At 48.9% G+C, this 57671-nt stretch carries 54 protein-coding genes; 30 read left to right on the top strand and 24 right to left on the bottom strand.

The window, feature by feature from the left end:
• Positions 1-203: 203 nt before the first annotated feature.
• Entirely contained in the window at positions 204-464 is a 261-nt protein-coding gene (locus ACN0T0_RS08245; protein WP_417224978.1) for a succinate dehydrogenase assembly factor 2, read from the top strand.
• Positions 442-894, top strand: a complete 453-nt coding sequence (locus ACN0T0_RS08240; protein WP_417224976.1) for a protein YgfX — start codon at positions 442-444, stop codon at positions 892-894. Before ACN0T0_RS08245 ends, ACN0T0_RS08240 begins: the two co-directional genes overlap by 23 nt.
• Here the strand turns inward: ACN0T0_RS08240 and nadB are convergent.
• Complete coding sequence (gene nadB, locus ACN0T0_RS08235) at positions 875-2470, bottom strand: L-aspartate oxidase (RefSeq protein ID WP_417224974.1); 1596 nt, start codon at positions 2468-2470, stop codon at positions 875-877. The two genes, ACN0T0_RS08240 and nadB, sit on opposite strands and share 20 nt — an antisense overlap.
• Positions 2471-2725: 255 nt before the next feature.
• Here nadB and rpoE point away from each other — a divergent pair, with 255 nt between their 5' ends.
• The 21 genes from rpoE (at position 2726) to ACN0T0_RS08130 (ending at position 24400) form a co-directional block, all read left to right on the top strand.
• Complete coding sequence (rpoE, locus tag ACN0T0_RS08230) at positions 2726-3310, top strand: RNA polymerase sigma factor RpoE (protein ID WP_417224972.1); 585 nt, start codon at positions 2726-2728, stop codon at positions 3308-3310.
• 140 nt (positions 3311-3450) lie between these two features.
• The gene (locus ACN0T0_RS08225) at positions 3451-4299 is read left to right on the top strand and encodes a MucB/RseB C-terminal domain-containing protein (RefSeq protein WP_417224970.1); all 849 of its coding nucleotides are present in this window, start codon (positions 3451-3453) and stop codon (positions 4297-4299) included.
• A 6-nt stretch (positions 4300-4305) separates the two neighbouring features.
• Positions 4306-4740 (top strand): SoxR reducing system RseC family protein, encoded by a 435-nt coding sequence (locus ACN0T0_RS08220; protein ID WP_417224968.1) that lies wholly within the window; start codon positions 4306-4308, stop codon positions 4738-4740.
• 38 nt (positions 4741-4778) lie between these two features.
• Positions 4779-6179 (top strand): DegQ family serine endoprotease, encoded by a 1401-nt coding sequence (locus tag ACN0T0_RS08215; RefSeq protein WP_417224966.1) that lies wholly within the window; start codon positions 4779-4781, stop codon positions 6177-6179.
• Between the two features lie 163 nt (positions 6180-6342).
• Positions 6343-8142, top strand: coding sequence for a translation elongation factor 4 (lepA, locus tag ACN0T0_RS08210; protein ID WP_417224964.1), 1800 nt, complete (start codon positions 6343-6345; stop codon positions 8140-8142).
• An 11-nt stretch (positions 8143-8153) separates the two neighbouring features.
• Complete coding sequence (lepB, locus tag ACN0T0_RS08205; RefSeq protein WP_417224962.1) at positions 8154-8963, top strand: signal peptidase I; 810 nt, start codon at positions 8154-8156, stop codon at positions 8961-8963.
• A gap of 20 nt (positions 8964-8983) precedes the next feature.
• Positions 8984-9358, top strand: coding sequence for a DUF4845 domain-containing protein (locus tag ACN0T0_RS08200; protein WP_417224960.1), 375 nt, complete (start codon positions 8984-8986; stop codon positions 9356-9358).
• Positions 9358-10038 carry a ribonuclease III gene (gene rnc / locus ACN0T0_RS08195; protein ID WP_417224994.1) on the top strand — a complete coding sequence of 227 codons (681 nt, stop codon included), beginning with the start codon at positions 9358-9360 and terminating at the stop codon, positions 10036-10038. Before ACN0T0_RS08200 ends, rnc begins: the two co-directional genes overlap by 1 nt.
• The gene (gene era, locus ACN0T0_RS08190) at positions 10035-10970 is read left to right on the top strand and encodes a GTPase Era (protein WP_417224958.1); all 936 of its coding nucleotides are present in this window, start codon (positions 10035-10037) and stop codon (positions 10968-10970) included. The genes rnc and era overlap by 4 nt, the downstream gene beginning before the upstream one ends.
• Positions 10971-10983: 13 nt before the next feature.
• Positions 10984-11703, top strand: a complete 720-nt coding sequence (recO, locus tag ACN0T0_RS08185; RefSeq protein WP_417224956.1) for a DNA repair protein RecO — start codon at positions 10984-10986, stop codon at positions 11701-11703.
• A gap of 122 nt (positions 11704-11825) precedes the next feature.
• Entirely contained in the window at positions 11826-12599 is a 774-nt protein-coding gene (pdxJ, locus tag ACN0T0_RS08180; RefSeq protein WP_417224954.1) for a pyridoxine 5'-phosphate synthase, read from the top strand.
• On the top strand, positions 12596-12970 hold the full coding sequence (gene acpS / locus ACN0T0_RS08175) for a holo-ACP synthase (RefSeq protein WP_417224952.1): 375 nt from the start codon (positions 12596-12598) through the stop codon (positions 12968-12970). The genes pdxJ and acpS overlap by 4 nt, the downstream gene beginning before the upstream one ends.
• 166 nt (positions 12971-13136) lie before the next feature.
• The gene (gene cysM, locus ACN0T0_RS08170; protein ID WP_417224950.1) at positions 13137-14033 is read left to right on the top strand and encodes a cysteine synthase CysM; all 897 of its coding nucleotides are present in this window, start codon (positions 13137-13139) and stop codon (positions 14031-14033) included.
• A 275-nt stretch (positions 14034-14308) separates the two neighbouring features.
• Positions 14309-16567 (top strand): GTP diphosphokinase, encoded by a 2259-nt coding sequence (gene relA / locus ACN0T0_RS08165; RefSeq protein ID WP_417224948.1) that lies wholly within the window; start codon positions 14309-14311, stop codon positions 16565-16567.
• Positions 16567-17385, top strand: coding sequence for a nucleoside triphosphate pyrophosphohydrolase (gene mazG / locus ACN0T0_RS08160; protein WP_417224946.1), 819 nt, complete (start codon positions 16567-16569; stop codon positions 17383-17385). The genes relA and mazG overlap by 1 nt, the downstream gene beginning before the upstream one ends.
• 63 nt (positions 17386-17448) lie before the next feature.
• A complete protein-coding gene (locus ACN0T0_RS08155; protein WP_417224944.1) occupies positions 17449-17835 on the top strand; it encodes a hypothetical protein in 387 nt (128 codons plus the stop codon).
• A gap of 167 nt (positions 17836-18002) precedes the next feature.
• A complete protein-coding gene (gene ppc, locus ACN0T0_RS08150; protein ID WP_417224942.1) occupies positions 18003-20609 on the top strand; it encodes a phosphoenolpyruvate carboxylase in 2607 nt (868 codons plus the stop codon).
• Positions 20610-21055: 446 nt separating this feature from the next.
• Positions 21056-21712, top strand: a complete 657-nt coding sequence (gene adk / locus ACN0T0_RS08145) for an adenylate kinase (RefSeq protein ID WP_417224940.1) — start codon at positions 21056-21058, stop codon at positions 21710-21712.
• 98 nt (positions 21713-21810) lie between these two features.
• Positions 21811-22857, top strand: a complete 1047-nt coding sequence (hemH, locus tag ACN0T0_RS08140; protein WP_417224938.1) for a ferrochelatase — start codon at positions 21811-21813, stop codon at positions 22855-22857.
• Positions 22847-23587 carry a 23S rRNA (guanosine(2251)-2'-O)-methyltransferase RlmB gene (gene rlmB / locus ACN0T0_RS08135; RefSeq protein ID WP_417224992.1) on the top strand — a complete coding sequence of 247 codons (741 nt, stop codon included), beginning with the start codon at positions 22847-22849 and terminating at the stop codon, positions 23585-23587. The genes hemH and rlmB overlap by 11 nt, the downstream gene beginning before the upstream one ends.
• A gap of 336 nt (positions 23588-23923) precedes the next feature.
• Complete coding sequence (locus ACN0T0_RS08130) at positions 23924-24400, top strand: hypothetical protein (protein ID WP_417224936.1); 477 nt, start codon at positions 23924-23926, stop codon at positions 24398-24400.
• A 112-nt stretch (positions 24401-24512) separates the two neighbouring features.
• Here the strand turns inward: ACN0T0_RS08130 and ACN0T0_RS08125 are convergent, their stop codons facing one another.
• On the bottom strand, positions 24513-25709 hold the full coding sequence (locus tag ACN0T0_RS08125) for an acetate/propionate family kinase (RefSeq protein WP_417224934.1): 1197 nt from the start codon (positions 25707-25709) through the stop codon (positions 24513-24515).
• A 1-nt stretch (position 25710) separates the two neighbouring features.
• Positions 25711-26652 (bottom strand): bifunctional enoyl-CoA hydratase/phosphate acetyltransferase, encoded by a 942-nt coding sequence (locus tag ACN0T0_RS08120; RefSeq protein WP_417224932.1) that lies wholly within the window; start codon positions 26650-26652, stop codon positions 25711-25713.
• 366 nt (positions 26653-27018) lie between these two features.
• Between ACN0T0_RS08120 and ACN0T0_RS08115 the strand changes: the two genes are divergently transcribed.
• A complete protein-coding gene (locus ACN0T0_RS08115; protein WP_417224930.1) occupies positions 27019-27384 on the top strand; it encodes a histidine triad nucleotide-binding protein in 366 nt (121 codons plus the stop codon).
• 52 nt (positions 27385-27436) lie between these two features.
• Here the strand turns inward: ACN0T0_RS08115 and ACN0T0_RS08110 are convergent, their stop codons facing one another.
• The 7 genes from ACN0T0_RS08110 to ACN0T0_RS08080 all read right to left on the bottom strand — a co-directional run bounded on the left by ACN0T0_RS08110 (position 27437) and on the right by ACN0T0_RS08080 (position 35977).
• Positions 27437-28954 carry a SpoVR family protein gene (locus tag ACN0T0_RS08110; protein WP_417224928.1) on the bottom strand — a complete coding sequence of 506 codons (1518 nt, stop codon included), beginning with the start codon at positions 28952-28954 and terminating at the stop codon, positions 27437-27439.
• Positions 28955-28958: 4 nt separating this feature from the next.
• A complete protein-coding gene (locus ACN0T0_RS08105) occupies positions 28959-30233 on the bottom strand; it encodes a YeaH/YhbH family protein (protein ID WP_417224926.1) in 1275 nt (424 codons plus the stop codon).
• Positions 30234-30272: 39 nt separating this feature from the next.
• Complete coding sequence (locus ACN0T0_RS08100) at positions 30273-32195, bottom strand: PrkA family serine protein kinase (RefSeq protein WP_417224924.1); 1923 nt, start codon at positions 32193-32195, stop codon at positions 30273-30275.
• 177 nt (positions 32196-32372) lie between these two features.
• Entirely contained in the window at positions 32373-33488 is a 1116-nt protein-coding gene (locus tag ACN0T0_RS08095; protein ID WP_417224923.1) for a dihydrolipoamide acetyltransferase family protein, read from the bottom strand.
• Positions 33485-34468, bottom strand: coding sequence for an alpha-ketoacid dehydrogenase subunit beta (locus ACN0T0_RS08090; RefSeq protein WP_417224921.1), 984 nt, complete (start codon positions 34466-34468; stop codon positions 33485-33487). Before ACN0T0_RS08090 ends, ACN0T0_RS08095 begins: the two co-directional genes overlap by 4 nt.
• On the bottom strand, positions 34461-35549 hold the full coding sequence (pdhA, locus tag ACN0T0_RS08085; protein WP_417224919.1) for a pyruvate dehydrogenase (acetyl-transferring) E1 component subunit alpha: 1089 nt from the start codon (positions 35547-35549) through the stop codon (positions 34461-34463). The genes ACN0T0_RS08090 and pdhA overlap by 8 nt, the downstream gene beginning before the upstream one ends.
• An 11-nt stretch (positions 35550-35560) precedes the next feature.
• Positions 35561-35977, bottom strand: coding sequence for a hypothetical protein (locus tag ACN0T0_RS08080; protein WP_417224917.1), 417 nt, complete (start codon positions 35975-35977; stop codon positions 35561-35563).
• Between the two features lie 614 nt (positions 35978-36591).
• Here ACN0T0_RS08080 and ACN0T0_RS08075 point away from each other — a divergent pair.
• Positions 36592-37767 carry a L,D-transpeptidase family protein gene (locus ACN0T0_RS08075; protein WP_417224915.1) on the top strand — a complete coding sequence of 392 codons (1176 nt, stop codon included), beginning with the start codon at positions 36592-36594 and terminating at the stop codon, positions 37765-37767.
• Positions 37768-37858: 91 nt separating this feature from the next.
• Here the strand turns inward: ACN0T0_RS08075 and ACN0T0_RS08070 are convergent, their stop codons facing one another.
• The 10 genes from ACN0T0_RS08070 to aroQ all read right to left on the bottom strand — a co-directional run bounded on the left by ACN0T0_RS08070 (position 37859) and on the right by aroQ (position 48377).
• Positions 37859-39253, bottom strand: coding sequence for a tetratricopeptide repeat protein (locus ACN0T0_RS08070; RefSeq protein WP_417224913.1), 1395 nt, complete (start codon positions 39251-39253; stop codon positions 37859-37861).
• 154 nt (positions 39254-39407) lie between these two features.
• Positions 39408-40691 (bottom strand): phosphoribosylamine--glycine ligase, encoded by a 1284-nt coding sequence (gene purD / locus ACN0T0_RS08065; RefSeq protein WP_417224911.1) that lies wholly within the window; start codon positions 40689-40691, stop codon positions 39408-39410.
• Between the two features lie 74 nt (positions 40692-40765).
• Positions 40766-42349, bottom strand: coding sequence for a bifunctional phosphoribosylaminoimidazolecarboxamide formyltransferase/IMP cyclohydrolase (gene purH, locus ACN0T0_RS08060; RefSeq protein ID WP_417224909.1), 1584 nt, complete (start codon positions 42347-42349; stop codon positions 40766-40768).
• Positions 42350-42386: 37 nt separating this feature from the next.
• The gene (gene fis / locus ACN0T0_RS08055; RefSeq protein WP_126158370.1) at positions 42387-42677 is read right to left on the bottom strand and encodes a DNA-binding transcriptional regulator Fis; all 291 of its coding nucleotides are present in this window, start codon (positions 42675-42677) and stop codon (positions 42387-42389) included.
• 24 nt (positions 42678-42701) lie between these two features.
• Positions 42702-43712, bottom strand: coding sequence for a tRNA dihydrouridine synthase DusB (gene dusB, locus ACN0T0_RS08050; RefSeq protein WP_417224907.1), 1011 nt, complete (start codon positions 43710-43712; stop codon positions 42702-42704).
• 224 nt (positions 43713-43936) lie between these two features.
• Positions 43937-45079 (bottom strand): zinc-ribbon and DUF3426 domain-containing protein, encoded by a 1143-nt coding sequence (locus ACN0T0_RS08045; protein WP_417224905.1) that lies wholly within the window; start codon positions 45077-45079, stop codon positions 43937-43939.
• A gap of 12 nt (positions 45080-45091) precedes the next feature.
• Positions 45092-45985 (bottom strand): 50S ribosomal protein L11 methyltransferase, encoded by an 894-nt coding sequence (gene prmA, locus ACN0T0_RS08040; RefSeq protein ID WP_417224903.1) that lies wholly within the window; start codon positions 45983-45985, stop codon positions 45092-45094.
• 103 nt (positions 45986-46088) lie between these two features.
• Positions 46089-47432 (bottom strand): acetyl-CoA carboxylase biotin carboxylase subunit, encoded by a 1344-nt coding sequence (gene accC, locus ACN0T0_RS08035; protein WP_417224901.1) that lies wholly within the window; start codon positions 47430-47432, stop codon positions 46089-46091.
• A 25-nt stretch (positions 47433-47457) separates the two neighbouring features.
• The gene (accB, locus tag ACN0T0_RS08030) at positions 47458-47904 is read right to left on the bottom strand and encodes an acetyl-CoA carboxylase biotin carboxyl carrier protein (RefSeq protein WP_417224899.1); all 447 of its coding nucleotides are present in this window, start codon (positions 47902-47904) and stop codon (positions 47458-47460) included.
• Positions 47905-47933: 29 nt separating this feature from the next.
• Positions 47934-48377, bottom strand: coding sequence for a type II 3-dehydroquinate dehydratase (aroQ, locus tag ACN0T0_RS08025; RefSeq protein WP_417224897.1), 444 nt, complete (start codon positions 48375-48377; stop codon positions 47934-47936).
• A gap of 360 nt (positions 48378-48737) precedes the next feature.
• Here aroQ and ACN0T0_RS08020 point away from each other — a divergent pair, with 360 nt between their 5' ends.
• From ACN0T0_RS08020 to ACN0T0_RS08000, 5 genes are all read left to right on the top strand, one after another.
• A complete protein-coding gene (locus tag ACN0T0_RS08020) occupies positions 48738-49781 on the top strand; it encodes a DUF2333 family protein (protein ID WP_417224895.1) in 1044 nt (347 codons plus the stop codon).
• A gap of 62 nt (positions 49782-49843) precedes the next feature.
• On the top strand, positions 49844-50608 hold the full coding sequence (locus ACN0T0_RS08015) for a ParA family protein (RefSeq protein ID WP_417224893.1): 765 nt from the start codon (positions 49844-49846) through the stop codon (positions 50606-50608).
• Positions 50609-50846: 238 nt separating this feature from the next.
• Positions 50847-51473, top strand: coding sequence for a uracil phosphoribosyltransferase (upp, locus tag ACN0T0_RS08010; RefSeq protein WP_417224891.1), 627 nt, complete (start codon positions 50847-50849; stop codon positions 51471-51473).
• 11 nt (positions 51474-51484) lie between these two features.
• A complete protein-coding gene (locus ACN0T0_RS08005) occupies positions 51485-52795 on the top strand; it encodes a uracil-xanthine permease family protein (protein ID WP_417224889.1) in 1311 nt (436 codons plus the stop codon).
• Between the two features lie 178 nt (positions 52796-52973).
• A complete protein-coding gene (locus tag ACN0T0_RS08000) occupies positions 52974-53825 on the top strand; it encodes a 3-hydroxybutyryl-CoA dehydrogenase (protein ID WP_417224887.1) in 852 nt (283 codons plus the stop codon).
• 124 nt (positions 53826-53949) lie between these two features.
• Here ACN0T0_RS08000 and ACN0T0_RS07995 read toward each other — a convergent pair whose 3' ends face one another.
• The 4 genes from ACN0T0_RS07995 to ACN0T0_RS07980 all read right to left on the bottom strand — a co-directional run bounded on the left by ACN0T0_RS07995 (position 53950) and on the right by ACN0T0_RS07980 (position 57630).
• Positions 53950-54483, bottom strand: a complete 534-nt coding sequence (locus ACN0T0_RS07995; protein ID WP_417224885.1) for a hypothetical protein — start codon at positions 54481-54483, stop codon at positions 53950-53952.
• A 78-nt stretch (positions 54484-54561) separates the two neighbouring features.
• Complete coding sequence (locus tag ACN0T0_RS07990) at positions 54562-55737, bottom strand: vWA domain-containing protein (RefSeq protein ID WP_417224883.1); 1176 nt, start codon at positions 55735-55737, stop codon at positions 54562-54564.
• A gap of 21 nt (positions 55738-55758) precedes the next feature.
• The gene (locus ACN0T0_RS07985) at positions 55759-56604 is read right to left on the bottom strand and encodes an AAA family ATPase (RefSeq protein ID WP_417224881.1); all 846 of its coding nucleotides are present in this window, start codon (positions 56602-56604) and stop codon (positions 55759-55761) included.
• A 111-nt stretch (positions 56605-56715) separates the two neighbouring features.
• Entirely contained in the window at positions 56716-57630 is a 915-nt protein-coding gene (locus tag ACN0T0_RS07980) for a DMT family transporter (RefSeq protein WP_417224879.1), read from the bottom strand.
• Positions 57631-57671 lie beyond the last annotated feature (41 nt).

Genomic DNA, 57671 nt, shown 5'->3' with positions numbered 1-57671 from the left:
ACTGATATTTGTCATGAATCGTTGAAGTGGTCTATGTTATGGTTCACATCGGTTTGCCGTGTTCGCCCGAGTGGCTTTGCAGCTTGATTGGGGTGTTGTTTGGCTTGCTAGGAGGGGCAGTTATTTTATATATTGCCTATCTCGTTTATCAGGCTTGGCGCGATAATCGCGGCAACTGATTTCAATTACTAAGCAGGTAGATAATGTATACCGAAGAAGATATTCGCCGTTTACGTTGGCAGAGCCGCAGAGGCATGCTGGAGCTGGACGTACTGTTTGTGCCTTTTGTTGAAGACGCGTTTGCTGATCTCGATGAGGAGGACCAAGATCGATTTGTTAAATTACTCGCCTGTGAAGACACCGACCTATTTGTTTGGTTAATGGAGCGTGGTGAGGCAGATGACCCTGATTTACAACGTATCGTGCGGATAATTTTGGATCGTGTTCAGCCCGTTTCAAGTTGAGATAAAGCCCTCCGTCATTAGTCGGGGGGTATTTTTACTTCTAACTGTATTGTCACTGGTGTCGATATGGCTCTCCGGTCTGAGTGTTACTCTTCAGGTTGTACTTAGCCTTCTCTGTGGTTGTTATGTGTTTTATGGTTGGCCGCGCTTTATTTCCCTTACTCATCATCGTTGCATTACCGGATTGCGTTGGCTTGCGGATAAAAATGTCTTGGCGGTCTGTCTCGTAGGGGAGGGTTGGGTAGAAGTTGAGGCAGTGCAACAGCGACTGTCGTTTCCATTGCTGCTTGGCCTCAGTGTCAAACTTAGAGGGGCGCGTAGGACAGTCGCTGTGGTGATCTGGCCTGATAGTGTTAGCGCTGATCAGTTTCGTAAGTTACGTGTGTTATTGCGGTTCGCACCACCGCCGCTTAATGCCAGTCATAATTAACGGGAGTTAGGATGGTATCCCTAGCTTCTAATCCGCTTTCTGGGTAATCAAGAGTGTAGTGAAGTCCGCGACTTTCCTGCCGACGCATGGCTGAGCGTATAATTAGATCGGCAACCACCGCTAGATTTCGTAATTCAAGCAGATCTCGGCTTACCTTGTAGTTACTGTAATATTCGCTAATCTCTTGTTGTAATAGATCCACCCGATGTTTCGCCCGCTGTAGGCGTTTATTGGTTCTAACGATACCCACGTAATCCCACATGAAACGTCGTAGTTCATCCCAATTGTGGGCGATAATGACATCCTCGTCAGAGTCGGTGACCTGGCTTTCATCCCAGGCGGGTATCTCTGGCAGTTCTCCTAAGGGGTGGTTGTGGCTGATGATATGACTGGCAGCCGATGAGGCGTACACGATGCACTCTAACAGGGAGTTACTTGCTAACCGATTGGCACCGTGTAGTCCTGTAAAAGAGGTCTCTCCAATGGCATACAGCCCTTCTACATCACTCATACCATGTTGATTGACCATAATCCCACCACAGGTGTAATGAGCCGCCGGTACAACAGGTATGGCTTCTTTGGTGATGTCGATACCGTATTTTAGGCAACGTTCATAAATAGTAGGAAAGTGTTGTTTTACAAATTCGGCGGGTTTATGGGAGATATCTAGAAATAGACAATCGCAGCCGAGGCGTTTCATTTCATGATCGATCGCTCTGGCGACAATGTCCCGTGGTGCTAGTTCGCCACGATCATCGAACTTGTCCATGAATCGACTGCCATCGGGTAACCGCAGTTTTCCGCCTTCACCGCGTACCGCTTCTGAAATCAAAAAAGATTTTGCTTGAGGATGGTATAGGCAGGTAGGGTGGAATTGATTGAATTCTAAGTTGCCTACGCGGCAACCGGCGCGCCAAGCCATGGCAATTCCATCTCCTGAAGCGCCATCAGGGTTGCTGGTGTAAAGGTAGGCCTTACTGACCCCGCCCGTAGCGAGTACCGTGGAGCCCGCTTTAAAGACGTCTACATGGCCGCTGTTATGGTCTAGGACATAAGCGCCAATACAGCGATTTTCAGGGAGGTTGAGCTTATGGCGTGTGATAAGGTCAACGGCGATGCGGTCTTCAAACAAATGAATATTGTTTCGGGCTTTGGCGCGTTCTATCAATGTTTGCTGAATCGCCTGGCCGGTCGCATCGGCGGAATGGATGATTCGACGATGGCTATGGCCGCCCTCTTTGGTTAAATGATACTCATTGCCTTCACGGGTGAAGGGCACTCCTTGCTCAATAAGCCAGTTGATACTCTCTTTGCCATGTTCAACGGTAAAGGAAACAGCATCGGGGCGGCTTAGGTTGGCACCAGCGGTGATGGTGTCTTGAAAGTGGGCTTGAGTGCTATCCGTATCATCAAGAACGGCAGCGACACCACCTTGAGCTTGGTATGTCGAGCCGCTGGTGAGGCTGGCTTTACTGAGAACGGCGATTTTATATGAGTCTGGTAGCTGCAAGGCTAGTCCCAGTCCTGAGGCGCCACTACCAATGATCAAGACATCGAACTGAAACTCATTACTCATCTGCGCATTCTCTACCGCTATTATTTCAAGGGCTAATTATTGCTCGAACCACCGGTTGTGGGCCAGAGTATCGGGGTAAATTTATTAATTTTTTTTGATATAAGGGAACTTAGTGGCTAGAAAGGCCTCTTACCCTATAACTTAAGTTCAGCTCTGGTAAAGAGTTGCATGTAATAGGGGGTGGCATTCATACTTCCTTGTAGCAGCTGAGAAAAGCTACATTTGTTGGGAACTGTTCATACAATAAGGAATCGAATGTCCAGCGAGAGCCAAGCATCGATAGATCAAAAGCTGGTCAAGCGAGTTCAGGAAGGTGATAAAACTGCCTTTGATCTGTTGGTTAAAAAATACCAGCATAAAATAATCGGCCTAATAGGGCGATATGTTTATGACCATCATGAGGCGATGGATGTGTCCCAAGAGGCATTTATAAAAGCGTATCGTGCGCTACCGAATTTCCGCGGCGACAGCGCTTTTTATACATGGCTTTACCGGATAGCGATCAATACGGCTAAGAATCATTTAGTCGCTAAAGGTCGCAGACCACCGGATATGGATATCGACGTAGACGATGCCCATCATCTGGAAGGAGATAGCGGCTTAAAAGATATTGAAACCCCGGAGAATAGTTTATACCGGGATGAGTTGGCCCAGGTCGTTAGAAATGCGATGGATAAGCTCCCTCAGGATCTTCGCGCGGCATTGTCTTTGCGTGAATTCGATGGCTTGAGTTATGAAGATATAGCTCAAATTATGGATTGTCCGGTCGGTACTGTACGTTCACGTATCTTCAGGGCTCGGGAAGCGATCGATAAAGAGATATCGCCTCTGTTTAACTGACTTATATGCCTCCTCGTTGTAGGTGGTAAAGGATAACAGAGCGTTAAATTAAACAGTTGTGCTGTTTAGTACTAATAATGGGTGGAACGATTTCACCCTGTATCTGTAACGCAGGTACTTAATCCGTTAGGAGTTGGCTAATGAGCGAACAACCCAAAGAAGCTCTTTCCGCATTGATGGACAATGAAGTCGGTGACTTTGAGTTACGTAGCCTGTTGAAGCAGAGTGCTGAGAATCCTGCGCTGTCACAACAATGGCAACGTTACCATGTTGCCAGTTCGCTACTCAAAAATGAGCAGTTAGGTCGTGGCGATATTAGTGCTGCCGTTATGCAAGCTATTGATGCTGAGCCAGTGTTTGAAAAAGTAGCTGCTGATGTGGCTGAAAAACAGGGACTTTCTAAGAAAAGCTTCTTCAAGCCTTTGATGAGCATGGCGGTTGCCGCGTCAGTGACGGCGGTTGTTATTCTCGGCGGACAGAATTTTGGTCTTAATTCACCTGCGACCGTCGATGCCAGTTTAGCGCAGGCGCCTCAGCCTGCTACGAGTATGGGGCAGACAAGTCTTGTACCTTCTCGTAACTTGATGCGTGCGCAGTTTGGTGCTCCGGCGATTGCACATCAAGCGAATAGCGATAATGATAATATTATTCGCTTTAATGCCGGTCTAAATAGCTATATTCAGCAACATAATGTGTTGCGTCAAGGGCAGTTGGTCAGCTCAACACCGGGTTGGATTCCTGATGGATATTCTGCGGTAAAAAATGCGATGGCTCCCGGGGCCGAACTGACGGTGTTTAGTAATGGGGTTAACTCTTTTACGTTGAGCATTGAGCGTACCGGTAGTTCAGCTGTGCCTGAAGGTGCGACGCAAATGGGTGATATGGTTGCCGTTGGTAAAAAAGTAGATCAGTTCTTTGTCACCGTTGTTGGTGATGTACCTTTGATGGTGGCTGATCGGGTGGCTAATTCAATTGAGAAAATACAGTAATTAAACATGCTTGAAGAAAACGGTCGTGTTGTACGGGTTGGGTCTGACGCTGTTTGGGTTGAAATGATTAAACAGAGCGCCTGCTCGAGCTGTAGTGCACAAAAAGGCTGCGGGCAAAGCCTGCTAGCCAAAATTGGCGACGGTAAACGGTTAGAAATTCAAGTGGATAACCCGCAGCAGCTCGCTGTTATGGTCAATGACCAGGTGACCTTAGGGGTCGGCGAGCGATCATTTCTAACCGCTTCGTTACTGGTTTACCTTTTACCGTTACTGACCATGTTTATCGTTTCAGTGACCGTACAGCTGTCGGGTTTTTCTGAGCCACAAGTGATTTTAAGCGCTGTTTTGGGGTTAGTAGGTGGTTTCCTGCTAACCCGGTTTATGTCTGGTCTTATAAGCCAAAATTGCAGTTACCGACCGGTGCTGCTTCGTAGAGTTTGATTTACCTTTAGTAATCATTGATATGCAGGATAAACGATATGAAACTCGTCAGAGCGACTTTTAGTCTAGTTCTATTCTGGTTGTGCGTGAGCAGTGTGCATGCCGCATTGCCAGAGTTTAAGGATTTGGTAAAACAGACGTCTCCCGCCGTCGTTAATATTAGTACGGTGCAGCAGGTGTCTACGCGGGTTCAGGGAATGCCTGACCTTCAGCTACCGGAAGGGCAGCAGATTCCCGATATTTTCCGTCATTTCTTTCGTATCCCCGAAGGTTATGGTAATTCGCAGAAGCACAAAGCCCCGCAATCCTTGGGTTCTGGCTTCATTATCTCTGATGATGGTTATATTCTGACGAACCATCATGTGGTGGCTGATGCGGATAAAGTCATTGTCCGGTTGAGTGATCGACGTGAACTGGAAGCAAAGATTATTGGTTCTGATAAACGTTCTGATGTGGCGCTATTAAAAATTGATGCGACCGATCTGCCGGTGGTCAAAATTGGTGACTCTGCTAAAGCAGAAGTAGGTGAGTGGGTACTCGCTATCGGTTCTCCTTTTGGTTTTGATCATTCGGTCACGGCCGGTATTATCAGTGCCACCGACAGAAGCCTGGCGAATGAAACCTATGTTCCCTTTATTCAGACGGATGTGGCGATCAACCCAGGTAACTCTGGTGGCCCGCTGTTTAACTTGAAGGGGGAGGTTATTGGTATTAACTCCCAAATCTATACCCGTTCCGGCGGATTTATGGGGTTATCTTTTTCTATCCCGATGAATGTTGCGATGGAAGTCGTCGATCAACTGAAGGATAGCGGTAAGGTAAGCCGTGGCTGGTTAGGTGTGATTATTCAAGAAGTGAGTCGCGATTTAGCTGAATCTTTTGGCTTGGATAAGCCAGAGGGCGCGCTGGTTGCAACCGTGCTGCCGGATAGCCCAGCGGAAGCTGCGGGTATTCGTGAAGGGGATATTATTTACAGTTTTAATGGTCATCCGATTGATCGTTCCGGTGATCTGCCGCATCAAGTTGGCCGCATTCCGCCAGAAACCGATGCAACCGTGGGCGTTGTTCGTGGAGGCAAGAAACAATCGATTACCGTAACTATTGGCTTACTGCCTGCGTCGGGCGAAGTGCTGAAAACATCGGCTAACAATGAAAAAGCCTCAACCAATCGTTTGAATATCCATCTCAGTGAGTTGGATGATCAGTTACGTGAACGATTAGGGGTAACCTCCGGTGTTGTGGTGCGTCAAGTTGAAGAGGGCGCGGGCGCTGATTCCGGTTTGATGGTCGGTGATGTGATTACCATGCTTAATGGCGAAGAGATTAGTTCGATTGAATCCTTTGCTGACGCGGTTGAGGCACTGCCAGATAACAAAGCTGTGCCGATGCGGATCGTGCGTCGGGGTAGCCCAATGTTTATTCCGCTTAAACTTAAATAGTCTGTAGCGACTATACCGGGGGCTTTATGCCCCCTTTTGTTTATTTTCAGATGCGTTTCTCTTTGATGGTCGTAACAGATGAAATACGGTACACTTGCCGGCTTCAGAATTGCGCCCTGACGACGGGGTTGCATGGTTAAATTTATTAGCTGGTGATTCCGTAGTGAGTAAGCTCGAACACATTCGTAACTTTTCGATTATTGCCCATATTGACCATGGCAAATCTACCTTAGCAGATCGCTTTATTCAGACCTGCGGTGGCTTAGCTGAGCGGGAGATGGAACAGCAAGTTCTGGATTCTATGGATCTTGAACGGGAACGCGGAATCACCATCAAGGCACAGAGTGTAACGCTTAATTACACGGCTAAAGATGGCAAGGTTTATCAACTTAACTTTATCGATACCCCGGGGCATGTCGATTTCAGTTATGAGGTATCTCGTTCCTTAGCGGCCTGTGAAGGTGCCTTGCTGGTTGTTGATGCCGCTCAGGGGGTTGAAGCACAGTCCGTGGCAAATTGTTATACCGCGCTGGAACAAGGGCTGGAAGTGCTACCGATCCTGAATAAAATGGATCTGCCTCAGGCTGAGCCTGAACGGGTTCGTAACGAGATCGAGGAAGTTATCGGTATCGAAGCGGAACATGCAGTGGCCTGTAGTGCTAAGAGTGGCTTAGGTATCGATGATGTACTGGAAGCCCTAGTTAAGCATATTCCGCCACCAGAAGGTGATCCTGATGCGCCGCTGCAGGCGTTAATTATCGATTCTTGGTTTGATAACTACCTTGGCGTTGTTTCATTGGTGCGGGTAAAACAGGGCACTTTACGTAAGAAAGATAAGATTCTGATTAAATCGAACCGCCAAGTTCAGCCAGTTGATGGTGTTGGTATCTTTACGCCGAAACGTACTGAAACCGGCGTCCTGCGAGCGGGTGAAGTTGGCTATGTGGTTGCCGGTATCAAAGATATTCACGGTGCGCCGGTGGGTGATACGATTACTCATGCTAAAACTCCTGATGTTGAAACCTTGCCAGGCTTTAAGCGGGTGCAGCCGCAGGTCTATGCCGGTCTGTTCCCAACCAGTTCGGATGACTATGAAGACTTTCGTGAAGCGCTCGATAAACTGACGTTGAACGACGCTTCGTTGTTCTTTGAACCCGAATCTTCGGATGCACTGGGATTTGGTTTCCGTTGTGGTTTCCTCGGGATGCTTCATATGGAGATCATTCAAGAGCGACTAGAACGTGAATACAATCTTGATCTAGTCACTACCGCGCCAACTGTAGTTTACGAGTTGGAACTGAATAGCGGTGAAGTGGTTCAGATTGATAGCCCATCGAAACTACCCGATCCCGGCTCGATCAAAGAGATGCGAGAGCCGATAGTGGAAGCCAATATTCTTGTACCTCAGGAATATTTAGGGCAGGTGATCGGTTTGTGTGTCGATAAACGGGGCGTGCAGAAAAATATGAATTTCGTCGGCAATCAGGTTCAGGTGTCTTATGAGCTGCCGATGGCTGAAGTGGTATTGGACTTCTTTGACCGTCTTAAGTCGGTTAGTCGAGGATACGCTTCCCTTGAATATAACTTTGTCCGCTTTCAGCCTGCCCAACTGGTGCGGCTGGATATTCTCATTAATGGTGAGAAGGTCGATGCGTTGGCGGTTATTTTGCATAAAGATAATGCACCTTACCGTGGCCGTCTGTTGTGTGAAAAGATGAAAGAGCTGATTCCGCGGCAGATGTTTGATGTCGCTATTCAGGCAGCGATTGGCGGTAAGATTATCTCCCGAACCAATGTTAAGGCGCTACGTAAGAACGTTATTGCTAAATGTTATGGTGGCGATGTCAGTCGTAAGAAAAAACTGCTACAAAAGCAGAAAGAAGGTAAGAAACGGATGAAACAGGTGGGAAGGGTTGAGATTCCTCAGGATGCCTTCCTTGCAGTTTTGAAAGTTGATGGTTAGGACACAGACGCATGGATTTTGATTTCGCACTGATACTGGTAGTACTTACCTTTGTGGCCGCATTGGGCTGGGTGTATGACCGACTGGTGTTGGCTAGTGCGCGTAATGCGCGTATCGCCGCAGCAGAGCAAGCTAGTGGTGTACTACCCGAAGCCACACTCGAACAATTAAATAAAGAAAACGCTGTTGTCGACCTGTGTCGTTCGCTGTTTCCAGTGCTATTAGTGGTGCTGATTTTGCGTTCTTTTGTGGTTGAGCCGTTTCAGATTCCGTCTGGGTCAATGAAGCCAACGCTGAAGATCGGCGACTTTATTCTGGTTAATAAGTGGCATTATGGTTTCCGTTTACCGGTGATCGGTACTAAAGTTATCCCTATGAACACGCCGTTACGAGGCGATGTGGTGGTGTTTAAATACCCTAACGACACGCGTATTAATTATATAAAACGGGTTGTTGGGTTACCGGGTGATCGGATTCGTTATCAGAATAAAACGGTTTATGTTAATGGTGAACCACAAGCGCAGCAATTGCTTGAACAGTTACCGCCGCAGAACCCTCGGTTACTGTTGATCGATGAGACATTAGGTGATGTGAGCCATCAGATCTATCGCGATGTTGCGCCACCCCGTCAGCCCGCCGAATGGGTCGTACCCGAAGGACAGTATTTTGTCATGGGGGATAACCGTGATAATAGTAACGATAGCCGTTTCTGGGGCTTTGTGCCTGATGAGCTGCTAGTAGGCAAAGCATTCGCAGTGTGGATGCATTGGCAGGATTTCTTTACCCTGCCTAATTTCAGTGATGTACGCACTATCCATTAAAAGGAAAATTGGGGTAAGTTATGTCAATACGGAATAAGCAACAGGGCGTCTCTTTTTTCGCTCTGATGATCATCTTGATTGTCGCAGGCGTGTTTTTTGCGGTTGGAATGAAGTTGTTTCCGGTCTATTGGGATCACAGTCTGGTGACCTCCATGATGGAAGAGTTAGTAGAAGAGCCTGATACCAAAAAAGACAACCCGGCTGAAACCCGTCAAAAAATTAGTAAGCGACTGCGCATTAATCAGGTGAGCTTGCCGGTTAGTGACGCTGTGATTATCGCTGAAAAAGAAGGGGTGAAACTAATCACCCTGAAATACGATGTAACTGTACCTATGTTTTACAATGTTGATGCAGTGGTTAAATTCCACGAACAGTATGAAGTGATTATCCGTTGATTATTAAGCCTGCCACCGACCTCGCTAAAAAGCTGGGGTATCAGTTTAAAGACGAGAGCATGATTGAATTAGCTCTCACCCACCGTAGCCACGGAAAGCGTAACAATGAACGTTTGGAGTTTCTAGGAGACTCGATTCTTAATTTCGTTATCGCCGAAGCACTTTACCGACGCTTTCCTGAAGCGAAGGAAGGTCAGCTCAGTCGGCTGCGTGCTCAGTTAGTCAAAGGTGAGACGCTAGCCGAATTGGCTCGTGAAATGAAGCTCGGCGATTATTTGCGGCTAGGTTCAGGCGAACTGAAAAGTGGCGGTTATCGACGCGATTCTATTTTGGCCGATGCGGTTGAGGCGATTATTGGCGCCATCTATCTCGATAGTGATATGGATAGTTGCCGGCCTTATATTTTGGGTTGGTATCAATCCCGTCTAGAGCAGACATCTCTGCTAGACACCCAGAAGGATTCTAAAACGCGCTTGCAGGAGTTTTTACAGTCCCGTCGTGCGCCGTTACCAGATTATGAACTGCTGTCTGTCAGTGGCGAAGCGCATCAACAGACTTTTGAAATTCGTTGTGCCGTAGCCCTGTTGGATCAGCCGACGGATGGTAAAGGTAGTAGCCGTCGTCAGGCTGAACAGAATGCCGCTAAAAAGGCGCTTGATAAACTGAAGGTGGTTAAATGAGTCGTGATCTGAGTTATCTGCTAGATCAGCCCAGTGATAATCAGCACTGCGGATTTGTTGCCATCATTGGTCGCCCGAATGTGGGTAAATCAACGCTGATGAATAATATCCTTGGGCAGAAATTGAGTATTACTTCCCGTAAACCTCAGACGACTCGCCATCAGATTGTTGGTATTAAAACCGAGGGTGATGTGCAAGCGGTGTATGTTGATACCCCGGGGCTGCATAAAGATCAGGATAAAGCGATTAACCGTTATATGAACAAAGCGGCGAGTTCTGCGTTGCGTGATGTTGATGTGGTGGTTTTTATTATTGATCGTACGGCTTGGACCGAAGAAGACGAAATTGTATTTGAAAAGCTAGGCGGTATTAAATGCCCTGTGATTCTCGTGATCAATAAAATTGATCAGCTCGATGACAAAGAGTCCCTCCTGCCACACCTTGAAACATTGTCGCAAAAAATGGACTTTCTCGAGATTATCCCGATCTCCGCTAAAAACGGCACCAGTGTTGATCGCCTAGAAGCGGTGATTAATGAACACCTGCCTAAGAGTATTCATTTTTACCCGGATGATCAGATTACCGATCGTAGTTCGCGTTTTTTGGCGGCTGAATTGGTGCGTGAGAAGTTAATGCGTAATCTCGGTGATGAGGTACCCTACGGGACCACCGTTGAGATTGAAGAGTTTAAGCGCAATGAACGGGGTATCTTGATTATTAGCGCTTTGATCTTAGTTGAACGTGAAGGCCAGAAGCGCATCGTTATTGGCGATAAGGGTGATAAGATTAAAGGCATCGGCCGAGACGCGCGCTTGGATATGGAAAAGATGTTTGACTCTAAGGTGATGCTAAATCTTTGGGTTAAAGTGCGTAGCAACTGGTCGGATGACGAGCGGGCCCTGCGCAGCCTTGGATACAACGATATAGAGTGACTGAAGGTCGCGGATGAGTTATCAGGTTGAAGCTCAGGCGGCTTACGTCCTGCATACCCGTCCGTACCGGGAGACCAGCTTATTGGTCGATCTCTTTACCTTAGAGCAGGGTAAAGTCAGTGCGGTAGTTAAAGGCGCTCGTAGCCCGCGTTCTCGAATGCGAGCGATGATGCAGCCATTCACTCCCTTACAGATTAGTTTACGTGGCCGTCACGAGTTAAAGACCTTAATTCAGGCTGAAGCGGTTGCCGCGCCGGTATTTCTTAAAGGGGATGCACTGATTTGCGGTCTGTATGTGAATGAACTCCTCGAACGCTTGTTACAACCCTCGGACCCCCATCCACGACTCTATGTTTTTTATCAATATGTTTTGAATGAGCTTCTGGCCGCGAACGATATCGAGTTAGCCCTGCGTACATTCGAGCAACATCTGTTACAGCAGTTAGGCTACCAATTTGATGTACAAGGTTGCCAGCCCGATAATATCTATCGCTATGAGTCATCCCAAGGTTTTATTTTGGTGAAGCAGTTTTCGGATGCCGTTAAACCGTTTTGTTTTAGTGGTGATCAGTTAATCGGTATTGTGGCTGAGCAGTATCATCGTCCGGAGATTCGTCGTGCCGCGAAACGCTTGATGCGGCTGGCGTTGGAAACGCAACTAGGGAGTCGGCCACTGCGCAGCCGTGAGTTATTACAGGGTTATCGACCCAAGCCTCCCGTTGCAACGCCATAAGGTTATCGGTCTGTTCAGACTATTGCTGGCAGCAGGATTCTAGTAAGCTTTGTCGAGATAGGTATCATCATCGTTTTGTTGATGTTTCGCTGTTTTTATTTCTATTTTAGAAGAGGTTAATCGTGGTTGAGCCAAGCCGTTTATTACTGGGTGTCAATATTGATCATATCGCCACACTGCGTCAGGCACGGGGCACCCGTTATCCTGATCCGGTACAGGCCGCGGCGCTGGCTGAAGAAGCTGGAGCCGATGGTATTACTGTGCATCTGCGCGAAGATCGTCGACATATTCAAGATCGTGATATCTACTTGTTGGCGGATACCCTGCAAACACGGATGAATTTTGAGATGGCCGTGACGGATGAGATGGTCGGCATCGCTGAACAAGTTCAGCCAGGTCATGCGTGTCTTGTGCCTGAAAAACGGGAAGAGCTGACCACCGAAGGTGGATTAGATGTGGTTGGCCAACAGCAAAAAATTAAAGCCGCCTGTGATCGTTTAGCTGCGGCTGGGGTTGAAGTCTCTTTGTTTATCGACCCCGAGCAAGATCAAATTGATGCAACCTTAGCTTGCGGTGCGCCGGTTATTGAATTGCATACCGGTGCTTATGCCGATGCGGAAACCGCAACCGAGCAGAAGGCCGAACTCGCACGTATTCAAGCGGCGGCTACTTATGCCTTCAGCAAAGGACTGATTGTGAATGCCGGACACGGGCTCAACTATCACAATGTTGAACAGATTGCTGAGATTCCGGAAATCAATGAACTGAATATTGGTCATGGGATTATCGCCCGTGCGGTTTTTGTTGGCTTAAAAGAGGCGATTGCTGAGATGCGTCGTTTGCTGATGGAAACTCAAGTGCGGGTTCAATCATTACGGGATGCCGTGCGTCGATGATCATCGGTGTTGGCACGGATCTATTGGATATCCGCCGCATTGGTAAGGCGCTGGAGCGAACGCCACGCCTTGCTGAGCGGATTCTGACGGCATCAGAACTAGCGCAGTTTCAGCGTGCCTCCCAACCGGTCAACTTTCTGGCAAAACGCTTTGCGGCTAAAGAAGCGGCGGTTAAAGCGCTGGGTACAGGAATTGGTCGAGGTATCAGTTGGCAGCATTTTTCGGTGAGCTACGATAGCTTAGGCCGGCCGTTAATGACGATGAACGGCGGTGCGCAGGAAAAAGCCGAGCAGCTAGGAATTCGTCAGATACATATCTCTTACAGTGACGAAACCGATCATATTATCGCGTTTGCTGTGGCTGAATCCTAATCGCGGCACTTAGCTCTGTTTAGTGTCATTCAGAACTGTTTTTGATTGAGCTTTTAGGGCGCCACCGGTACTATTCTGGTTGTTATTTCTGATATATAAAATCAATTTTTAATTTCTTTTAGTTATATTCTTATATTGGCTTTAAGAGCGGCGGGCGTACAGGTTTATGAGTATGAATTTTCCAACCATTGAAGATTATGTGGGTAATACGCCCCTTGTGCGTCTGCAACGGCTTGATGTTGGCCGTGGGAATACAGTGCTCTGTAAGCTAGAAGGCAATAACCCGGCTGGCTCGGTTAAAGACCGTCCGGCGATGAGTATGATTCAATTAGCTGAACAACGGGGGCAGATTTCACCGGGAGATACCTTGATCGAAGCAACCTCGGGGAATACCGGGATTGCCTTGGCAATGGCGGCGGCGATCAAAGGCTATAACATGACCCTGATTATGCCGGATAACAGCAGTGAAGAACGTAAAACGTCGATGACGGCCTACGGCGCTCAACTTATCTCGGTAACGTCAGAGCAAGGTATGGAAGGTGCACGGGATCTAGCACTGAAGATGCAAGCGGATGGACAGGGAATTGTACTCGATCAGTTTGCCAATATGGATAATCCTGAAGCCCATTACCGTGGCACAGGGCCTGAACTGTGGCAGCAAACAGAGGGGCGTATTACCCACTTTGTTAGTGCGATGGGCACAACGGGTACGATCATGGGCACCTCCCGCTATCTGAAAGAGCAAAATTCAGCGGTGCAGGTTGTTGGCTTGCAGCCAGCAGAAGGCGCCGCTATTCCCGGGATTCGTCGCTGGCCTGAAGCTTACCTACCAAAGATTTTTGAAGCTTCACGGGTGGATCGAGTGCTCGATATTACCCAGCAAGAGGCGGAGCAAACCATGTGCGCTTTGGCTCAACAAGAGGGAATCTTCTGCGGTGTTTCTTCCGGTGGGGCTGTTGCCGGGGCGTTACGGTTAGCGCAAGAGGTCGATAATGCCATTATCGTGTGCATTATCTGCGACCGTGGTGATCGTTACTTATCCACCGGCGTTTTTAGTCATTAACCTGGCGTCTTAACACTGCGCATTAAAGGGGCCTGTGGCTCCTTTTTTTTGCCTGAATAGCGCTGTTTTCAAGTTAAGTTAGACTAAGGGTTGCGCTTAATTCGGCTTAACTTACTCGCTATTAAAGGCCTGAAATAATAGAATGGGCCGCGGTATGCGCTATTGATTTTATACATTGTTTTAGCTTCTGTTATCGGTTTGTGGTGGTATTTAACAGAGGCTGTAGGGCGCAGACGTTTTTAGGGTATTAGGTAACTAGGGAGTGGCGTAGCGCTGTGGTAAAAGTACGCGAAGATCATCCGATACAGGCTGATGGTAGTATCGATCTGGAAATGTGGCTGGAACGGTTGCAAGAACAGGTCGAACTTAAGGATGTTGATACCGTCCGTCAGGCATGTTTGTATGCTCAACAGCTAAAAGAAGAGGCGGAGCCCTCAGAAGATTCATGGAGTGATTGTGATAGTTACCTAACCGGTCTGGAGATGGCGCAGATTTTGGTTGAGTTAAATCAGGATCAAGATGCTTTAGTGGCGGCTATTCTCTATCGCAGTGTGCGTGAGAAACGTACCACACTGGAAGATATTCGTCGTCGCTTTGGTCAGACAATTACGACGCTGATTGATGGCGTATTGCAGATGGCGGCTATCGGTAGCCGGCAGAACCCACGGCGTGAAAATGTCTTGGGACAGAGTGGCAATCCGCTGGATAATGTCCGCAAAATGTTGGTCTCAATGATCGATGATGTGCGGGTTGTGCTGATTAAAATTGCCGAGCGTACTTGTGCGATTCGACGGGTTAAAGGTGACTCCCGCAAGAAACGTTACCTGGTGGCCCGTGAGGTCTTTGATGTTTATGCGCCGCTGGCTCATCGACTGGGTATTGGTCATATTAAGTGGGAACTGGAAGACCTTTCTTTCCGCTATCTAAAGCCTAACGATTACAAGCAGATTGCCTCCCTGCTGGATGAGAAGCGTCTCGACCGCCAGCAGTTTATCGAAGATTCTGTCAATATTCTCAATACCGAATTAGAAAAGGTGAATATTGAAGGCGATGTGATGGGGCGTGCCAAGCACATCTACAGTATCTGGCGCAAAATGCAGCGCAAGAACATCGCTTTTAACCAAGTGTATGATATTCGAGCAGTAAGAATCTTGGTGCCGGAGATTCGTGATTGCTATACCGTTTTGGGTATTGTTCACGGTCTGTGGCGCAATATCCCTCACGAGTTTGATGACTACATCGCATCGCCTAAGCCGAATGGCTACCGCTCTTTACACACCGCGGTGTTTGGTCCGTCCGGTAAGGTGTTAGAGATTCAGATTCGCACCTTCTCAATGCATGAAGAGGCTGAGTTAGGGGTCTGTGCTCACTGGCTTTACAAAGGTACCGATACTAAATCAACCAGTTCGAGTTACGAAGATAAGATCGCTTGGTTGCGTCAGGTGCTGGAGTGGACTGAAGACCTGAGTGATTCAGAAGCGTTTTCTGAAGTGATCAGTGGTGATGTTGCTCATGACCGAGTGTATGTCTTTACTCCTGAGGGACATGTGGTTGATATGCCGGTTAAATCGACCCCGGTTGATTTTGCTTACCGGGTTCATACCGAGGTTGGGCACCGTTGTCGCGGCGCCAAAGTGAATGGCCGAATCGTACCATTAACTCGGCAGTTACAAACCGGTGATCAGGTGGAAATTTTGACCGCCAATGAGGAACATCCTCGGCGTGATTGGTTAAACCCTAACTTGGGGTACATCACCAGCGCTCGTTCCCGGGCTAAAGTTCAGCACTGGTTTAAACTGCAGGACAAAGACAAAAACGCGGCGGCGGGTAAGAAAATTATTGATCGCGAGTTCCGCCGTTTGGCGCTTGAGAGTAGCGACCTTAACTTTACCCAGATGGCCAAAGAGGTGAATCATCGCACCGCCGACGATATGTACGCGGCCCTAGGTGCCGGTGATATCCGCTTGTCGCAGGTTATTAATGCGGCGCAACAGCAGGTTGAAACCGATCATCAAGAAGCGCAGCTTGATCTTGCGCTGCCGGGTAATAACGGCCGGGTTAATCGGGGTACGGGCTCTGACGGTATTAATATCCGTGGCGTTGGTAATCTATTAACCACGATTGCGCCTTGCTGTAAGCCGGTGCCTGGCGATCTGATTATTGGTTATATCACCAAAAATCGGGGTGTTTCCATTCACCGGGAAGACTGTATTAATGTGTTTCAGTTGCGCCAGCATGAAGGTGAACGGGTCGTTGAGGTTAGCTGGGGTGAAGAGGCTGAATCAACCTACCCAGTGGATATCTTCGTCGAAGCGTTCGATCGCGCCGGTTTGCTACGTGATCTGATGATGGTTATGGCCAATGAAAACATCAACCTAGTGGCTGCGCATACTCAGTCGGATAAGAAGAGTAATATTGCTCAACTGACCCTGACCATTGAGATCAGTCGCCTAGAGTTGCTGGGTAAAATTATGGATAAAATTAATCAGATTCCGAATGTGACCGATGTTCATCGACAGCGAAGTGGCTCCTGATGGCCGTGCAATATAGCCTTAATGACCTGATCTCTTTGATGGCGAGACTGCGAGACCCTGAGGATGGCTGTCCTTGGGATCTCAAGCAGGATTTTGCCAGTATTGTCCCGCATACGTTGGAAGAAGCGTACGAAGTGGCTGATGCTATCGAGCGTCAGGATTGGCCCCATCTACAAGGTGAGCTGGGTGATTTACTGTTTCAGGTGATCTTTTATGCTCGCCTCGCCGAAGAACAGCAGGGCTATGGTTTTGGTGAGATTGTTGACACGCTGGTTAAAAAATTGATCCGTCGTCATCCACATGTTTTCCCTGATGGTACTTTAGCCAGTCGGCGCACCGCTGAACCGCTGAATGAGCAAACCATCAAGGCAACGTGGGAGGCCATTAAAGCGACTGAACGGGGTGAAAAACCACTTCAGGATGTGCGCGTTTTAGATGATATTCCGATGGCTCTTCCGGCCCTTAATCGTGCCGAGAAATTACAGAAACGGGCTGCTCAGGTCGGCTTTGATTGGGGCGATGTACTGCCCGTACTGGATAAAATCGAGGAAGAGATCGCCGAGTTACGTGAAGCGATCGCAGCCGGTGATCAGCTAGAAATGGAGCATGAACTGGGCGATTTGATGTTTGCTCAGGTTAATTTGGCGCGGCATATGGGGATCAATCCCGAAAGTGCTTTGCGCTACACCAATCAGAAATTCACAAACCGTTTTAACTATATCGAAGATCATGTTACCAAGAGTGGTAAAGGTTGGCAGGATTTCACCTTGGATGAGCTCGATAGCTGGTGGGACGAGGCCAAACAGAAAGGTTTGTAGCCATGCCGTTGTCACTCGGGCGTCAATATACCGATGTTAGATAACGCCTAAATGGAGATCACTATGGGTTCGGTACAATGGGTTATTATGGCGCTGATCGTGATGGCTGGGCTAGGCTATTGGAATTACCAACGGATTGATGGTCAACGTAAAGAGCTACAAGCGACAGGGTTTCAGATCTCGGATGATCTCAAAGGCAATCCCGGTCTGCTAATCAGCACCTCGCAACGTGAAATTGCGGTATTAAATCCCAACGGTTATCTGCGTTTCAGTTTTGCTCAGCTACAGCGGGCCGAAGTACGTTCAGATGCGTTCGCACAAACCGATCATAATTATCGTATTGCTCTGATACTCTCCGGGGCGACACAGCCCGAGGTTGAGGTCGGCTATGAAAATGAACCACGGGCTGAGAACGCCTTGAAACAGCTACGGCGCTTGACCGGTCATTAATCTGCTACTTTTATATTGAGACTAAGATAGTATTTGTGCTTTGCACCAATCGTGTAGTATCAATGTTATTGTGTTAACAGTGCTTTAGTTATTATCCTGTGGATAACGCATATGGATTTAATAGTGCTGTATTAACAATACTTTGCAGATATGACAGGGGACGCTGAATGACAACGCTTCACGAAGACCTGCGGGACGATGTTCGGATGTTAGGGGACTGCCTTGGGCAGACCATTGTGGCCCATAAAGGCCAAGCATTCCTAGATAAAATCGAAACCATTCGAGCCCTATCGAAGGCGGGGAGATCATCTGGTAAACCTGTCGCTGACGAGCTGCTAAAAACACTCAGCGAGCTCGATGATGATGATTTATTGCCAGTCGCCCGGGCATTTACTCAGTTTCTTAATCTCTCCAATATTGCTGAAGAACATCACCGCGTGCGTCGTCGCTCTGGGGTGATGGATGTATGCACCAGTGACTCTTTCTGCGGTTTGCTTGGTCGTTTATTGCAGCAAGGGTCAAGTAAGCAGCAGATTGCCGATGCGGTCTGTAATATGGATGTTGAGTTGGTGTTAACTGCCCACCCGACAGAAGTTAACCGGCGTACCCTGATTCAGAAGTTTGATTCGATTACCGATTGCCTACAGCGTATTGACCGGGGTGAGGACCTACGTCACCGGCTGCATGATTTAATTAGTCAGGCTTGGCATACCGACACTATTCGTAAACAAAGACCGACGCCCGTTGATGAAGCCAAATGGGGCTTTGCGGTGATTGAGAATTCCCTTTGGGAGGCGGTGCCGGTATTTTTGCGGCATATTGATCAGCAACTATTTGCTGCCACCGGCATTCATCTTCCCTTGACCCGCTCGCCGGTTCGGTTCGCGTCTTGGATGGGGGGCGACCGGGATGGCAACCCAAATGTTACCTCCGTGACCACGGAAAAAGTCTTGTTGTTATCCCGCTGGATGGCGGCCGACCTCTATATAAAAGATATCGAGCGCTTGCGCACCGAACTATCGATGAATCAGTGCAGTGAGGCGATGCGACAGCGGGTAGGCCCTCACCCTGAACCTTATCGAGAATTACTGCGAGAGGTGAGTCAGAAGTTGAGCCAAACGAAACATTGGGTCACCGAACGGCTGGATGGGCATCCTGTTGATAATGAAGGTGTTTATATTCTACCGGAGCAACTACTTGAACCCTTGCAGTTGATCGACGCTTCGTTGCGCGCCTACCAAATGGAAGTGATTGCCGATGGTTTATTGAGCGATACCATCCGTCGGGTCGCTTGTTTTGGCATGATTTTGGTGAATCTCGATATCCGTCAGAATGCTGATCGTCACGCTGAAGTATTAGATGAGTTAACGGGCTTCTACGGTATTGGTTGTTATAGTGAGTGGAGCGAAACCAATAAGCAGATGTTCCTGCTGAAAGAGCTGCAGGAAAAACGTCCGCTGTTTCCCCGCGACTGGCAGCCCTCTGCGGATGTGCAAGAGGTGCTGGATACCTGCAATGTGGTGGCACAGGAAGAGCCTAATTCGTTAGGGTCTTACGTGATTTCGATGGCTAGTCAGCCTTCGGATGTACTGGCGGTTATTTTGCTGCTGAAAGAGAGTGGCATTCAGCACAATATCCGCGTGGCCCCCTTATTTGAAACCCTAGATGATTTAGATAATGCCGAGAACTGTATCCGGCAACTGTTGGCGATTCCTTGGTATAAAAACTATACCGAAGGTCATCAGGAAGTCATGATTGGCTATTCCGATTCGTCCAAGGATGCCGGCCAACTGGCGGCAGCATGGGGACAGTATCGGGCTCAAGAAGCTCTGACTAAGGTTTGTCAGGAATACGATGTACATCTAACCCTCTTTCATGGTCGTGGTGGCACGGTGGGGCGGGGAGGCGGTCCAAGTCATACCGCTATTCTGGCGCAACCGCCGGGCTCTGTTGCCGGCAGCTTGCGCGTTACCGAGCAGGGGGAGATGATTCGGTTCAAATTCGGCGTGCCAGAGATCGCCGTGCGCAACCTCGAACTCTATACCTCGGCAACGCTTGAAGCGACCCTAGCCCCGGCTCCTGGCCCTAAACCTGAGTGGCGTCAGTTGATGGATGAGATGTCGCAGGCTGGTTTAACAGCCTATCGACAGGTGGTACGCTTTGATCCTCAATTTGTACCTTACTTCCGTTCGGCTACACCGGAGCAGGAGCTGGCAAAACTACCGCTGGGGAGCCGGCCTGCTAAACGTAAAGCGGATGGAGGGGTGGAGAGTTTACGAGCAATTCCGTGGATCTTTGCCTGGACCCAAATTCGTCTAATGTTACCCGCATGGCTCGGCAGTGATGTGGCCTTGCAGCAAACGCTCGATAAAGGGCAGTTTGAGTTAGTGCAGACGATGCGTAGGGACTGGCCTTTTTTCCGTTCCTATATGGATATGTTAGAAATGGTGATGGCGAAGTCTGATGGTAACATCGCCGCCTATTATGAAAAACGGCTGGTCTCCGAAGAGTTAGGGGTGCTGGGTGCTGATCTTCGTTGTCGGTTGGCAAATACGATCGAGCTGGTGAAGAAGATCAAACAGCAGGATGTTCTTCTGGAGCATAGCCCGGTTATTCGTCAGTCGATCGAGGTGCGTAATCCTTATATTGATCCACTGCACTTTCTTCAGGCAGAACTGCTATACCGTGATCGAAATCAGCCGGATGAACGCTTAGAACAGGCGTTGATGATCACCATGGCGGGTATCTCTGCGGGGATGCGCAATACCGGTTAGATTGCTCTCAGCCTTCGTTGTAATGGTGCAATAGGGCTGAGTTGATGATTGATTGGGCAGGTAAAGATTGAGAGGCGGCGTTGTCTGACAGGCCTTTTTGAAAGAAGTTGTCGTTCGACGCGATTGATAACAAGGGTCAACAAAAGCGGATCTTATCCCTTTGGGGGGTTGCTACCTTAGACCGTTTTGACTACTCTCGATCGTTCTTTTTTCGCCCTTGTGATGTAAATATTACGATATTGGCGAAAATAGCCTCCCATGATTGGTAACATTTAGGTGTAGATTGTAGGTCGAATGTCCAATTGTGCGTAGCAGGCATAGGGTTATAGTGTGACACATTGCCTTTCAGGAAAATTTCAGCCGGTGGTTATCCAATAAGCGCCAGGCACTAAGGTTTTAGATTATAAGCTTTTGAATTATAAAATTAGAAACGGAGCAATCCTTACATGCGAATCATTCTTTTAGGTGCCCCTGGTGCCGGTAAAGGCACTCAGGCCCAGTATATCTGTGAAAAATATAGCATTCCTCAGATCTCTACCGGCGATATGCTGCGTGCAGCAGTCAAAGCGGGTACGCCTTTGGGTATCGAAGCTAAAAAGGTAATGGATGCGGGTGGTTTGGTATCCGATGATATTATTATCGGTTTGGTGAAAGAGCGTATCACCGAGTCTGATTGTGCGAATGGTTTTCTGTTTGACGGCTTTCCACGCACCATTCCTCAAGCGGATGCAATGAAGGATGCCGGCGTTGCTATCGACGCCGTGGTTGAGATCGATGTGGCTGACGAAGAGATTATTAAGCGTATGGCGGGCCGCCGTGTTCACCCGGGTTCTGGTCGTACCTACCATGTGATCTTTAACCCACCGGCTGCCGAAGGCAAAGATGATGTTACCGGTGAAGATCTGGTTCAGCGTGAAGATGATAAAGAAGAAACCGTGCGTCAGCGTTTGGATGTTTACCATGAACAGACTGCGCCATTGATCACGTATTATAAAGGTTGGTCAGAAACGGCGACTGCGGATGCACCGAAATATAACTATATTCCGGGTGTTGGTGGTGTCGAAGATATTCGTGATGCAGTGTTTGCATCATTAGAAAAGTAACTCTTTGTTGAGTTTATGAAAAACCGCTCCTCTGAGCGGTTTTTTATTGTCTGCGATTCCGCGATAATAGCGCTTTGCTTTTAATCGGAAATAAACTGATGTCTCAGCCCAAAACAGCGGTGCTGTTGGTCAACCTTGGCTCGCCTGATGAGCCGACGCCAGCAGCGGTTCGCCGGTATCTTAAAGAGTTTTTGTCGGATCGCCGAGTGGTGGAAGGCAACGGTATTATGCGATTGGTTTGGTTGACGGTGCTAAATGGCATTATTCTGACCTTTCGTCCCCGCAAGGTTGCTAAACTGTATGCCTCAATCTGGGATCAAGACTCCCCGTTGCGGTTGATATTGAATCAGCAAGTTGCGGCATTACAATTAGCATTACAGCAACAGATGCCGGTTCAGAATATTCAAGTTTATTCGGCGATGACCTATGGCAATCCGGGTTTAACTGCGCGACTCGAAGAGCTAAACGAAGCAGGTTATAAGAAGATTCTAGTGGTGCCGCTGTATCCTCAATATTCGGCAACCACCACCGCGCCTATCTATGACCTAATCGCTCGCTTTCAAATGAAGACCCGTGATTTTCCCGATATTCGGGTTATTCATGATTACCATGATCATCCACTTTATATTCGGGCACTGGCTGAGTCGGTACAGGCTTTTCAGGCGAACAACCCCCACAGTGATAAGTTGATACTGTCCTATCATGGTATCCCCCAGGAGTATGCCGCTAAAGGTGATCCTTATCCCGAGCATTGCCATCGTACCTCGGAATTACTGGCAAAAGCATTGGGGTTGGTGGCAGATCAGTGGCAAACGACGTTTCAGTCCCGTTTTGGACCAAAAGCTTGGTTGCAGCCCTACACCGATAAAACCCTTGAAGCGCTACCGGAGCGCGGCGTGAAAAAGGTGGATATTATCTGCCCCGCCTTTGCCGCCGATTGTTTGGAAACCCTCGAAGAGATCGCCGTCGAAAACCGGGATGTGTTTGTCGGAGCGGGTGGCGAACAATATCATTATATTCCGGCATTGAACGCCGAGCAGGGTATGATTAATCTGCTGGTGGCACTGGTACAAGAAAATAGCACTGGCTGGTTTAACCAAGCCGGTACCGTTAATGAACAGAAAGAGACAAACGATGCGTCCTGAATATATCTTTGGTATCCACGCGGCCAGCACCACGCTGCAACGTGACAGCAAGCGGGTTAAAGGAATGTGGGTGCTTAAAGGGCGGGTTGATGGGCGGATGCAGACGCTGCTGGACTTGGCTACTGAAAAAAACATCAGCATCGAACGGGTGAGTCGCAAAGAATTGGATGCGATGGCCGAAGAGGGTGTCCATCAGGGTGTAGTGGTTGCTTGTGAGCCGATTCAAGCTAAGAATGAGCAGTTCCTTGATGCGATGTTGGATAAGTTGGAAGAGCCCGCTTTTCTGTTGGTGCTCGACGGTGTTACCGATCCACATAATCTAGGGGCGTGTTTACGTACTGCCGATGCGGCTGGCGTGCATGCGGTTATTGCGCCGAAAGACAAATCAGCCCCTTTAAACGCCACGGCGAGTAAAGTGGCCTGTGGTGCGGCAGAAGTGATGCCTTATGTACTGGTGACCAATCTTGCTCGTACCCTGAAAGAGTTACAGCAGAAGGGCATCTGGGTCACGGGCACGGCCGGCGAAGCCGATACTCTGATCTATGATGCGGATTTGAAAGGTCCGATGGCATTAGTAATGGGGGCTGAGGGACAAGGAATGCGTCGTTTGACCCGCGAACACTGTGACTTTCTGGTGAAGATTGATATGGCCGGAGAGGTTTCATCACTGAACGTCTCGGTTGCTACTGGCGTTTGTTTGTTTGAAGCGGTTAGACAACGAAAAGCCTAAGCTTTTCGTTGTCTACAGACGTGACTGTTGACTGTGATTTTTTCAGCGATTAGCTTGAAAATAATGGTTGGCTGTCTTTGCTCGATTGAGTGTAGGTTTGCAGTCGACCACGCGTCGGCGCGGTGTTGTCGTTTGAGTGGTGACCGCCTCCAAACCGCATGCCAGCGGTTATTCGACGTTTGCCCTTAATACTCGTTTGTAGCACACTCAGTTGATGACAATGTTCGATCGAGCTAATGCTGCGGATCAACATCGCCTATACACTGCATGACATTAAGCAAGACACAACAGTGGCACTTAGTCAGTTGACAAAAATAACGATAAGACGAGGCAATAATGAAGCACATAATCGGACTATTAGCGTTAACCTCGAGTCTGTCTGCCATGGCAGTAGAGGGCTATCAAGATATCTATCTTGATAAAAAGGCTGACATTATTATTCATGGTGTCATGTGTGGCGATGATTTAAATAATCTTAATAAACTCAAACCCGCCAATGTTTATACCAATACCGCTGAGATCGAGAAGGGTACCTATTACTTTAGCTCGGCATACGGGGAATATTCACTCACGTTTAATCCGACCGACAATGACGCGGTGATGGCTCGTGGACTGTTAGCCGCCGGGAAAACTTCAACACAGGATATGGAGAAAAAACTCTGTATCGTGAAAGATGTCGAAGGCTTGCCAACTGCGTTGAGGGGGTATTTGAAAAAAGTAACGCTGAAAGCTAACGATCCAAATTGGGCACAAACAATGAAAAATTACGCGCTGGTGGCGGGTAAGCCTGCTTTTGGTAAGGGAGAATATTAACGCCGGGTTTCGTATGCTTGGTTGGTAAAAACAGAGAGCCAGTGGCTCTCTGTTTTTTTGCCATAGGACTGTCGCTAGCCGCGCAGTGGCGGTCTAGCGATGCTGAGCAGTTTTAGCTTTCAGCGGCGGCTAAAATGTTTTCCGTATGCCGGGCGATCATGGCTTCTTCATTGGTGGGGATTACCCGAACAATGACGGGGCTGGTGGCCTTGCTGATAATCGCTTCACTTTCTTGGTTGGCGCTTTTGTTTAGCTTAACACCGAGCCAGCCGAGTTGATCACAGACCCGTTTACGTAATGAACTATCGTTTTCGCCTACGCCAGCGGTAAATACCAGTTGATCCAAGCCTTGTAAAGCGGCGCTCAGGCGTCCGATTTCCAGTGCCGCACGATAGACGAACATGGCAATAGCTTCTTCCGCTTCGGGTTTATCCGATTTTTTCAGTTCTTGCATATCAGAACTGATGCCCGAGACACCCAACCAACCGCAGTCCTTATAAATAAAGCTTTCTAGTTGGTCAGTATTCATCTGGTAGTTACGCTGCAGATAGAGCAAGACTCCAGGATCAATATTGCCGGTACGTGTGCCCATCGGCAGGCCTTCTACGGCGGAAAATCCCATAGATGAGGCAATCGACTTACCCTCTTTGATGGCACACATGCTAGAGCCTGCGCCTAGGTGACAGACAACGGTTTTAGCGCTTTCGGCGCCATCACCGATTTTATTCAGTGCGTGTTGAATAAATTCATAGGATAAACCGTGGAAACCATAGCGGTGTATGCCTGCTTCGGTGAATTTTCGCGGAATGGCATAATGCTGTTCTACATCGGGCTGATCCGAGTGGAACATGGTATCAAAACAGAGAATTTGAGGTAGGTCGGGTTTAAGGTGTTGGCAGGCACGGATCAATTTGATGCTATAGGGCTGGTGTAATGGCGCTAATGGAATGAGATCTTCAAGGTTCTTGAGTATCTCGTCATTAACAACAACCGGCTTACTAAACAATTCACCGCCATGCACCACCCGATGACCAACGGCTTTGATATCGCTATCGGGTAGGTTTTTGTGAACCCATTGTATGACTTCATCAAGGCAGGATTGATGACGGTGATCAATGGCTATCTCTGTCATATCCAGCTGATGCTGTTCCAATATCTCTCCTTTAGGGGACATCACCTTCATTGTCGGCGTGTTGAGGATATTGCTTAACTTAATCGTATACACATTATCCGCAATATCATCATGACGAAAAAATAGCGCACACTTTAAGCTGGATGAGCCGCCATTGACGGTTAGAATCAGACTCATGTTATTTTTTCTCCTGTGGATGCAGAACCATATGTGATGCGAGAGCGCAGGACGCTAAACGTGTAAGGGTACCTTCAGCGCGGCTGTTGAGAATAATCGGCGCCCGTGCACCTAGAGCGATCCCTGCTGATTTCGCATCGGCAAGGTAGATCAACTGCTTAGCGATCATGTTGGCGGCTTCCAGATCGGGTGCCAATAGAATATCAGCATCGCCGGAAACCGGGGATGAGATGTGTTTATCGATGGCCGCCTGTAAGGAGATCGCATTATCAAAGGCGAGTGGTCCGTCTAGAATACCGCCGGTGATCTGTCCTCGGTCAGCCATTTTGCATAACGCAGCCGCGTCAATGGTGCTTTGCATTGAGGGTTTTACTTTCTCAACAGCTGCCAGAATGGCGACTTTTGGTTCTTTGATGCCTAGGGCATGACAGAAGTCGATGGCGTTTTGAACGATATCTTGTTTGGTGAGTAGGTCCGGCATGACGTTAATGGCGGCATCGGTGATCATCAAAGGCTTATGATAGTTTGGTACATCGAGTACAAAAACATGACTCAGACGGCGCTCGGTACGGATCCCCTCGGTTTTATGAATCACAGCGCTTAGTAGTTCCGAAGTGCCTAAGTCTCCCTTCATTAGGGTTTCTGCGCGAGCCTCACGGATCAGTCGTACCGCTGCTTCAGCCGCTGCATGGCTGTGCTCGACATCGATCAGTTCATAGTCGTCGATGTTTAATTCATATTTATCGGCTGCAGCCTTGATCTTAGCGGATGGGCCTACCAAAATCGGTACGATCAAGCCTCGCTCAGCCGCTTCAATTGCGCCACTCAAACCGTTATGTTCGACGGGATGTACCACTGCGGTGGTGACGGGGCGCGCTTTTACTGCTTCTTCAATAAAGAATTCAAGTTGATTATGAATAGGGGGCTTATCTGAAAGAATCATGGCAATACTCCAAGTGCTCAGTCCTGATTTCCGAGTAGGTCTTCTACGGTCTTGGACACAGGATTGTCGCGATATTAATTATATATTCGGTTTTGTTTCGGTTTGTCGCTGAACGTATGACAAGTGTATGAATTTCTTATGATGCAGTGCAACAAGATAAATGACTAATACAATGATTCTATAACCAATGATAGGGTGTTTTCTATGACGCAGGTGCGGAAAAATGATTTTTGTTGCAGCAGAGTAACCATACTGTGGGAACGGCAGACTGTTGAACCGTGGTTCTGTCGTTGATAATTTAACTTGAACTCTATCCCGCCCAGATGATGTAATCCGGTGAATAGTTTTTAGCGAAGGGTGAGAGAAATGGACTGTCTATTTTGTAAAATACTGAATAAAGAGATTCCGGCGGAGATTATTTATGAGGATGATAAAGTCATCGCCTTCAATGATATTAATCCACAGGCACCAACCCATGCGCTGGTTATTCCTCGCAAGCATATCGCGACATTAAATGATATTGAGCCACAAGACTGTGACCTAGTGGGTCATATGGTGCTGGCGGCCGGTAAGATCGCAGAGCAGCAAGGGTTTGCGGCTGATGGTTATCGTACCGTGTTTAACTGTAACAGCCACGGCGGCCAAACTGTTTATCATATTCATCTACATGTATTGGGCGGAAAACCAATGGGGTGGCCGCCTTATCAAGACACTTTAAAAGTGCCGGTATAGCCGTATCAGGATAGGGAAAAAACCGCCATGGCGGTTTTTTTATGGCTGGCGATCAGGCGACGGCATCGACGTTGACTTTAGCTGGGCAGTGACGTTCCTGTTCCACATTGCCGTCGGGAGAGACGGATTCTAAGTGAATATCAAAGCCCCAGAGTTGGTGCAGATGTTTCAGTACCTCATCCGTATCTGGGTCGAGAGGTTGTTGGTTGTGCATATAGTGACGCAGGGTTAGAGAGCGATCGCCTCTGATATCGACATTGTAGATCTGGATATTGGGTTCTCGATTGCCGATATTATAACTCGCCGCTAGATCTTCACGTACTTTCTGATAACCAATATCGTTATGGATCGCGCTAATTTGCATGGTACTGAGCGCAGCGTTATCGGTAATGGTAAATAGTTTGAGTTCCCGCATCATATGGGGCGACAAATATTGCAAGATGAAGCTCTCATCTTTGTAATTGCGCATGGCATGCTGCAGGGTTTCATTCCAATCACTGCCAGCGATGTCGGGAAACCATTCGCGGTCTTCATCGGTGGGGTTTTCACAGATGCGGCGGATATCCTGCATCATGCCGTATCCGAGCGCATAAGGATTGATCCCGTTAAAATAGGGTGAGTCAAACGGTGGCTGGTAGATAACGCTGGTGTGGGAATGAAGGAATTCCATAATAAAGCCGTCGGTGACTAGCCCTTCATCATGCAGGTGGTTGAGGATGGTGTAGTGCCAGAAGCAGGCCCAGCCCTCATTCATAACCTGTGTTTGTCGCTGAGGGTAATAGTATTGCGCTATTTTTCGGACGATCCGCACAATTTCCCGTTGCCAAGGTTCGAGTAATGGGGCATTTTTTTCGATGAAATAGAGTAGGTTCTCTTCGGGGTCTTTGGGAAAACGGGGCGCCTTATCTTGAATAACTTCATCCTTTTTCGGGATGGTGTTCCAAATCTGATTAAGGTGACGCTGAATATATTCTTCCCGATCCAGTAGACGACTCTTTTCTTCCTCAGGGGTGACAGGTTGAGGGCGTAGGTAGCGATTAACGCCATAATTCATCAGGGCATGACAGGAGTCCAGCATCTGTTCGACGGCATCGACACCATGCCGTTCTTCACATTTGGCGATGTAGTTTTTGGCAAACAGGAGATAATCAATAATGGCAGAGGCATCGGTCCAGGTTTTGAACAGGTAGTTACCCTTAAAGAACGAGTTATGGCCATAGCAGGCATGAGCGATAACGAGTGCCTGCATAGTCATGGTGTTCTCTTCCATTAAGTAAGAGATACAGGGATTCGAGTTGATGACGATCTCATAGGCCAGCCCCATCTGGCCGCGTTTATACTGCTGCTCGGTAGAAACAAACTGTTTGCCAAACGACCAGTGGTTGTAATTAAGCGGCATACCGACCGACGAATAGGCGTCCATCATCTGCTCGGAAGTGATAACCTCGATCTGATTAGGGTAGGTATCCAGCCCGTAATGTTCGGCGACCCGAGCGATTTCCTGATCATACTTTTGAATCAGTTCGAAGGTCCATTCTGAACCGGTGGAAATGGGCTCTCGCTGTTTCATAGGCTCACTCCTTTTTCTCAAACAGTTTACGAAACACCGGGTAGATATCGGAAGCCTCTACGATGGTTTGCATGGCAAAGGTCTCACCGAACTTTTCTCGTATCTGTTCATACTCTAACCAGAGGTTTTGGTGCGGTCCGGTGGTGATTTCGACGTAGGCAAAATATTGCACCATCGGTAGAATTCGTTGCTCTAACACTTGACGACACAGATGCGAATCGCCATCCCAGTTATCGCCGTCGGATGCTTGGGCGACATAGACGTTCCAGTCGCCGGGAGGGTAGCGTTCTTGAATGATTTCGGCGCTTAGGTTGAGGGCACTTGAGACGATGGTGCCGCCGGTTTCCCGGGAATAGAAAAACTCCTCTTCGTCGACCTCTTTAGCGTGGGTATGGTGGCGGACAAACACCACCTCTATTTTTTTATAGCTGCGGGTTAAAAATAGATAGAGCAAAATAAAGAAGCGTTTGGCGGTATCTTTAATCGACTGTGTCATTGACCCCGACACATCCATAACGCAAAACATCACCGCTTTAGAGCTTGGCACCGGGGTGCGGATTAGATTGTTGTATTTAAGATCGAACTCATCAATGAAGGGCATCCGTTTGATGCGCTTATTGAGGGTTTTGATCTCTTCATTGAGGGCGGCAATTTGCAATACCGTCTCTTGGCTGGGCGGCAAGCCCTCTAAGGTTTTGATCTCAGCTTTAAGTTCGCGTATTTTGCGTCGCTCTTTACCAGAAAGTGCGATTCGTCGAGCGTTAGCGGCCCGCAGTGAGCGCACCACATTGAGTTTGTCGGGTGAGCCAACACTGGTGAAGCCTGCCCGACGTACCTCAAAGCTGGTGGCATCGCGCAGTTGTTTTTTGATCATATTAGGCAGTTCGAGGTCCTCAAACATAAAGTCGAGAAACTCTTCCTGATTGATCTGAAAGGTGAACTCATCCTCTCCTTCGCCCTGATTGCTTGCCTGTCCCTGACCAGAACCGCCACCACCGCCGCCTTCGGGGCGTTTAATTTCATCGCCCACCACAAACTCTTTGTTGCCGGGGAAAACCCGCTGGCGAATGCCACCACTGCCATGATGAAAAACCGGTTCGGAAATATCCTTGCTGGGGATACTGACTTCGCCTCCCCGGTCAATATCACGGATGCTACGGGTATTTACCGCGTCCTCAACGGCCCGCTTAATATGTTTCTTGTAGCGGCGTAGAAAGCGCTGTCGATTAACAGTACTTTTTTTCTTCGCATTGAGGCGGCGGTCGATGATATAGCTCATACAGCGCTCTCCTGATCAGACCCGACTTAGGTAAACCCCTTATTGGGATTTACGCACTCTGATGTACCATTCTGACAGCAGCCGGACCTGTTTCTCGGTATAACCGCGTTCGGTCATTCGCTTCACAAACTCACTGTGTTTATTCTGATCCTCAGTGGAGGCTTTCGGGTTAAAGGAGATAACGGGCAGCAGATCTTCGGTATTGGAGAACATTTTCTTCTCAATGACCGAGCGCATCTTCTCATAGCTGTTCCACGCTGGGTTTTTACCATCGTTCTCGGCTCGCGCCCGTAATACAAAATTAACGATTTCGTGGCGGAAGTCTTTAGGATTGCTGATGCCCGCGGGTTTTTCGATTTTTTCCAGCTCTTCGCTAATGGCTTGACGGTTGAGGATATCGCCGGTGTCTGGGTCGCGGTATTCCTGATCCTGAATCCAGAAGTCAGCATAGGTGACATAACGGTCAAAGATGTTCTGGCCGTATTCTGAATAGGACTCAAGGTAGGCGGTTTGAATCTCTTTGCCGAGATATTCGATATATTTGGGTGAAATATACTCTTTCAGATAGCCAATCAGTCTGTCATGGGTCTCTTGCGGGAACTGTTGCTGTTCGATCTGTTGCTCAAGCACATACATCAGATGAACCGGGTTCGCAGCGATCTCCGTGGAATCGAAGTTGAATACCTTGGAGAGAATCTTAAACGCAAACCGGGTGGAAATACCCTCCATACCCTCATCGACACCGGCATTATCTTTGTATTCCTGCATCGATTTAGCTTTAGGATCGGTATCTTTTAGATTCTCGCCGTTATAGATCCGCATTTTGGAATAGATATTGGAGTTTTCTGGCTCTTTGAGACGCGACAGCACGGTAAATTGCGCCAACATATTCAGTGTGTCGGGGGCGCAGGGTGATTGAGCAAGAGAACTGTTTTCAAGCAGTTTCTGGTAAATTTTCACCTCTTCAGAGACCCGCATACAGTAGGGTACTTTGACAATATAAACCCGGTCGATAAAGGCCTCATTGGTTTTGTTGTTCTTGAAGGTTTGCCACTCAGATTCGTTCGAGTGGGCCATGATAATACCATCGAAGGGAATGGCTGCCATCCCTTCGGTACTGTTGTAGTTACCTTCTTGAGTGGCGGTTAGCAATGGGTGCAGCACCTTGATCGGCGCCTTAAACATCTCGACAAATTCCATCATGCCTTGGTTGGCATGACACAGGGCACCGGAGAAACTATAGGCATCGGGATCGTGTTGGGGGAACTCTTCGAGCATACGAATATCGACTTTACCCACGAGACTGGAGATATCCTGATTATTTTCGTCACCGGGCTCGGTTTTGGCAACTGCAATCTGGTTGAGAATAGAGGGGTAGAGTTTTACCACTCTGAATTGCGAGATATCACCACCAAACTCATGCAGGCGTTTCACCGCCCAAGGTGACATCAGGCCTTTGATATAACGCAGCGGAATATTGTATTCCTCTTCAAGGATCGCGCCGTCCTCTAAAGGGTTAAATAATCCCAAGGGTGATTCATGAATTGGCGAGCCTTTAATCGCATAGAAAGGAGTATGCTCCATCAGCGCTTTTAGGCGTTCGGCGAGTGATGATTTACCGCCGCCTACCGGCCCGAGTAAATAGAGTATTTGTTTACGTTCCTCGAGACCTTGCGCGGCGTGTTTAAAGTAATCGACAATCTGCTCGATGGCATTCTCCATACCATAGAACTCATAAAAAGCAGGGTAGCGGCGGATCATTTTGTTGGAAAAAATGCGACTGAGCTGAGGGTCTCGGGAGGTGTCGATTAGTTCTGGCTCACCGATTGCGGCCAGCAAACGCTCAGCGGCACTAGCATAGGCCAGCGGGTCATTTTTACAAATTTCGAGATACTCCTGCAGGGAGTATTCCTCTTCCTGTTTGGAGTCATAACGCGCTTTATATCGTTCAAAAATACTCATATGCCACCTTCCTGCTATAGTCTGACCTTGTTAGGCTAACGTCGCAAATAGCCCGAAATTGATTGAGGGCTTAGATCATCTACTCACACCATTTCTTTCTATAAGCTTAGTTCATGGATAGCTAGTGGGTAGAAAATCTGTAATTTTTTATCCTCGTTTTGGTTAAAAATATTTTAATTAACTAATTGATTCTTCGGCTAAATCGTCTATTACAGCACGTAAAAACCTTGCAGCTTCTCCTCCGGTTGCGGCCCGGTGATCGAAGGTCAGTGACAGCGGCATTACCCGGTGTATAACGACTTTACTGTCGACTGGAATGACCTGTTCTCGAATCACGCCCGCCCCGAGAATCGCCACAGTGGGTGGTACGACGATCGGACTGGCGTAGCGCCCAGCAATGGTGCCGAAATTACTCAGGGTGATGCTGGAACCCTGAAGTTCAGCCGGTGGAATGGTACGTTGGACTACATCCTCTCTCAGACGATTTAGCCCGGCACGGATATCTTTTAGGCTTCGATTGCCGATATCTCGTAGCACTGGTACGAACAATCCCTGATCGGTATCCACCGCGACGCCTAGATTAATTTGATTTAGCATTCTTCGTGCCAGTTGCTGGCCATCGAACCAGACGTTGAGGGCCGGTTCTGCCTTACAGCCCGCGGCTACCGCATGAATCAAGCGGATGGTGATATCTTCGGCGACAGCCCAAGTGTGAATGTCTACGTCTTCGTAAAGGGTGACGGGAACTACACTGGCGTGGGCGAGTGCCATATTACGAGCCATCTGTTTGCGTACGCCCCGTAATGGTTCAGCCTTACCGTGGGTGCGGTCGGTTTTTGCCAGCCGTTCAATATCATCTGCAGAGAGTTGGCCATCTTGGCCGCTACCTTGAACATTATGGGTTGCAACATCCAGACGATGGGCGAGTGAGCGCACCGCGGGCGTCATTTTTTGTCGGTAAGCTTGGGTGCTAGGTGCCGCACCAATAAAGAAATGGTCGGTCGAGGCACTGTTGGACTCCTGTTTTAGCTCGCCCACCACGGTGCCGCTATCATCCTCTTCGCCGGCAAACTCTAACAGTGGCTCTCCGGTGTGAATGGTGTCGCCTGCTTGGCCGAACAGGTGGGCAATCACGCCATTCTGAGGCGAAGGAATCTCGATAATGGCTTTCGCTGTTTCAACGGTGGCTAAAATCTGATCGGTGTTGACCGAGTCACCTTCGTTGATTTTCCATTCAACAATTTCAGCTTCGGGGAGTCCTTCCCCAAGGTCGGGTAGCTTGAAATATTTCATGAGAACTCCAGAGTGGCTTTAACCGCATCAAGAATGTCGGCGGTGTTTGGCAGATAGTGATCTTCCATTCGGTAGTAAGGCATGATGGTGTCATAACCCGTTACTCGGTTGATCGGTGCTTGTAGGTTGAGTAAGCCGCGCTCGGCGAGTGTCGCAGATATTTCCGCGCCGACGGCACAGCTTTTTGGCGCTTCATGAATAATCACGCAGCGCCCTGTTTTAGCGACCGAGGCGAGCATAGTTTGATGATCGATCGGGTTGAGGGTGACAACATCGATGACCTCGCAGCTGACTCCCTGCTTGGCGAGTTGGTCGGCTGCTTCGAGGGTTTCTTTGATCATCGCGCCCCAGCTAATCAGGGTGATATTGTTTCCTTCTCGTAGGGTATAACAGCTATCTAACGGCAGGGCTTTACCGTTATCTTCAACCGGTTGTGCGTTGAGACGATAGATCCGCTTAGGCTCCATAAACAAAACCGGATCAGGATTACGGATAGCGGCCAATAGCAGACCATAAGCTCGAGCCGGCGATGAAGGGATAACCACCCTAAGCCCGGGTATGTGGGCGAACAGTGCTTCGGTGCTTTCCGAGTGGTGCTCGGGTGCATGAATGCCGCCTCCGAAGGGTACCCGTAAGACCATTGGGCAGTGAAGCCGTCCGCGGGTACGGTGACGTAACCGGGCAGCGTGACAGATAAGATGCTCCATGGTAGGAAAAATAAAGCCCATAAATTGAATTTCGGCGACGGGTTTCAGCCCCTGGGCCGCCATCCCGACTGAGAGCCCCGCAATCATAGTTTCGGCCAGCGGGGTATCGAGCACGCGTTTGATACCAAAAGCTTCCCGTAGGCCGACGGTGGCGCGGAACACGCCGCCATTCACGCCGACATCCTCGCCAAGAATCACCACCGTATCATCCCGTTGCATTTCTGATCGTAACGCGAGGTTGATCGCTTCGACCATGGTCATTGTGTCACTCATGATGGTTACCTCCCGGTTGAGCATGACGGATCAAACGCTCGCGCTGCTCTTTCAGTGCCTCTGGTAGCTCGGCATAAAGAAAGTCGATCAGGTGTTCAACCGGTTGATTCGGTTGTTGTAAATAGCGATCTAAGCCCTGTTGAATCATCTGTCCAACTTCACTTTGCCAAGCGGATTCTTGTACTTCATCCCACCATCCTCGTTGATGCAGGAAGGTTTGTAGGCGTTTAATCGGCTCTCGCTCCCAGGCTGCTTTGAGTTCGTCGTTACTCCGGTAGCGGGTCGCATCATCGGCGGTAGTATGATCCGACAAACGATAACTGATCGCTTCGATCAGTGTGGCGCCTTTGCCTTCTCGAGCGTGTTGTAGGGCATTACTGACCGATTCATGCAGTGCTATCACATCATTCCCATCAATCTGCTCACCACGGATGCCTGCACCGATCGCCTTCTGGGCCAATGTCGGTGCGCCGCACTGCAATGACCGGGGCACCGAAATCGCCCATTGATTGTTATTAACCATAAAGACAACGGGGAGCTGCCATGCGCCGGCGACATTAAGGGCTTCCATAAAGTCCCCTTTTGAAGTGGCACCATCGCCGCAAACGGTGACTACGGCGCGCTTTTCTGCTCTTATTTTGATGGCGGTTGCTACGCCGGTGGCGTGCAGCGCTTGGGTTGCAATGGGCACGGCGTTTGGAAAGTCTTGTCCCATCGCCGCCGAGGCATTACCTCGTTCATCACCGCCCCAGTAACTGAGCATGTCTTCCATTGATAAGCCCCGGAGCATCTGTACCGCATGGTTACGGTAGTAGGGAACTAACACATCATCGGCCTGCATCTGCTCACCCAGCACCACTTCGATTGCTTCAGCCCCCAGTAGAGAGGCATAGGTGCCCATCTGGCCGGTACGCTGTAGGGCAATAATTTTGTGATCGAGCTGTCGTGCCAGCACCATATTACGGTAGTAACTGACTAAGGTGTCTGGCTGTTCTGCCCAGTTGGGTAGTGGTTGTAACGGCTCGCCGCTGGCGGATAAATAACGATTAAAATTGATCTGTGCCTGATAGACGGTTTCCATTTTCGGCCTCCTTAGGCGGCGTACGCTTCTGCCAGACGAGCTTGCTGAGTAAGCCTTTCAGCTCTGAGGTCGTCGGTTGTGCTGGTGTTTTTATATTGGACATTGGCCTGAGGGTAAGGCCGGTTCACAGCGCCACTCATCAGAGTGATGTTGTGGGTAATCGCAGTATGAGGTTGTCGACTGTGGTGTAAGGCAGCGAAGGTTAGTCCGCCGCCATTGACCGGATAGTCAGGTGTATCGAGTATGCCGCGACAAGGTAGAGCTTTGCCTGGGTGCCTAGCGGCCCGTTGACTATTAGTCGCAGCGGCGATTATGGCGTATTGTAAGCGCTTGCTCGCCGCCGGGGTGATAATTGTCTGTAAGTAGGCTGTTGGATCTTGCCAAATAGCTAGATCCTGTAAACCGGTGTTTTCCATCTGTCTAAACATGACGGGATCCTCCGTGCGCGTTTCAAACGTTGGAACTACTTAATGTCTCTATCGGTGAAGGTGGTTTTGTTCGCCACGTTTTCAGCTCGATGTGTGATCGACCTTTGAGTCGATTTATTGGTTGCTCTGCCTTTTGGATAGCACAGAGCGAAGTAAAGTTCAGCTTGCTCAGGAGTGGAAAAATAGTTTTAGCGTTGTGTCTTAGCCGGTGGCATCGTTTGCTGCAGCGCATTAATCATAGGACTGGCAAGGCTTCGGCGTGAAATTGATAGTCTGTAGGCCGAGGGTGCTAATGGGTAAAAAATATTTTTAAAAATCTTGCTGCTTGAATAAAGCAGAATACTTGCTACTTGCAAGAGCGAAAGGGATGATTTGCGTCTAAAATCTATGAATATGAATTAAATTGATGGATTTACTGGTTAAATGGTGTAAATCCTGATGTTCGACAAGGCTTCACCGAATATAATCTCTATCAGTCGGCGATTACAGCTGCAAATGCCTACTGTATAGGTATAATTCGATAAACTTCATTCATTTGTCAGTGTTAAAGGTTACCAATCTGAGTTATGAAAAACCTGCCTGTTGTATATTTGCTAAAGCCGCTTAGAAAAGCAGTGCTGGTATCTCTTTGTGGTTTGTTTCCCCTCGGTGTACATGCCGATACCGATACTCTAAGTCTCGATCAAGAAAGTCTTCTGCTAGCTAGTTTAGGTGACCTGCAGCAGAATCAGATGACCGGGGCGATGGATAAGTTACGTACCCTGATAAAAGAGCAGCCTGATTTTCGGCTGGCGCAATTGATCTATGCGGATCTGATGGCGGCTCAGGGAGGCACTCTGAGTGCTGTTGGTAATAATGGCCGCAGTGATAAGAAAACCTTGCAAGGGCTCATTTCAGAAGCGCGTGCACGTATGAGCGTCGACCGTTATAAGCCTCAGCCCGGCACCATTCCGGGTAGTTTGCTGCAGATGTCACCGAAGCAGAAACATGTCATTGTGATCGATACGAATTTGTCCCGTTTATATCTGTTTGAAAACAATAACGGTATGCCCCAGCTGATTAAAGACTATTACGTCTCTTATGGTCGGGGTGGGGTTGATAAGCGTAAGCGTGGTGATCTTAAGACGCCATTGGGTGTTTATTTCACTACCGGACGGCTCACCGATGATCAACTGCCGCCGCGTTATGGCACCGGTGCGTTGCCGATCAATTATCCCAATGCTTGGGATCAGCGCCTTGGTAACACTGGCAGCGGTATCTGGGTACATGGATCGCCTAAGGATACTTTTAGTCGTCCACCGCAAGCCAGTGAGGGCTGCCTATCACTGAGTAATAATCACTTCAGCGAATTGGATCAGATTGTCGACTTTACCGATACGCCGGTGTTGATTGGCACCCATTTCGAGTGGCTTGATCCGGACAGCTGGAAGCAAAAGAAGAAAGCCTTTACCGAGGTAGTCGACAGCTGGCGCAAAGATTGGGAAAGTCGTGATACCGATACCTATCTGACCCACTACTCAGAAAAATTCAATAATGGCAAAATGGGTTTCAACCGTTTTGCTCAGCATAAGCGCCGGGTTAATAGCAGCAAGTCATTTATTGATGTAGATATTGAGAATCTTAGTATTTATCAACATCCTGACAAACCCGATTTATTCGTGGCCACTTTTAAGCAGAACTATAAGAGTGATAACTATAGTGGTAGCAGCTTAAAGCGGCAGTACTGGGTTAAAGAAAATGGCCAATGGCGTATCGCTTATGAAGGTGATCCGCAGAAAGGTAAGCCTTAAGCGCAAGGCTTCATGTTAGCCGCAAATGATAGAGATAAAAAAACCGCCGATTGGCGGTTTTTTTATCAGCGTAAGCTCGCTTATCTCAGTATTACAGGGTGGTTTCGGTCAGAATTTTCCAAATACCGTTTTCCTGAGTCAGGGTTAAGGTTTTATAAACGTCATCCTGATAGGTGTCAGATTGGTATTTCTGGCGGAACACTGAGCGCACTTTGCCATCACCGGCTTCAGCCAAGGAGATATCAGAGATCACCACTTTAATAAACGATGGTTTGCTCAGGCGTTGTTGGCGTCCCCAGACCCATTGCTTGTGGCTCACTGAAGCTGGGTCGGGTGAATAGCTGTCGGTATAGAAATCGAGGTAAGCCGGAACATTTTGCGCAGACCAACTGGTCGCCCAGTTAGTGATTGTTTGTAAAATTTCTGCTCGTACCGGTTCACTTAGTACTTCACCGGCTTTGTTTTTCAGCTCAGCTTTGGCGACGGTCTTCGTTATAGCGACCGGTTTGGCGCTGGCGATTACGTCAGTTGCGGGCTTATCAGCGATAGGCGTAGGCACCGTTCCTTCAGATTGATCTCGTTCCTCTATGATCAATTTTGCCGCAGGTTTAGTGCTAACAGTGTCTTGGCTTGGCGCTGCGGCTTTAACTACGGGTTTGGCGACGGGCCTTACCGGTTGAGGCGTTGCTGTAGCCAGCACTGTTTGTGGTAAAGCTGGTTGATAGACCTGATCTAGAATGCCGAGACTGACACGATCAGGCTTTTTGTTACTACTGTTGAGATCCAATGCGCGGTTGTATGCTTGAGTCGCCATCGCAGAATAAACCGTTTTCAAGTTGCTTTGAACCTGAGCGTAGCTGGGATTGGTCTCAAACGCCTGTAACAACACTTCGACGGCTTTGTCATTATCACCTTGGCGGGCATAAACCACCGCAAGGTTGTTGTAAGGCTCGGGTGAATCGGGGTAAAGGTGGCTGAGTTTACGGAAAATATCAGCCGCTTCATTAAGCTTGTTTTGATTGATCAGTGAGATACCGTAGAGCAACCAACCGTTGGGGTCTTTTGGATTCGAGACGAGGTAATGGTTGACCTGATTAAATGCGCCTTGCAAGTCGCCTTTGCTTTGCAACTGTTTGGCTTGCTTTAACTCAGTGGCCAGTAATTGAGCATTAAACTCAATTTTTTGGCGTAGCTTATCTGATTCTGGTTGATTCTTTTTTAACGGCATTGCGCTTTGGGCCTGTTCTTCATCGGCCATCCAGCGGTTGAGTTCATTTAGCTTGGCTTCAATATCGTCCTGATTAGCCTGAAAGGTCTGAGATTTTGAACAGTCGTAACCATTCTTCGCGCCGGCACTTTGACAGAAGCTGTCTTGTTGCGAGGCTGCGCTGACTGAAACAGAGCCGGTTAACACACCGATCGCTAGTGCGAGGGTCAGTTTGCGGGTCTTAGCTAAACGTATTTGTCTGCTACCTTTCTTTGTCATCGGGGAGGTCCATTGTGGCATAATCAGGCACTATCGCTTTTCGTAACTTGCGATTATAACTGGAAAAAAGTTATGAGAAAGCCCTCAAAGGTCATATTGGTGAGATAAAAAAACAGCCACCATTGGGTGACTGTTTTTAGACTAGCGTGATTGTTTAGCTTTGTTCCCGGGCGATAGCCCGATAAGCGATGTCGTCACGGTAGTAAACTCCGTTCCAATCGATCTGCTTAACCAGCTCGTAAGCACGTTGCTGTGCTTCGGTAACGCTGTTGCCCAGTGCGGTTGCGCAAAGTACTCGACCACCGTTGGTAACCACCTGGCCATCTTTCATCGCCGTGCCAGCATGGAAGACTTTAGCGCCTTCTTCAGTGCTCTGTGGCAGACTGATGACGTCGCCTTTGGTGTAATCGCCTGGATAGCCGCCAGCGGCTAATACGACGCCTACGGCGCAACGAGTATCCCAGTCGGCGCTGGTTTGATCCAGCTTGCCATCTAATGCCGCATCGCACAGTTCGACGATGCTGGATTTTAGACGTAGCATAATGGGCTGAGTTTCTGGATCACCAAAGCGGCAGTTGTATTCAATCACTTTCGGTGTGCCGTCGGCCATAATCATCAGACCCGCATAAAGGAAACCAACATAGGTATTACCCTCGTCAGCCATGCCTTTAACCGTTGGCAGGATAACCTCAGCCATAATGCGCTGATCGATCTCAGGCGTTACAACCGGAGCGGGAGAGTAAGCCCCCATGCCGCCGGTATTTAGTCCGGTATCACCGTTGCCGGCCCGTTTGTGATCTTGGCTGGTGGCCATTGGCAGTACGTTAGTGCCATCAACCATGACGATAAAGCTCGCTTCTTCGCCATCCAAGAACTCTTCGATGACGACGCGGTGTCCCGCTTCACCAAAGGCGTTACCTGCCAGCATATCCTGCACGGCGTCTTCCGCTTCTTGCAGCGTCATGGCGACAATCACGCCTTTACCGGCGGCTAGACCATCAGCTTTAACAACGATGGGCGCACCTTTTTCACGTAGATACGCTAAGGCTGGCTCAATTTCAGTAAAGTTTTGATAGTCGGCGGTAGGAATTTTCTGACGTTCGAGGAAATCTTTGGTGAACGCTTTTGAGCCTTCCAGTTGCGCCGCGCCTTTAGATGGGCCGAAACAACGCAGACCTTCGCTGCTAAAACGATCAACAATACCTTCAACCAGTGGCGCTTCAGGGCCAATAATGGTCAGTGCAACGGCATTGTCTTTAGCAAAGGCAACCAGTGCATCCTGATCCATGACGTCGATCGCCACGTTTTCAAGCTTAGGCTCGAGTGCCGTACCGGCATTACCCGGTGCAACAAATACTTTACTTACCTTGCTGTCTTTGGCCGCATGCCAGGCTAATGCGTGTTCGCGACCGCCGGAACCAATAACTAATACGTTCATATCTCTACCTTAATTCTGAAATCGTCCGATAACAAAAGAGCCAGATAAACTGGCTCTTGCTGTCATCGCTGTGCTTAGTGGCGGAAGTGACGCATGCCGGTAAAGACCATCGCCATACCGTGTTCATTAGCCGCATCAATGACTTCCTGATCGCGCATTGAGCCGCCTGGCTGAATCACTGCTTTGATACCTGCCGCCGCAGCGGAATCTATACCGTCACGGAAGGGGAAGAACGCATCAGAGGCCATGACCGAACCTTTTACTTCCAAGCCTTCATCGGCCGCTTTAATACCGGCGATTCGAGCGCTGTAAACACGGCTCATCTGTCCCGCGCCTATACCGATGGTTTGACCTTCTTTGGCATAAACAATCGCGTTAGATTTAACAAACTTAGCCACTTCCCAGCAGAACAGCAGATCACGAATCTCTTGTTCGGTTGGCTGTAAGGTGGTGACAACTTTCAGTTCGCTGACATCAACCATACCCAAATCTTGATCCTGCACCAACAAGCCGCCATTAACGCGTTTGTAGTCGAAGCGCTTGGTGCGTTCAGTTGACCATTCGCCGCAAGCTAGCAAGCGAACATTAGGCTTAGCCGCAACGATATCCGATGCTTCTTGTGTGACTGATGGGGCGATAATCACTTCAACAAACTGACGATCAACGATCGCTTTAGCTGTTTCTGCATCCAATTCGCGGTTAAAGGCGATAATGCCGCCAAAGGCTGAGGTTGGATCTGTTTGGTAGGCTTTGTTGTAAGCTTCTAACAGATTGTCGCCAATCGCTACACCGCAAGGGTTAGCGTGTTTAACGATAACACAGGCCGGTTCTTTGAATGGTTTAACACATTCCAGCGCAGAATCAGTATCGGCCACGTTGTTGAATGACAGCGCCTTGCCCTGTAATTGACGTGCGGTCGAAACACTGGCTTCAGCCGGGTTAGCTTCAACGTAGAAAGCCGCTTTTTGATGTGGGTTCTCGCCGTAACGCATCTCCTGCGCTTTAACAAATTGAGTGTTAAAGGTGCGCGGGAAATCAGCGGGCTCGTCAACGCTACCGTCAGTGATCGCACCGAGATAGTTAGCGATCATGCCATCATAAGCGGCAGTGTGTTCAAACGCCTGAACGGCTAGATCGAAACGGGTTGGGTGAGTCAGACCTTGGTTGGCGTCTAGCTCAGCAATGATACGATCATAGTTGTCAGCAGTGACAACGATAGCAACGTCTTTATGGTTTTTAGCAGCAGAGCGAACCATGGTCGGTCCACCGATATCGATGTTTTCGATAGCCAGTGGCAGATCACAGTCTGGGCGAGCGATGGTTTGCTCGAATGGGTACAGGTTAACCACGACCATATCGATCGGGGTGATGCCGTGTTCATTCATAATGGCATCATCGATGCCGCGACGACCCAAGATACCACCGTGTACTTTGGGGTGTAGAGTCTTAACGCGGCCGTCCATCATTTCCGGGAAACCGGTATAGTCAGATACTTCAATAGCCGGAATATCGTTTTCTTTCAGCAGCTTGTATGTGCCACCAGTGGAAAGGATCTCAACACCGCGCTGGCTAAGTGCCTGGGCGAATTCAACGATACCTGATTTATCAGACACGCTGATCAGTGCGCGACGTACCGGAGTGATTTTCTGCTCTGCCATGGTTTTGTCTTCTGAGTTAAGGTTAAAAAATAGTCGTTTACAGCAGGCCGTACTGCTTTAGCTTTTTACGTAGCGTGCCGCGGTTTAAACCGAGCAGCTCGGAGGCTTTCGTTTGGTTGTCCCGGGTGTAGGTCATCACGGCTTCAAACAAAGGGGCTTCAATTTCAGCCAGTACCATTTGATACACGTCGGTGACAGGTTGTCCATCCAGCTGGCGAAAGTAGTTATGCATAGATACTTGTACGCTATCTCGCAAAGTGCGTTCCTGCACATCGATGTTTTCTATATGTGTTACTTGTGTATTCAATGTCTTGTTATCCACTTGCATCAACCTAAAAAATTGAACCGTTACTCAGGCAGCAGCGTCTGCTTTACCCGGTACGATGAAAAATGACCGGATCGCGTCTTGCTGATGTTCGGTTTCTTCTATCTGATTAAACTCTTTTCTAAATAGCTCTGGATCGTGTAATCGTTCTGCGCCCGGATTGTTTTTGAGGTACCAGCCGACATGTTTGCGGGCAATACGTATCCCGGCATAGTCGCCATAAAAACGGTACAGCGCAGACAGATGTTCCAAGAGCGTATCCCTGACTTCAACGGCGGTCGGGGAGGGTAGCATTTTGCCGGTCTGAAGGTAATGACTTATCTCACGGAAAATCCAAGGATTCCCCTGTGCGGGGCGGCCTAGCATCACCGCATCGGCACCGGTGTATTCGAGCACCTGGCGGGCTTTTTGCGGGCTGTTGATATCACCATTAGCAAACAGCGGAATATCGATAGCCTGACGAATACGGGCGATGGTGTCGTACTCGGCATCGCCCTTATAACCACAGGCCCGTGTCCGACCATGGACGGCCAATGCCTGAATACCTGAATCTTCAGCGATGCGGGCAATGGTTTCACCGTTACGGTTGTCGGTATCCCAACCCGTACGGATCTTCAATGTGACCGGCAGTTCCACGGCTGCAACCGTTGCCTGAAGGATCTCTTTGACCAGGGCTTCATCTTTCAATAGGGCGGAACCGGCAGCCTTGTTACAGACTTTTTTGGCGGGGCAGCCCATGTTGATATCGATGATATGCGCGCCATTGGCCGCATTGGCTCTGGCAGCCTCTGCCATCATCTCAGGATCACCACCGGCGATTTGGACGACATTGAGGCTATTATGGGTATCTTTCTGTAAACGGTAGCTGGACTTGCGGCTGTTCCATAGACGCGTATCAGAGGTGACCATCTCGGAAACCACCATGCCCGCGCCCAGTTGTTTGCACAACCGGCGGAATGGCAGGTCGGTTACACCGGCCATCGGCGCCAGAATAACCTGACTATCAATGGTGTGCTGTCCGATTTGAAACATGGCCAACCCCGAATTTAGAGAAATAGCTGCCTGTGGCTATCAAAATGATAACCCCGATACCGCTGTTTGGAAGGCGGACAATCATACTCTTTCAGGCGGGGAGGGCCAAGGATTTTTTGATGGTTTTTTGATCATATTGTTGTTGCAAAATGTGTTACAAAATGATCAGAAAGGGCTGGAGGGGACGGTTTGGTTGCTGTTTTAGGGGTGTATAAATTTGGTGGTTGGGGCTATCGAGGGGCGTTGTTCGGCTGGGTAGGTTTGACTAAGGTAGCTTCATAACTGAGTGCTCTGCGGCCCGGATCGAGAATCTCAAACTCAATCTGTACCGAGCGTTTGGGGGATATTATCTGCGGTGCGGTGTGTGCTGTATCGAGGTACTCGGTTGGCTGAAAGGTTCGCTGGCTGACGGGTTGTCCGAGGCGATCTGAGAAGGATAGCAAAATCGCCGGGTAGGGTTGGGCGACATCCGCCAGATTTTCGAGTCGCAGATTCACCCTTAACGCGCCTTGAAAGTCGGGGTGTTGCCGTACCAATAGTTGTTGGGTCTTGATCTTGTCGAGCATAATGGGAGCATCGAGCTGACAGGGTAGATATTGGCAGGCATATTGATAGGCTGCAGATAGCTCGGAGTAAGCGCTGAGTGGCTGGCGGTTAAACCAGAGGTATTGCCCGAGCAGCAGTAAAACCGCGATCAACGTCAGTACTGTCCAGCCGCGGTGTGTTGCGGTGGGCGTTGCGGCACGATTGATAAATAGGGGTTCTGCCTGAAAGTCGGTTAAGGGGCGTATTGATTGTGTTGTGGGCTTAGGTGACGCATTGGTTGGCGTTATGCTTGCCGTAAGGGTATCGGTCAAGTCGGTTGTATTATTCGCTGCTGGCTGTTCAATGGCAACGGAAGGTTGTGCTGCGGTACTGATCGGTAATAGTTCGCTAACCGGCTGTTCTAGATCGATGTCGATGGTTGTTATTGCTGCAGCATCAGCATTAGCATTAGCGCTGAGTCCTATTGTATTCGCCGCGGCGAGAACGTCGTTATCGTCATCGAGTGGTTCGGGCAAAATCGGTTGAGCGCTGCTTGAAGGGTAGCGTTTATCGTCACCGCTAAGGTTATCAGGTGAGGTGAATAGTGCTACTTCGATCTGATCAAATAACGGGTCGTTATCGAGCGTGTCACTTAGGTCGTCCAGTTGATCAACCGGCCTTAAATCTATCTGAGGGTCGACCAGCGTATCGCAGCGATAGACCTGAGCATTAAAGACTTCAAGGCATTCGCCACAACGCACCTTGCCATGGGCAATTTTGAGTTGCCCGGGAGTGACCTGAAACCGTGTGGCACAGGTCGGGCACTCGGTGATGATGTTGTGGTTCATACTAGCGCCGGATTACCGTTTTATACCAGTAATGCGGATCCAGCCTTCTTTCTCAGTGACCGGATCTAGGTCGAAGTCTGGACTATACGCGGCACGTAGTTCTTCTTCCTGATCGGCCAACAATCCGGATAAGATTAGTTGCCCGCCAGACTTGCACAGGGCGGTCAGCGTTGGCGCCAGTTGTACCAGTGGTCCCGCTAGGATATTGGCAACGACCAGATCAGCCTGATCTTGTGGGGCTTTTTCGGGGAAGAATACCTGTAGCTTATCTTTAGATAGCTGATTACGTTGTAGGTTATCGAGACTGGCATCGAGGGCTTGAGGGTCGATATCCACTGCGGTTACATGTTCAGCGCCGAGCAGGAGCGCCGCAATACCGAGAATGCCGGAGCCGCAACCATAATCGACCACCTGTTTTCCATCCAGTGTTAGAGAATCGAGAAATTCAAGGCACAGTGCCGTGGTTGGGTGGGTGCCGGTACCGAATGCTAGACCGGGGTCTAGCATCAGATTAACCGCGTTGGGTTCAGGCACCTCTTTCCAGCTAGGACAAACCCAGAGGCGTTGACCAAACTTCATGGGATGATAATTATCCATCCACTCTCTTTCCCAATCTTTATCTTCGACGATTTCTGTTTTCATCGGTGGGAAAGGGGTATTAGGAAATAGCTGTTCGTGGGATTTTTTTAAGAAGACCTGAGTGGCGTCTAGGTCATGATCAGCGGAAAACAATCCAGTCAGTACGGTGTTTCTCCACAGGGGAGTGGTTCCCAGTTCTGGCTCAAAGATAGGGGTATCTTCTTTATCCTGTAGGGTGACAGCGGCGCAGCCAGCTGCAAGCAGTAGGTCTTCATACTGTTCGGCGTTATCTGGTAGGACATCCAGTTTAATCTGTAACCAGGGCATGACGTTTTCCTTATAACCTACGATATCTGTTCTTTATAACAAGAGGATCAAACGAAAAAAAGCCTCCAGTGGGAGGCTTTTCGCGGAAACTGGCATCAAATGATCAGTCCAGTCCCAGTTTCTTTTCCAAATAATGGATATTGACGCCGCCTTCAGCGAAGTGGGTGTCACGCACAATGATTTGATGCAGCGGGATATTACAACGAATCCCTTCTACCACCATTTCATCGAGAGCGATCTCCATACGACGCAATGCGGTTGCCCGGTCTTCACCATAGGTGATCAACTTGGCGATCAGTGAATCATAATGCGGCGGCACGGTATAACCGTTGTACAGATGCGAATCAACACGCACGCCAATACCGCCCGGCGCATGGAAATGATTCACTGTACCTGGGCAGGGCATAAAGGTTTTCGGATCTTCAGCGTTGATACGACACTCAATGGAGTGGCCTAGCAGCTTGACGTCTTCCTGTTTGAACGACAACGGCATGCCAGAGGCGATGCGCAGCTGTTCTTTAACGATATCGATACCAGTAACCATCTCGGATACAGGGTGTTCAACCTGAACACGGGTATTCATTTCGATAAAGTAAAAACGGCCATTTTCGTACAGGAATTCGAAGGTGCCAGCACCGCGATAGTTAATCGCTAGGCAGGCATCAACACAGCTTTTAAGCACTTCGGCACGGGCAACAGGGTCGATACCCGGTGCAGGAGCTTCTTCAACGACCTTCTGATGGCGGCGCTGCATTGAGCAGTCACGGTCATACAGGTGGATCGCATTGCCCTGTCCGTCAGATAGTACCTGAACTTCTACGTGGCGAGGGTTCTCGAGGAACTTCTCCATGTAGACGGTTTCGTCACCAAAAGCACCTTTCGCTTCGGATTTGGTTACATATACAGCGTTCAGCAAGCTCGCTTCGCTGTGTACTACTCGCATACCACGTCCACCACCACCGGCGGCCGCTTTGATAATGACGGGATAACCAATTCTGCGCGCGATTTCGATGATCTTGTCACCGTCTTCCGGTAGTTCACCGTCGGAGCCTGGTACGGTCGGTACGCCGGCTTTTTGCATCGCTTCAATCGCAGCGACTTTATCACCCATGATGCGGATGGTTTCCGCTTTCGGGCCGATAAAGGCAAAACCGCTTTTTTCCACCCGTTCAGCAAAATCAGCATTTTCAGCTAAGAAGCCGTAACCGGGGTGGATACCCATCGCATCCGTCACTTCGGCAGCTGCGATGATGGCAGGAATGTTCAGGTAGCTTTGTGCAGACGCGGGTGGCCCGATACACACGGCTTCATCTGCGAGACGAACATGCATCAGATCACGATCCGCGGTGGAGTGGATCGCAACCGTTTTGATGCCGAGTTCTTTGCAGGCCCGGAGGATACGCAGTGCGATCTCTCCGCGGTTGGCAATAACAACTTTTTCTAGCATGTTGAGAACCTGTCTGGTGGATAGCTTAAACGATGATTACCAGTGGCTGATCAAATTCAACCGGTTGGCCGTCTTCGACCAAGATAGCTTCTACAACACCGGAACGGTCAGCTTCAATTTGGTTCATCATCTTCATCGCTTCAACGATGCAGATTGGGTCGCCTTCTTTCACGGTTTGGCCAACTTCAATAAAAGAAGGTGAGCTTGGTGATGGTGAGCGGTAGAACGTACCAACCATCGGCGAAAGAACAGCCTGACCATTGTAGGCAGGTGCGGCAGCAGCAACCGGTGCTACTGGCGCAGCGACAGGCGCAGCAACCGGTGCCGGAGCGGCTGCAACAGGTGCAGGTGCTGCCAGAACGGTGGTGCCGCGGCTGATGCGTACAGACTCTTCGCCTTCTTTAATTTCTATTTCGTTGATGTTGGATTCTTCCAACAACTCAATCAGTTTTTTTACTTTGCGAATATCCATACTAATGAAATTCTCTATCAATTCAGATGTTAAAGTTTGTCAATCCGGCTGAATGCGGATTGTAATGCAAATTCATAACCCTGGACGCCCAGTCCGCAGATAACGCCCACCGCCACATCAGAAAGATAGGAGTGGTGACGGAACGCTTCGCGGGCGTGCACATTGGAGATATGGATCTCTATAAAAGGGATCGCCACACCTAATAGTGCATCACGCAAGGCAACACTCGTATGAGTGAATGCTGCTGGGTTGATCAGTATAAAATCCACCTGTTCGACACGGGCCTGATGGATCCGTTCAATCAATACATGCTCAGCGTTACTTTGCAGGCACTCAATTTGGTGACCTGCTTGCTCAGCAAGGGTAGTAAGGCGTTGGTTAACGTCCTGCAATGTCGCAGCGCCATAAACCTCTGGCTCGCGAGTACCGAGCAGATTTAGGTTGGGGCCGTTAAGAAGCAGTATTTTAGCCATTAAATAAGCCTATAATGACGTACAATTACGTCCGATGGATATAAAAGTGAGTAGTTTGCCGGAAAAGCTAAACTGTGTAAACAGCTTTACTACTTATTGTGTTTTATCATCAGTTTTGCCGACGTTGTGGCTGGTTTCTGATCATAATTTGATTTAGTTTCGTCTATATGACGGTATTAATTGGCTCTTTTCTTGATCTTCTGTCGGTGTTTAGTCGCGCTGTTTTGAGGATCGGATAAATACCGCTGTATCAATGGTAGTATAATGTTCCATTATTTACAGGCGACGGGCATTGACCCGTTGGGTCAAATCGGACATATTGCGGTGCAATAAAAGCGCGTTTACGTTAAAGGATATACCATGGATATGTTACAGCGGTTGTGGTTCTCATGTTGGGATAAACTGACAGGCACTGTAGGCCGTGTGAGATTGTTACGGCCGATATTGGCGCTGGTTGGTCTCTATCTGCTGGTGAGTGTTGGTCTCGGTATTTGGTGGAGCCAAGAGCCGGCCCCTTTTACTATTGAACCGCTAGTGGTTCAGAGCGCCAATGGTCAATCGCAAAAGGTTATCGGTTCGGCCACTGTTTCAACCTTGATTAAGATTACCGATACGTTACTGCAAAAGCAGGGCGGTTATTTATCGAACGACCGTACTCCTCCGGGTATTTGGTTGGATAATATCCCTAACTGGGAATTTGGTGTGCTGGTGCAAGCACGGGATATGTCTCGGGCCATGCGGAAAGATTTCAGCCGGTCACAGTCTCAGTCTACTGAAGATGTCGATCTTAAAGCCGCCGAGCCACTGCTGCACTTTGATAGCGATAGCTGGGTGTTGCCTTCCAGTGAAGGTGAATATAAGAAAGCTTTGAAATACTTGCGTGCCTATGAGGTGCGTCTGTCTGATCCGCAACAGCAGGATGCACAGTTTTATTCCCGTGCCGATAACCTGCGCGGTTGGCTGGCGGATGTGTCTACTCGCTTAGGCAGCTTATCTCAGCGGTTGAGTGCCAGTGTTGGCCAGAAACGAGTGAATACTGATTTGGCGGGCGAATCCAGTGCGCGTCAGTCCACCGATAATGCCGGTGACCGGGAAGTTAAAACGGGCTTCCTTGAGATTGATGATGTCTTTTATGAAGCACGCGGCACAGCTTGGGCATTGATTCATCTGCTGCAAGCGGTTGAAGTGGATTTTGCCGATGCGTTGGAAAAGAAAAATGCGTTGATCAGCCTGCGACAGATTATTCGTGAGTTGGAAGCGACTCAGGGCACCGTCTGGAGTCCGATGATTCTCAACGGTAACGAGTTCGGATTGTTGGCGAACCATTCGTTAGTGATGGCCTCTTATATCTCCCGTGCTAACGCTGCCATTATCGATCTGCGCTCACTCTTAGAGCAGGGTTGATCGCTAGAAAGATCGATTGATCCTGTATCTGTGTCGCGGTGGTTAAGTAAAAGGAAAGACGTATGATTCGAGTTGTCTTTAATCAGAAGGGTGGCGTGGGTAAGTCCAGTATTAGTACTAACTTGGCCGCCATCAGTGCCAGTCAGGGAAAGCGGACACTGGTGATTGATTTAGACTCCCAATGTAACACTAGTCATTATTTACTGGGCGACCAGGTGAATGAGACGGTTGGTGATATTAACGATTTTTTTGAGCAGACACTGAGCTTTCAGGTGCGTCCTAAAGCAATAACGGAGTTTATTCATCCGACTGCGTATGAAAATCTGCATCTGTTGCCCTCAAATCCTGAGCTGGGGGATCTGCATTCTAAGTTGGAAGCGAAGCATAAGATCTACAAGTTGCGGGATGCGCTACAAGATTTGGATCAGTACGATGCGGTCTATATTGATACGCCGCCCGCGTTTAATTTTTATACGCTGTCAGCGCTGTGTGCCGCCGATAGCTGTTTGATTCCATTTGACTGTGATGAGTTCTCTCGTCAGGCGCTCTATAGTCTGATGTACAATGTGCAGGAAACGCAGCAGGATCATAATAAAAAACTCGTCATTGAAGGGATTGTGGTCAATCAGTACCAGCCTCGTGCGAATGCCTCAAAGACCATCGTTGAAACCCTGCAAGACGATAACCTGCCGGTATTAAATGCGAAGATCTCTTCATCAGTGAAGATGAAAGAGTCTCATAATGAGTGCGTCCCGCTGATTCACTTTGCCCCCAAGCATAAGCTTACCTTAGAGTTTATCGCGCTCTATGACGAGTTAAACGCCTAGCTAAGGTGTTACCCCTCCATCCACAATAAACGTATCGTTGATGCGTTTATTGAGAGCTGTTTCCTCATGGTTGTTTATAAAATCGATCCGGTTAGCCTTCTGCTGCCTATTTTGTGACGTCCGTCTAAGACTTTCTCTTAAGCTCAAGGTATTATATTGCAAAATTTTTAGGCTCAGTGCGGTGGTGTGCCATCGGTTGACGCTTTCGTTCTTCGTCGCTTTAAAAAGAGACTTCAGCATGCGTATACATGAAATTAACCACCCTTTGGTAAAACATAAAATTAGTCTGATGCGGGCTGCGGATATCAGCACCCGAGCATTTCGTCAGCTGGCCGCAGAAGTGGGCGCTTTGTTGACCTATGAAGCGACTAAAGACCTGAAAACAGAAAGCTATCAGTTTGAAGGCTGGTGCGGTGAGATGACTGGCGAACAGATTAAAGGCAAAAAGGTTACGGTTGTGCCTATTTTGCGGGCCGGTATCGGTATGCTCGATGGTGTGCTGGATCTTATTCCGAGCGCCAAAATCAGCGTAGTCGGCCTATATCGCGATGAAGAAACGTTACAACCGGTGACCTACTTCGAACGTTTGACCAGTGATATGGAAGAACGACTCGCGCTGGTGATCGATCCAATGCTGGCAACCGGTGGCTCCATGAATGCTACCATCGATATGTTAAAACAGTCCGGTTGTCAGGATATTAAAGCCCTCGTATTAGTGGCTGCGCCTGAAGGCATCAAAGCGGTCAATGAGGCGCATCCGGATGTCGAGTTGTATACCGCGGCGATCGATAGCCACCTTAATGAACAGGGTTATATTATTCCGGGCTTAGGCGATGCCGGCGATAAGATCTTTGGCACTAAATAAAGGAATCTCTGATGAACCGGAAGATGAGCGAAACCCTCGACGGTAATGAACCACTCTGGCGAACGATACTAGCCGGTTCACAAATGTTGTTTGTCGCCTTTGGTGCACTGGTGCTGATGCCTCTGCTCACGGGCATGGACCCGAGTGTGGCACTGTTTACCGCAGGTTTTGGAACGCTGTTGTTTCAAGTGGTCACCAAGGGCCAGGTGCCGGTATTTCTGGCGTCGTCATTTGCCTTTATCGCGCCAATTATTTACAGCACCACGACCTGGGGCATGCCTGCAACCTTAGGGGCGCTGTTCTGTGCTGGCTTGGTGTATATGCTGTTGGCGCTGGCGGTAAAGTTCCGCGGTGTGGGCTTTTTACACCGGGTTCTTCCCCCTGTTGTGGTCGGTCCCGTCATTATGGTGATTGGCTTAGGACTAGCACCGGTGGCGGTGAATATGGCGATGGGTAAAGCCGGAGACGGTAGCATCGAACTGTTTCCCTATGTCGATTCGATGATCGTGTCGATGTCTGCATTAGCGACAACTCTGCTGGTTGCGACCTTTGGTAAAGGGATCTTCCGTTTACTGCCGATTATGGCGGGGGTTGTGGTGGGTTATCTGATGGCTAACTTCTTCGGCATGGTGAATTATCAAGTCGTTGCCGATGCTGCCTTCATCGCGGTGCCTGCGTTCGTTCTGCCTGAATTCAACTGGCAAGCGATTCTGTTTATGATTCCGGTAGCGATTGCACCGGCGGTTGAGCATGTCGGCGATCTGTTGGCCATTGGCCATGTGACCGGAAAAGATTATATTAAAAAACCGGGTCTGCACCGCACACTGTTTGGTGATGGCTTGGCCACGTCGGCAGCGGCACTGTTTGGTGGACCACCGAATACCACCTATTCTGAAGTGACTGGTGCGGTTATGCTAACCCGTTCATTTAATCCGATGATCATGGTCTGGGCTGGGGTGTTTGCTATCCTGCTGGCGTTTGTGGCTAAGTTCGGCATCCTGTTACAAACCATTCCCTCTCCGGTAATGGGCGGTATTCTGATTCTGTTGTTTGGCTCCATTGCCGCGGTGGGTTTGAATACCCTGATTAAAGCCCGTGTTGATCTAGCCGAGCAGCGTAACCTCGTGATCGTAGCAACCACCTTAGTGTTTGGTATCGGCGGTATGGTGGTCGGTCAGGGTGAATTCAGTATGCAGGGCGTTAGCCTCTGTGGTGTTGTGGCTATTCTGCTTAACCTGTTGTTGCCGGGTCATAAACCTGAAGCGGATGATCTGCATGAAGAGCAGGGTGTGGTCGATGACCTGATTGATCATGTGAAGTGATCCACTTTAACGCTTAATTCGGCTCTCGATACGGGGCTGAATCTAGGCTAAGAGAAAACCGGCGAGAGTCGGTTTTTTTGTCAATAACATAAGCGTAGGGGTATTCCCTTATTTTGTGATTGAAATTTGGCGCTAATGATGGAACACTGTGGGCTGATTTTAAGAGGATAAACGCGATATGAAGATTAACAGTTTTGGTGTAGTCGGTGCCGGCCAGATGGGTGGTGGTATTGCTCAGGTAGCTGCCTGTTCTGGTTTCGACGTAGTGTTGTATGATCTGAATGATCCCGCTTTGGAGCGAGGTATTAAGGCCATCAATTCCAGTTTGGCGCGGATGGTGAATAAAGAGAAGCTGACGCAGGCGGAAGCGGATCAGGCGTTGGCACGCATCAAACTGACAACCGATATGGCGGATATGGCTGCAACTGGTATCGTGGTAGAAGCGGCCAGTGAAGATGAAGAGATTAAAAAAACCATCTTCCGTAAGCTCGACGAAGTCTGTCAGCCAGAGACGATTTTGGCGACCAACACCTCATCTATCTCTATTACGCGTTTGGCCGCGGTGACTTCCCGCCCGGGTAAAGTGATCGGTATGCACTTTATGAACCCTGTGCCGATGATGCAGTTAGTGGAAATCATCCGCGCGCTGCAAACCGATGATGCGGTGTTTGATGCGGTACAGCAGTTGTCGCTGGAGATGAGCAAAGTGCCGGTGGATGTTAAAGATGCGCCGGGTTTTGTTTCCAACCGCATTCTGATGCCGATGATCAATGAAGCCGTGTTTTGCCGTTATGAGAATCTGGCAACCGCAGAAGAGATCGATACGGTGATGAAGCTAGGGATGAGTCACCCGATGGGGCCGTTGGCACTGGCGGATCTGATCGGTCTAGACACCTGTTTGAGCATTATGAATGTGCTCTATGATAACTTTAAAGACTCCAAGTACCGTCCTTGCCCACTGCTGGTACAGATGGTGGATGCCGGTTATATGGGCCGTAAGAGCGGTCGCGGATTTTACACCTACGACTGAGTTTTTATGTCGGTGATTCGTTGAAATGTGTTGGATTTGTGTAGGTACTGATGAAGCATGAATCGCACCGGTTGTTCGTATAGCCGATGGTGCGGTTCGCAAAGCTCACCAGCACTCTACGACGTTACGGCGCAAAAGCCTGTTTAATTTTTGCCTGATCTACATGCTTGGCTGAATCCGAGATAGCTGATCTGACTGCGGTATTGGCGACTAAATCCTTGATGGGGAGCTTGACGATCAGTGCGATGGCTTTCTGTATCGCCCGAGGGTCGGTGTGCAAGGCGGTTTTAGATTCGTTATAGCAGTCTTCGACCATGAGCCGGGTAATGAGTGCCCCGAACTCTTTTTTGGATGCCAGTAGATCCTCGGCTGAAATCTGGCTATAGGCGGTTAGTTCTGGGTGGGTCGACATTGAGAAAAACATCCATTTTACCAGTGCTTTCCGCTCTTTGCCGGTTAACGAGTCGACGAAGCAGGTTTCGAGCGCTTGAGCATGGGCCGTGATCGGCAGCATCAAACAGAGGCTCGTCATCAGTGTTAAAGCAAACGCCGGTATGGTGTGTTTCAAAGTCAATAACCCCGTTTTTGGCCAATCAATATCGCAGCGACTGTCAGCGATGCAGGATTGATCGATGCCTGTGGATAAGATAGTCAGCATACCCGCCCAATGGCAGCAAAGAAAGTTGGCTTAGCGGCAGAAAAGCCGTATTAGCCATAGAAATGCGAGAGGCTGCGGTTATTTCGACAGATGACGGATGCCATCTTCTAACCCTTCCAGTGTTAGGGGGAACATTTTCTGATCTAATATCGTTTTGATCATCTGGGTGCTGGCAGTGTAATCCCAGTAGCGTTGATGGCTGGGGTTAAGCCAGATGGCTTTATCCCAGGTATCGAGAATCCGTCTTAGCCAGACCTCGCCCGCTTCTGGATTACGGTGTTCGACACTGCCAAATCGTTCGGTTACCTCATAGGGTGCCATCGCGGCATCGCCAACGAAGATCACCCGATAATCGCGGCCATAGGTGTGCAGCAGATCGAAGGTGTCGATATGCTCGTTCCAGCGACGTTTGTTATCTTTCCAGACCCGTTCATAAACACAGTTATGAAAATAGAAATACTCTAGGTGTTTAAACTCGGTGCGGGCCGCTGAAAACAGTTGTTCGCATTGACGAATGTACGGGTCCATCGAGCCACCGACATCAAAAAATATCAGTACCTTGGCGGCGTTATGCCGTTCCGGTACCATTTTTAGATCGAGGTAGCCGGCATTATTGGCGGTAGAACGGATGGTGTCATCGAGGTCTAATTCATCGGCGGCGCCGGTGCGGGCAAACTTACGCAGCTTGCGCAGGGCGACTTTGAGGTTGCGGGTGCCCAACTCAACACTGTCATCGAGATCGCGAAATATCCGTTTTTCCCATACCTTGGCTGCCCGCTTATGTTTGCTTTCTCCGCCGATACGCACCCCTTCGGGGTTATAGCCACTGTGACCAAACGGCGAGGTGCCGCCAGTACCGATCCATTTATTACCCCCAGAGTGACGTTCTTTTTGTTCCTCAAAGCGTTTAGCGAGGGTTTCCATCAGCTTATCTAATCCGCCGAGTTTCTCGATTTCGGCTTTATCTTCATCGCTGAGATTGCGGATAAAGTCGGCGTCCAGCCATTGCTCGGGGATTAGATTGTCGAATGGATCGGGTAGCTCGGCGAGACCTTTGAAGTAGTGGCCAAAGGCGAGGTCGAAACGGTCGAAATATTTTTCATCCTTCACCATGCAGGTGCGCGCCAGTAGATAGAAATCATCCCAGTTGGCAAACGCCAGATGATTTTCCAGAGCCTCGAGCAGCATTAACAACTCTTTAATGGAAACGGGCACCTGAGCTTTGCGCAGGGTGTAGAAAAAATCGACTAGCATTGCGATACTCCCAGAACTGGCTTAACGGCTTCCACGGCGGGCCATAAAGGCCAGTCGTTGTAGCATATGAACGTCTTGTTCATTTTTCAGCAAGGCACCATAGAGAGGCGGAATCGCTTGGCTGGCATCACGGCTTTGCAGCAATTCGAGGGAAATATTATCGGCCAGTAGTAGTTTCAACCAGTCGATCAGCTCCGACGTGGAAGGTTTTTTCTTCAGGCCGTTGACCTCCCGTACCTGAAAGAATACTTCGAGTGCTTCATTCACCAGCGACTTTTGGATATCCGGGAAGTGGACATCAACGATCTGCTTCATGGTCTCGGCATCGGGGAAGTTAATATAGTGGAAGAAACAGCGGCGCAGGAACGCGTCGGGCAGTTCTTTTTCGTTGTTGCTGGTGATGATGATAATGGGACGGTGTTTCGCGACCACGGTTTCGCCGGTTTCGTAAACACTGAATTCCATCTTGTCGAGTTCGACTAATAGGTCATTGGGGAACTCAATATCGGCTTTATCGATCTCATCAATCAGCAGTACGACCTGCTCATCTGCATCAAAGGCTTCCCAGAGCATCCCTTTACGGATGTAATTCTTTATATCATGCACCCGATCATCACCGAGTTGGGAGTCTCTTAGACGGGATACGGCATCGTATTCATACAATCCCTGCTGGGCTTTGGTGGTCGATTTAATATGCCAGCGCAGTAATTTTTTACCAAAGGCTAACGCCACTTCATCGGCGAGCATGGTTTTACCGGTGCCAGGCTCACCTTTGATCAGTAGGGGGCGTTGCAGCGTGGCGGCGGCATTAACGGCCATTCGCAGGTCATCCGTTGCAACATAGCGCTCAGTACCTTCAAATTTCATCTGACTTAACCTCTGAGAAAACTGTTACCAAAGAGGAATATCTTAGCAGAAAAATAGTATCGGGATATGGGCTCTAATTGACTATTTAGGACAATAAACCCTACATCTAGGCTATGCGGTATGGGGCGAACGTTGCTCTTTTTGTACCAGTAACATGGCGATAATAACAAGCACAATGCCGGGTATTAGTGGCCATTGTAGCGATGTAGAGCCCATCAATATATTTAGGATTACCACGAACAAAGGGGTTAAAAAGCTATAGGCTGCCACTTGAGTTGCGCCCAAGATAAGCGTGCCGAGTTGTAATAAGAAAAAACTGACTAAGGTGGTGAAGATAGCCAGATATAAAATGCCCAGATAAACATTCATATCGACGGCGCGCCACTCAATAGCGGCTAAGCTAGGAAGTGATAGTAACAGTAGCCAGAAGCCGCCAATCGATATCACCCAGAATGTCATTACTTCCATCGGCTCGCCAGCATAAAATTTTCGTATCAGTGGGTTATAGGCTCCCATAAATAAGCAGCCGAGTATAAATAGGAGGTCTCCGCGATTCAGTTGTAGTTGCAGCAAGCTGCTTATATCGCCCCGTACGATAATCCACAGGGCGCCTAAGGTGCCCAGTAGTAAACCGGCTGCTCGGCGTTTGCTAGTTTTTTCTCGGTTGATAAGAAACACATAGAATGCGGTCATCGCGGGCACCGTGGTATAGATGGCACCGGTATTGAGTGCGCTGGTATAGCGTAGCGCTTCAAACATACACCAGAAAAACACCACTAAAGGGATGCTTAAAACAGCATTCCCGAGCAATTGCTTACCTTTTGGGCGGTGCCAGCCGTTTTTAACGAAAACATAGGGTGCGAACATCAGTGCGGCCAGCAGAAAACGGATAAACATCATTACCTCGGGAGGCAGGGCGGTGGTAATGAGTGCGCCAACAGGAAATGAGCTGGCGATAAGCGCGACCATCAATAGCATCAGCAAGTGAATCACAACGCGGGGTGTCTGTTGGAATGGGTTGTTCATAAGGCGCTCTATGCAAAGGGATCTGAGGCTTGCTAGGTTAA

Source organism: Amphritea sp., from assembly GCF_048266285.1.
Classification (GTDB): domain Bacteria; phylum Pseudomonadota; class Gammaproteobacteria; order Pseudomonadales; family Balneatricaceae; genus Amphritea.
This window is presented reverse-complemented; position numbering and strand designations above follow the sequence as displayed.

Coding starts and splice junctions, on each gene's coding strand:
- ACN0T0_RS08245 (WP_417224978.1), top strand. CDS start 204: ATGTATACCGAAGAAGATATTCGCCGTTTACGTTGGCAGAGCCGCAGA.
- nadB (WP_417224974.1), bottom strand. CDS start 2,470: ATGAGTAATGAGTTTCAGTTCGATGTCTTGATCATTGGTAGTGGCGCC.
- rpoE (WP_417224972.1), top strand. CDS start 2,726: ATGTCCAGCGAGAGCCAAGCATCGATAGATCAAAAGCTGGTCAAGCGA.
- ACN0T0_RS08225 (WP_417224970.1), top strand. CDS start 3,451: ATGAGCGAACAACCCAAAGAAGCTCTTTCCGCATTGATGGACAATGAA.
- ACN0T0_RS08220 (WP_417224968.1), top strand. CDS start 4,306: ATGCTTGAAGAAAACGGTCGTGTTGTACGGGTTGGGTCTGACGCTGTT.
- ACN0T0_RS08215 (WP_417224966.1), top strand. CDS start 4,779: ATGAAACTCGTCAGAGCGACTTTTAGTCTAGTTCTATTCTGGTTGTGC.
- lepB (WP_417224962.1), top strand. CDS start 8,154: ATGGATTTTGATTTCGCACTGATACTGGTAGTACTTACCTTTGTGGCC.
- ACN0T0_RS08200 (WP_417224960.1), top strand. CDS start 8,984: ATGTCAATACGGAATAAGCAACAGGGCGTCTCTTTTTTCGCTCTGATG.
- era (WP_417224958.1), top strand. CDS start 10,035: ATGAGTCGTGATCTGAGTTATCTGCTAGATCAGCCCAGTGATAATCAG.
- recO (WP_417224956.1), top strand. CDS start 10,984: ATGAGTTATCAGGTTGAAGCTCAGGCGGCTTACGTCCTGCATACCCGT.
- acpS (WP_417224952.1), top strand. CDS start 12,596: ATGATCATCGGTGTTGGCACGGATCTATTGGATATCCGCCGCATTGGT.
- cysM (WP_417224950.1), top strand. CDS start 13,137: ATGAGTATGAATTTTCCAACCATTGAAGATTATGTGGGTAATACGCCC.
- mazG (WP_417224946.1), top strand. CDS start 16,567: ATGGCCGTGCAATATAGCCTTAATGACCTGATCTCTTTGATGGCGAGA.
- ACN0T0_RS08155 (WP_417224944.1), top strand. CDS start 17,449: ATGGGTTCGGTACAATGGGTTATTATGGCGCTGATCGTGATGGCTGGG.
- ppc (WP_417224942.1), top strand. CDS start 18,003: ATGACAACGCTTCACGAAGACCTGCGGGACGATGTTCGGATGTTAGGG.
- adk (WP_417224940.1), top strand. CDS start 21,056: ATGCGAATCATTCTTTTAGGTGCCCCTGGTGCCGGTAAAGGCACTCAG.
- hemH (WP_417224938.1), top strand. CDS start 21,811: ATGTCTCAGCCCAAAACAGCGGTGCTGTTGGTCAACCTTGGCTCGCCT.
- rlmB (WP_417224992.1), top strand. CDS start 22,847: ATGCGTCCTGAATATATCTTTGGTATCCACGCGGCCAGCACCACGCTG.
- ACN0T0_RS08130 (WP_417224936.1), top strand. CDS start 23,924: ATGAAGCACATAATCGGACTATTAGCGTTAACCTCGAGTCTGTCTGCC.
- ACN0T0_RS08125 (WP_417224934.1), bottom strand. CDS start 25,709: ATGAGTCTGATTCTAACCGTCAATGGCGGCTCATCCAGCTTAAAGTGT.
- ACN0T0_RS08120 (WP_417224932.1), bottom strand. CDS start 26,652: ATGATTCTTTCAGATAAGCCCCCTATTCATAATCAACTTGAATTCTTT.
- ACN0T0_RS08115 (WP_417224930.1), top strand. CDS start 27,019: ATGGACTGTCTATTTTGTAAAATACTGAATAAAGAGATTCCGGCGGAG.
- ACN0T0_RS08110 (WP_417224928.1), bottom strand. CDS start 28,954: ATGAAACAGCGAGAGCCCATTTCCACCGGTTCAGAATGGACCTTCGAA.
- ACN0T0_RS08105 (WP_417224926.1), bottom strand. CDS start 30,233: ATGAGCTATATCATCGACCGCCGCCTCAATGCGAAGAAAAAAAGTACT.
- ACN0T0_RS08100 (WP_417224924.1), bottom strand. CDS start 32,195: ATGAGTATTTTTGAACGATATAAAGCGCGTTATGACTCCAAACAGGAA.
- ACN0T0_RS08095 (WP_417224923.1), bottom strand. CDS start 33,488: ATGAAATATTTCAAGCTACCCGACCTTGGGGAAGGACTCCCCGAAGCT.
- ACN0T0_RS08090 (WP_417224921.1), bottom strand. CDS start 34,468: ATGAGTGACACAATGACCATGGTCGAAGCGATCAACCTCGCGTTACGA.
- pdhA (WP_417224919.1), bottom strand. CDS start 35,549: ATGGAAACCGTCTATCAGGCACAGATCAATTTTAATCGTTATTTATCC.
- ACN0T0_RS08080 (WP_417224917.1), bottom strand. CDS start 35,977: ATGTTTAGACAGATGGAAAACACCGGTTTACAGGATCTAGCTATTTGG.
- ACN0T0_RS08070 (WP_417224913.1), bottom strand. CDS start 39,253: ATGACAAAGAAAGGTAGCAGACAAATACGTTTAGCTAAGACCCGCAAA.
- purD (WP_417224911.1), bottom strand. CDS start 40,691: ATGAACGTATTAGTTATTGGTTCCGGCGGTCGCGAACACGCATTAGCC.
- purH (WP_417224909.1), bottom strand. CDS start 42,349: ATGGCAGAGCAGAAAATCACTCCGGTACGTCGCGCACTGATCAGCGTG.
- fis (WP_126158370.1), bottom strand. CDS start 42,677: ATGCAAGTGGATAACAAGACATTGAATACACAAGTAACACATATAGAA.
- ACN0T0_RS08045 (WP_417224905.1), bottom strand. CDS start 45,079: ATGAACCACAACATCATCACCGAGTGCCCGACCTGTGCCACACGGTTT.
- prmA (WP_417224903.1), bottom strand. CDS start 45,985: ATGCCCTGGTTACAGATTAAACTGGATGTCCTACCAGATAACGCCGAA.
- accC (WP_417224901.1), bottom strand. CDS start 47,432: ATGCTAGAAAAAGTTGTTATTGCCAACCGCGGAGAGATCGCACTGCGT.
- accB (WP_417224899.1), bottom strand. CDS start 47,904: ATGGATATTCGCAAAGTAAAAAAACTGATTGAGTTGTTGGAAGAATCC.
- aroQ (WP_417224897.1), bottom strand. CDS start 48,377: ATGGCTAAAATACTGCTTCTTAACGGCCCCAACCTAAATCTGCTCGGT.
- ACN0T0_RS08020 (WP_417224895.1), top strand. CDS start 48,738: ATGGATATGTTACAGCGGTTGTGGTTCTCATGTTGGGATAAACTGACA.
- ACN0T0_RS08015 (WP_417224893.1), top strand. CDS start 49,844: ATGATTCGAGTTGTCTTTAATCAGAAGGGTGGCGTGGGTAAGTCCAGT.
- upp (WP_417224891.1), top strand. CDS start 50,847: ATGCGTATACATGAAATTAACCACCCTTTGGTAAAACATAAAATTAGT.
- ACN0T0_RS08005 (WP_417224889.1), top strand. CDS start 51,485: ATGAACCGGAAGATGAGCGAAACCCTCGACGGTAATGAACCACTCTGG.
- ACN0T0_RS08000 (WP_417224887.1), top strand. CDS start 52,974: ATGAAGATTAACAGTTTTGGTGTAGTCGGTGCCGGCCAGATGGGTGGT.
- ACN0T0_RS07995 (WP_417224885.1), bottom strand. CDS start 54,483: ATGCTGACTATCTTATCCACAGGCATCGATCAATCCTGCATCGCTGAC.
- ACN0T0_RS07990 (WP_417224883.1), bottom strand. CDS start 55,737: ATGCTAGTCGATTTTTTCTACACCCTGCGCAAAGCTCAGGTGCCCGTT.
- ACN0T0_RS07985 (WP_417224881.1), bottom strand. CDS start 56,604: ATGAAATTTGAAGGTACTGAGCGCTATGTTGCAACGGATGACCTGCGA.
- ACN0T0_RS07980 (WP_417224879.1), bottom strand. CDS start 57,630: ATGAACAACCCATTCCAACAGACACCCCGCGTTGTGATTCACTTGCTG.